The sequence below is a fragment of the Shewanella sp. 30m-14 genome (assembly GCF_052977125.1).
In genome coordinates, this window is record NZ_JBRILW010000006.1 from 57,672 (window position 1) to 115,342 (window position 57,671).

A 57,671-nucleotide genomic window follows, 5' to 3' on the forward strand; every position below is an offset into this window, starting at 1 on the left:
ATATTTTTTGGTAGGATACTAGGTGGCAACGCTTCAGACCCCACAATAAAGAACATAATAATAAAAGCTATTGGCCTCTTAGATTTCTCATAACCTTCCCTAAGTTGAGTTATGAAACTTGGCTTATTATCTTCATGCATTGCACACCTCAAAAAATCCTTTTCAATAACACGTAATTCTAGACTGACTACAACAAAGCGCAAATTTAACCAAGAGGTAAGGTCTAAAAACTATAGACACTTTTTTAGTCCATCGTTCACTCAATTATTAAACGACGAAAACAATTAAAGGGTCAGGCACCTAAATTACAAATCATCTACCCCAATAGCGGCATTCATAGCTTCATTTATGACCCTGCTGGATAAGTTACTTCCATTTGGTAAGACCCCTCTCACTCATCAATTTCTATTGGCAATTACCTATCTAAATCTCTTTACCTAGTGGGGTTGCAATTTTGTTTTGCAATACCTGATGTTATCCGTAAAGAGCTAATATAGCAAAGTCACTGACACGCTTTTGTCCAAAAGTGAGTTAGAAGCATCTTTAACCATAATCAAAAGCTAGATAATTCCGATAGACCTACAGAAAACACCATTCCCTATCGAAGTTGCCGAAGTACGTAGATGAAAATGACGTGGAGCCATCATGGATGATGGTTCAGGCTCAGCGGGACATGGATGTCCCATCTGAGCCGTTAGGCGATTTTTATTGGAGTATGAGGCCCGTATCTAATGAATGTAACTTCGTCTGGGGCGGCAGGGGAGATCCAAGAGGGGGTTGCTGTTGTCCCCTTCTTGGCCGAGTGTGAGCTGGAAGCTCACGACCTTTTATCAAACGAAGTTTGATTGCTTCAACGCTTAGTTGTTAGACCCAGTCTAACTTTCTCGTCGAAAACTCGACAGCCACCATTGTTGTTAACAGTAAAACAATCAGAATGCTAAAGCTGACTGAAGCGGAGCCAAGTAGCCTTCCGAGTTGCCCAACTCACAAACAAAACAGGTGTTTTAAATAGCTAGCCTCTGGTGGGAAGCATCCGTATAATCCCAGCGAAATGTACAGCTTGAACGGTTTTTGTACATGTCTATATTCGTACTTTGCTAACTTAAACTAACGCTGATTCAACTAACGCTGATTCAAACAATGATTGTTTTCTAAAAAGAAAAGCCTTACTTAAGTTAGCAATGATGACACCCTACAAATCAATATAATAAAAACCAAGGGACTGAGTTCCATGTTAGAAAAATTATTCAAATTAAAACAAAATCAAACTTCGTTAAAGCAAGAAGTTATCGCGGGACTCACGACTTTCTTGACCATGGCTTACATCATTTTTGTTAATCCTATGATGCTAGCCGATGCGGGTATGGATCACGGCGCCGTGTTTGTCGCGACCTGTTTAGCGGCGGCCATCGGTTGTTTAGTCATGGGCTTAGTGGCTAACTACCCGATTGCGTTGGCGCCAGGCATGGGTTTAAATGCTTTCTTCACTTACACAGTCGTTGGCGAGATGGGTTACTCATGGGAAACGGCTTTAGGCGCTGTATTCCTGTCGGGGATCTGCTTCTTAGTGCTTTCTTTAGTGCGCATTCGAGAGTGGATTGTTAATAGCATTCCTATGTCGCTACGTATTGGTATTGCCGCGGGTATCGGCTTGTTCTTGGCTTTATTAGGCCTTAATAGCGCGGGTATTGTAGTTTCTAGCCCAGCGACATTAGTGACTATGGGCGACATTACGTCATTTCCTGCAGTGATGGCGGCATTAGGGTTCTTCCTAATTATCGCTATGGTACATCATGGGATGAAGTCTGCCGTGGTTGTCAGTATTCTAACGATTACCTTACTCGGCTTACTGTTTGGCGATGTGCAGTACCAAGGTATTGTATCTGCGCCACCGTCAATTATGCCGACATTTATGAAGATGGACCTGTCTGGTGTGCTTGAGATCAGCATGTTATCAGTGGTGTTTGCATTCTTGTTTGTCGACTTGTTTGATACCTCAGGCACCTTAGTTGCCGTCGCTCAGCGTGGTGGTTTCTTAGATGATAAAGGTCGTTTGCCCCGCTTAAACCGTGCGTTAACGGCTGATAGCACAGCGACAATCGCAGGTGCGATGCTGGGTACATCAACTACGACCAGTTACGTTGAAAGTACAGCGGGTGTGAGTGCGGGCGGGCGCACAGGGTTAACGGCTATTGTGGTTGGCTTGTTATTTCTCGGCTCGCTGTTTATCTCTCCTTTGGCTGCTATGGTGCCTGCGTATGCGACTGCTGGAACGCTATTTTATGTGGCAATCTTAATGATGTCTGGGCTGGTTCATATTGAGTGGGAAGATATTACCGAGGCAGCGCCAGTCGTTGTGGTGTGTATTTTAATGCCGCTGACATTTTCAATCGCTACAGGCATTGCGATGGGCTTTATCTCATATGCGGTCATTAAGTTGATGAGTGGACGTTATAAGGACTTAAGCGTTGGCGTGGTGATATTAGCAGCTCTATTTATTGCTAAGTTTATTTATGGCTAGCGCTTAATTGACTTAAGCTGCAAACACAAAAGCCGCACTCGCTGTGGCTTTTGTGTTTATGGGTATTAGCTCTGACTGTTAAAAAATCTCGCGTTAAATTTCAATATTCTGCTAAATTTCCTGCCATTTTTACGAGAAACCCCTAATTCAGCCTTTTTTTTCAGTTTCTTTGTTGGTGCTTACTACCAATTCAAACCTAGATTGGGTATAAGGTTTTATTCAATGTAATTTTGTTAGCAAATAATGAACTTAAGTGAGATTAGTTACCGCCGCGTAGTGGTTAAATTGGGAACAAGTGTACTGACATCTGGCAGCTTAAAGTTAGATAAAGCACACATGGTTGAATTAGCACGACAGATGGCTTGCTTGATGAAAGCTGGCGTAGAAGTCGTTTTGTGCACCTCGGGAGCAATCGCTGCGGGTAAAGAGCATTTAGGCTACCCCAAACTACCCGATACCATAGCCAGTAAACAGCTGCTCGCTGCGGTAGGGCAAAGCCAACTTATTCTTGCTTGGTCTCAGTTATTCAGTATTTATGGTTTGCATGTCGGCCAGCTATTGCTGACCCGCGCCGACCTGCATGACAGAGAGCGCTACTTAAACGCGAGAGACTCTCTTAATGCGCTGCTTAACAATGGCATTATTCCCATTATTAACGAAAATGACGCCGTAGCAACGGCCGAGATTAAAGTGGGCGACAATGATAATTTGTCTGCCAGAGCCGCACTGTTATGTGATGCGGACCTATTGATCTTATTGACCGACCAAAAAGGTTTGTTTGATGCTGATCCGCGTAAAAATCCGGATGCAAAGCTGATCACTGAAGTTCAAAATATTGATGATAGTTTACGCATGCTGGCTGGTGGCGCTGTTTCTGGGCTGGGCACTGGTGGCATGGCGACTAAGCTCGAGGCTGCAGACATTGCACGCCGTGCTGGTGTTGAAGTGGTCATCGCGTCAGGACATCATAAAGATGTGATTCAAAACGTGGTCTGCTCAAAACCTGTCGGTACTCATTTTACCGCGCTTGAGCACCCGCTTGAGAGTCGTAAACAGTGGATTCTGGCAGGGCCTAAGGCTCGTGGACAGCTGGTACTTGATAGCGGCGCAATTGGCGCAGTCACCGAGAAAGGCAGAAGCTTGCTCTCTAAAGGGATCATCGAGGTTAACGGTCTTTTTCAGCGCGGTGATACCATAGAGCTTGTTGATACAAAGGGTAAGGTTTACGCCAAAGGCATGAGTCGATACGGCTCACTAGATGTCAGTAAAATTGCTGGTAAGCACTCTGATAGCATCGAAGAGATGCTTGGCTACGATTATGGTGATGCAGTAGTTCACCGCAACGACATGGTGGTGTTATGAATAACGAAGAATATTTAACGGCTTTAGGGCAAAATGCTAAGCAGGCAAGTTATGCATTAGCGACACTTTCTGGCAACCAGAAATCTGCACTGCTTAAGTGCATCGCGCAAAAGCTGACTGCCGCAAAAGCAGACATAGTCAATGCAAACCTGCAAGATGTTGCTGCCGCTAAAGCCAATGGCCTATCTGATGCGATGATCGATCGCTTGTTGCTTGATGAAACCAGACTGATGGGCGTGATTAGCGATATTGATAACGTGATTGGCTTGACCGATCCAGTCGGAAGCGAAATTGATAGCCGCCTTTTAGATAACGGTTTGCGCTTATCACGCAGGCGTGTGCCGCTTGGGGTTATTGGCGTTATTTATGAAGCGCGTCCAAATGTTACCGTCGATATTGCAGTGCTAGCCCTTAAAACCGGTAATGCGGTGATTCTGCGTGGCGGTAAAGAAACGTTAGCGTCGAACAAAGCCCTATGCACTGTGATCCGTAGCGCTATGGTCGAGCACGGTTTATCAGAAGATTGTGTGCAGCTAATTGATAGCCCTGATAGAAGCTTGGTATCTGGATTATTAAAACTCGATAAATATGTCGATATGATAGTGCCGCGCGGTGGTCAAAATTTACAACGTTTATGCGCCGAGCAAGCCACGATTCCGGTGATCTTGGGCGGGATTGGTATTTGTCATATCTATGTCGATGCTGAGGCTAACTTAGAAAAAGCGATTGCAGTTATTGAAAACGCTAAAGTTCAACGACCTACAGTATGTAATGCGCTTGATACCGTGCTTATTCATCAAAGCCATGCCAAGCAGTTTATTCCTCAGTTATGCAAGCACCTTGCAAGCCTTGGGGTTAAGTTTTATGGCTGCGACCAGACGCAAGCGATGTTAAACACGCAAGGGATTGAGGTTTGTGCTGCCAACGACGAAAGTTTTGCCACTGAATGGCTATCGTTAACACTCGGGATTAAGGTTGTTGCTGACTTAAGCCAAGCGGTAGAACATATTCGTACGTTCTCAAGCGGACATTCAGAGTCGATTTTGACTGACAATATCCATATAGCCAGTGAGTTTATGAATGCTATCGACTCGGCAGCCGTCTATGTTAATGCTAGCACTCGCTTTACCGATGGTGGCGAATTTGGCCTAGGTGCCGAAGTGGCGGTAAGCACCCAAAAGTTGCATGCTCGTGGACCTATGGGACTAGAAGCACTGACAACCTATAAGTGGTTAGCGTGGGGCGATTATACCATTCGAAGTTAAATTAATTCGCTTCTGTATCAGCATAAAAAAGCCGCATTGAGCGGCTTTTTTATGCTGATATTTTCTTACACTAATGGGTATAAGTGGGTAAAGGTGGGAATACGAGCGGCTCATAAGTGATGACTTGGTGCAGGTATAGCACCAAGTAGACGATTGCCATCACCGAGGTGTAGATCCTAAAGGGGGTGAGAAAACCTCGCATATGGAAAAAATGACGGTATTGGATCTCCCGGGTAAAATAGAGTGATGGCAGCAAGAAAAAGCAATACAAAAATGCGAAGTACCAAGTGTACGAACGCTCTTGTTGTAATTCATGTATTAGCATAGCAATAGCAAATGCCATTGAGCTCAGCCTGATAAACTTAACGACTTTAGCTTGCCTAAAAAACTTTAATGCATCCATATATTTGTAATACATAACTAATTTCCGTATTGTTACGCAGTTGTTACACTTATACCTAAGCTTGAACTTATTTACAATTGGCCATAGAAAAAAAGTCCATAAGTTGTAGATGAATAACATTAAATGGGTAAAAGAATGATTGTTAGCTGTGTTGACCTGCTACTAACTCTTCGTGTTTAGCCCCATTTTGTTCAGTTCTATTTTTAGTTCAGCTTTAGTTTGGCCCGATTCTGTTTAGTCTAATTTTATTTAGACCGAATCTATTTTATCTCGAATTTAGTTTAGTCCAATGTACATTAAACAGATGAAAAAACCGACTCAAGGTCGGCTTTGTTTTGAAACCATAGTGCTAAGCATTGCTTTAAAGCCATGATATTAGATCCATGGTGTTAGAACGGGGAGGAAGGACTAGTGCAGCCCTCCCTTGATTGGCGTTAGTCTTTCATGCCTAGATATTATGCCTAGATGTTATACAGGGATACGCTTTTTTGCGCGCCACTGACCGACTTTAGGCAATATTTGCTGTAATGCCAGCGCGAATATAATCAAACCTAAGCCTATGTATGTCGATTTTTCAATGCTCTCTTGTAAAATCCAAGCGATAAAGCCTATCGACATCACTGGCGTAATAAATACTAGCGTGCTGATACTCGCAGTGCGCTCTGCTTTCTTTAAGGCGATTAACCAAAGCACAAAAGTAACGCCCATTTCAAACAGCCCAACATATACGCCAGCGAATATGGCTTTTATGTCCCAAGTGGGTAATGACTGAGTCAATAACAGCGCCACCACAATAAAAGGCAGCCCGACCAAAAAGCTTAATAATAGGCTAACAACGGGATCGCCCTTATCTTTAGTATTCACTATCCAGTAAAGCGACCAAAGCAGGGTACTGGTTAACGCAAGCACTACACCAGTCATGCTTTCAAAGTGAACGTTGGTGATATTACCTTTTGTCGCAATAAAGAATACACCGCAGTACGCTACCAGTGCGGCCGTAATGTCACTCTTTCTTAATTTTTGCCCCAGTAATGGCACTGATAATAAAGGTAACAAAATCGCCCAAGTGTAATTTAAGGACAATGCTTGCTGAGCAGGTAAAAGATCATAGGCTTTGAACAGGACTAGATAATACAGAAACGGGTTGAGCAGGCCTGTTTGCAAATAAAACCAAGGTCGCCCCCAAAATTGCTGCTTAATGAGTGACAGCTTTTTTTGGGCGATTAATATCGCACCTAAAGCAAAGATAGATGTAGTCACGGCAATAAACACCAATTGTAAGGGTGTAAAGTGCGCCAAAGCTAACTTAAACGCCGTTGCGACAGTGGACCACAAGAAAATGGCGCCAATGCCAAATACGTATGCTTGATGGGATGATTTCAATGTTTACTACTCTATACAACAAGATGATGACAAAGCGCATAATCCAGTTTTAGCTCTGATATCGTGCGCCATCTTTAAGATTGTATTCATTATACGTTTTACCGTTTTTTTAACCGCGTCCTAGATCAAATTAATGCACTCTTAAGATAAAATTTAAATTTATCCCTTGTATTCATTCTAAACGTCCCAATATAGGGTTTATGAGAAGATTTAGGGTGATAAAAAAGACTTGAAAAGTATTAAGTCTGTCCCCACTTCATAAACCAGATAACAAATTTAGTTTTTAAAAGTTTTTCGGAGGACTCCATGGGTAGAATTATTGGTATCGATTTAGGCACAACTAACTCTTGTGTTGCAGTATTAGATGGCGGCAAAGCACGCGTATTGGAGAATGCTGAAGGCGATCGTACGACACCCTCAATCATCGCATACACTGCTGATGAAACATTAGTTGGCCAGTCTGCAAAGCGTCAGGCTGTAACAAACCCAACGAACACAGTATTTGCTATTAAGCGTCTAATTGGCCGTCGTTTTAAAGATGACGAAGTTCAGCGTGACGTTGACATCATGCCATTCAAAATCATCAGCGCTGACAATGGCGATGCATGGGTTGAAGCACAAGGCAAGAAAATGGCTCCACCACAAATCTCTGCTGAAATCTTGAAGAAGATGAAGAAAACGGCAGAAGATTTCTTAGGTGAAGAAGTGACTGAAGCGGTTATTACCGTTCCTGCTTACTTTAACGATTCACAACGTCAAGCAACTAAAGATGCGGGTCGCATCGCAGGTCTTGAAGTTAAGCGTATCATCAACGAGCCAACAGCGGCGGCACTTGCTTACGGTATCGATAAGAAGCAAGGCGACAATATCGTTGCTGTATACGATTTAGGTGGTGGTACATTTGATATCTCTATCATCGAAATCGACAGTGTTGATGGCGAGCAAACGTTCGAAGTACTTGCAACTAACGGTGACACTCACTTAGGTGGTGAAGACTTTGATAACCGTATGATTAAGTATCTTGCTGACGAGTTCAAAAAAGAGCAAGGTCTTGACCTACGTAACGATCCACTAGCGATGCAGCGTCTAAAAGAAGCGGCAGAAAAAGCGAAGATCGAACTATCGAGCACAACACAAACTGAAGTTAACCTGCCTTACATCACAGCTGACGCAACAGGTCCTAAGCACTTAGTGGTTAAAATCACTCGTGCAAAACTTGAGTCACTTGTTGAAGATTTGATTAAACGTTCACTTGAGCCACTAAAAGTTGCACTTGCAGATGCTGACCTTTCAGTTTCTGACATCAACGAAGTGATTCTAGTGGGTGGCCAGACTCGTATGCCTAAAGTGCGTGAAGAAGTTTCTGCATTCTTTGGCAAAGAGCTACGTCAAGATGTTAACCCTGATGAAGCGGTTGCTATCGGTGCAGCGGTTCAAGCGGGTGTACTATCAGGTGAAGTTAAAGACGTACTGCTACTAGACGTTACGCCACTGTCTCTAGGTATTGAGACTATGGGTAGCATCATGACGAAGCTTATCGAGAAGAACACCACTATCCCGACTAAAGCGTCACAAACATTCTCGACTGCTGACGACAACCAAAGTGCTGTGACTATTCACGTACTTCAAGGTGAGCGTAAGCAATCAAGCGGTAACAAGTCTTTAGGTCAATTTAACCTAGAAGGTATTGAGCCTGCACCACGTGGCATGCCACAGGTCGAAGTGACTTTTGACATCGATGCTGACGGTATCTTGCATGTATCTGCTACAGACAAGAAGACTGGCAAAGCACAAAACATCACGATTAAAGCCTCTTCTGGTCTAAGTGATGAGGAAGTGGACGCTATGGTTCGTGACGCTGAAGCACATGCTGATGAAGATGCTAAGTTCGAAGAGCTAGCTACAGCTCGTAACCAGGCTGATGGCATGGTTCACGCAACTAAGAAGCAGATCGAAGAAGCGGGTGAGGCACTACCAGCGGACGAGAAAGAGAAGATTGAAGCTGCAATGGCTAACGTTGACACTGCTGTTAAAGGCAATGACAAAGAAGCGATTGAAAAGTCTACTCAAGAGCTAATGGAAGCGTCTTCTAAATTAATGGAAATCGCTCAAGCTAAGGCTCAAACTGAGCAAGGTCAACCTCAAGGTGAAGCACAAGCTTCTAAGCCTGAAGATGACGTAGTTGACGCTGAGTTTGAAGAAGTTAAAGACGACAAAAAATAATGACGGGTAATTCCTAAATTATTGTAGCGGGCGTTATGAGGAAACTCTAACGCCCGTTTGTGCAACTTTAGCCAAAAAGTATTAAAAACTATGTCAAAGCGCGATTTTTACGAAGTATTAGGTGTCGGACGTGACGCCAGCGAACGCGAAATAAAGAAAGCTTATAAGCGTTTAGCAATGAAATTTCACCCAGACCGCAATCCGGGTAACAAAGAAGCTGAAGCAAGCTTTAAAGAAGTTAAAGAAGCTTACGAAATTCTAACCGACAGCGATAAGAAAGCGGCCTATGACCAGTTTGGTCATGCTGGCGTTGATCCTAATCGTGGTGGCGGCGGTGGTTTTGGCGGCGGCGGTGATTTTGGCGACGTATTTGGTGATGTGTTCGGCGATATCTTCGGCGGCGGACGCCGCGGTGGTCAACGTCAAGCTGCGCGCGGAAGTGACTTACGTTACAACTTAGAGTTGTCTTTAGAAGAGGCGGTTCGCGGCTTAACCAAAGAGCTACGTATTCCAACATTAGCGGCTTGTGATGTGTGTGACGGCAGCGGTGCTAAGAAAGGCTCCTCGCCAACAACTTGTGGTACCTGTCATGGCCAAGGCCAAGTACAGATGCGTCAAGGTTTCTTCGCAGTGCAGCAAGCCTGTCCAACCTGTCATGGCCGTGGCAAGATCATTAAAGATCCTTGTAACAAGTGTCATGGTGAAGGTCGCGTAGAAAAGAGCAAGACCTTATCAGTTAAGATCCCAGCTGGGGTTGATACAGGCGATCGTATTCGTCTTTCTGGCGAAGGTGAAGCGGGCGAGTTTGGTGCACCACCAGGTGACTTATATGTTCAGGTGAGTGTTCGTGAACATGCCATCTTCCAGCGTGATGGCAACAACCTTTATTGTGAAGTGCCTATTTCGTTCAGCAAAGCGGCGTTAGGCGGCGAGATTGAAGTGCCAACACTTGATGGTAAGGTTAATCTTAAGATCCCAACTGAAACCCAAACTGGACGCATGTTCCGTATGCGCGGTAAAGGTGTTAAGTCTGTTCGCAGTCATGCAGTGGGTGACTTGCTATGTAAGGTCGTCATGGAAACACCTGTCAACCTTAATGAGCGTCAAAAAGAGCTACTACGTGAATTTGAAGATACGTTAACGGGTCAATCAAAGAAGCACAGTCCAAAGGCTGATGGTTTCTTCGATGGCGTGAAGAAGTTTTTTCAAGATCTGAATAGCTAAATCTGAGCTCGTTCAGTATATAATTTAAGCCTCGCGAATGCGGGGCTTTTTGTTATATGTGCTGAAGCTATTTGTACTTAGGTTATTTGCACTAAAGCTATATATTATGTTTTACGTGAAGGGAGTTAAGCTTATATGAAAGGAATACTATTACTGCTTAGCGCTGTATTATTGTGTACGGGCTGCGCTACTCATCAATCGCCAACAGGGCGGGGGCAAACCTTGCTGTTTTCATCAGAAGAGATGTCGCAGCTTGGTGATACTTCATTTGCTCAGCTCAAGCAGCAAGAGACAGTTAGCCAAGACAGAGCGATAAACAGCTATGTTAATTGCGTTGCACTGCGTATTACTCAAGCGTTACCCGATCAGAGTTTGCCATGGGAGGTCGTGGTATTTGAGTCAGAGCAAGTCAACGCGTTTGCGCTGCCTGGTGGCCATATAGGGGTTTACACCGGTCTGCTAAACGTGGCGACCAATCCTGACCAGCTTGCCACAGTGATTGGTCATGAGGTGGCTCATGTACTGGCAAACCACAGTAACGAGCAAGTGTCGCGCGCACAGATGACAGGTGCAGGCATGCAACTGGCAGATCTTGCCTTAGGCGCGGGGGGGATTGCGGATAAAGAACTTTATATGGCAGCCCTTGGTTTAGGTGTACAAGTTGGATACATACTCCCCTATGGTCGTGACCAAGAATCAGAAGCCGATATGATAGGTGTCGAATTGATGGCCAAAGCGGGATTTGATCCAGCTCAGAGTGTCGATCTGTGGCGCAATATGTCTAAAGCGGGCGGCGAGCAGGGGCCAGAGCTGCTTTCTACTCATCCATCCCATGGGCAGCGTATTGCACAGTTACAACAAATGCAGGCGAAAGCCCAACCTCTATATAATGCCAGTAACGCGAGTATGAAAAATTCTTGCCAAAGACCAAAATAGCTACGGTTTTTAGGGCAATATCACAGAAATTATGATAAAGTTTCGCGCGAAATTTAAATTGAATCAATGAGAGTACAATCATTATGTCTGATAAGTTCAGTACAATTGAAGAGCAAGCAAGCTACGGTGTTGGTCGTCAACTAGGTGAGCAACTAGCTGCAAACTCGTTTGAAGGTATCGATATTTCTGCTGTTCAATTGGGTCTATCTGACGCATTCGAAGGTAAAGAAAGCCTAGTGTCTATGCAAGATATGCAAGTTGCTTTCACTGAAATCAGCCAGCGTATCCAGAAAGTTCAAGAAGCTGCTGCTGCGGCTGCATCAGAAGTAGGTGAAAAATTCCTTACTGATAATGGTGCTCGTGAAGGTGTTGTGACTTTGGACTCAGGTCTACAGTACGAAATCATTACTGAAGGTAACGGTGATAAGCCTGGTTACGACTCTACAGTACGTACTCACTACCACGGTACTTTCATCTCTGGTGACGTATTCGATAGTTCTGTTGCTCGTGGCGAGCCAGCAGAATTCCCAGTATCTGGCGTTATCGCTGGTTGGACTGAAGCATTGCAACTTATGCCTACAGGTTCTAAGTGGAGACTATTTGTACCACAGCACCTAGCATACGGTGAGCGCGGCGCAGGTGCTGCAATCCCGCCATATTCAACTTTGGTATTCGAAGTTGAATTGTTAGACATTATCTAAGTTAGACAATAAGCCTAAGTTAATACTTAGGCTTTTTTTTGACATTTGCAGGGAGTACTGAGATGACTGAACAAGTAAGAGTGGCAATAACAGGCGGCAGTGGCCGTATGGGACGTACTCTTATTGAAGCGGCAAAACAAAATGAAATGATTTTGTTGGGCGCGGCGATTGAACGAGCTGGTTCGACTCTGATGGGCGTCGATGCGGGTGAACTTGCAGGCGTTGGGGCGATGAATGTGGCCATTACCGACTCTCTCGATAAAGCGGTTGATGATTTTGATGTGCTTATCGATTTTACCTCACCTGAAGCCAGTGTTGTGCATACAGACTGGTGTGCAAAGAATGGCAAAGCAATCGTTATAGGCACCACCGGGTTCAATCATGCTCAGAAAGAGCAAATTTCTGCCTACTCTGATCAGATACCGATTGTCATGGCGCCAAATATGGCGGTTGGCGTTAATCTTATGTGGAAACTGCTTGAAGTGGCCGCAGAGGTGATGGGCCAATACAGCGATATCGAGATCATAGAAGCTCACCATAGATATAAGAAAGATGCACCGTCAGGTACCGCGCTGAAGATGGGTGAAGTGATCGCTGAAACCTTAGGCCGTGATCTGGAAAAGTGTGCAGTGTATGGTCGCGAGGGGATTACTGGTGAGCGTGATAGAGAAACCATAGGTTTCGCTACTGTGCGTGCTGGCGATATCGTGGGTGAGCATACCGCATTATTTGCCGATATGGGTGAACGACTAGAGATCACCCATAAAGCATCGAGCCGAATGACCTTTGCAAATGGTGCTATGCGCGCCGCAACCTGGTTAGTCGAGCAAAATGCAGGGCTTTACGATATGCAGCAAGTCTTAGGCTTGAAGGCATAATTATTTAAAACCGCTATCAGCGGTTTTTTTTTGCTTGAAATTTTTTTGATAAAATACTTTCTTCATCTATAGACAGGTTTTGCTTTTACATATAAAATCGGCGGAATTTGTCAAAATTTTGCATTTTAGCGAAAGTTGGTATTTTAAAAACATATAAAAAACAATTAATTTCAATGATTTGGCTCTTTCCGGAGGTCGCGTTGACAAAGTCTGCCTTACTCGTACTTGAAGATGGAACCATTTTTTCTGGCACTGCAATTGGTGCTGAAGGGATGTCTGTTGGTGAAGTCGTTTTTAACACTTCAATGACCGGTTACCAAGAAATTTTGACTGATCCATCATATTCACGTCAAATGGTAACCCTCACTTATCCACATATTGGTAATACTGGTACCAATGATGAAGATACAGAGTCTAGCTCTGTTCATGCATGTGGCCTTATCATTCGAGACTTGCCGCTAATCGCAAGTAACTTTCGTAATCAGCAATCTTTAAGCGATTATTTGATCGCTAACAACGTTGTTGGTATTGCTGATATCGATACTCGTAAATTAACTCGTATCCTACGTGAAAAAGGCGCTCAAGCCGGTTGTATCATGGTGGGTGATTTAGATGAAGCTAAAGCGCTAGCTGCAGCTAAAGCCTTCCCAGGCCTTAAAGGCATGGATTTGGCTAAAGAAGTCACCACAAACGAAACATATTCATGGCGCAGCGGTAGCTGGCGTTTAGTTGGCGGTTTGCCATCTGATACGCCTGAAGCTGAGCTTAAATATAAAGTCGTTGCTTATGATTATGGCGTGAAGCGTAATATTTTACGCATGTTGGTTGACCGTGGCTGTGATGTCACTGTTGTACCAGCTCAAACTCCTGCTGCAGAAGTACTTGCTATGAATCCTGATGGGGTTTTCCTATCAAATGGCCCTGGTGACCCTGAGCCATGTGATTATGCAATTGCTGCGATTCAAGAGATTTTAAAGACTGACATTCCAGTTTTTGGTATCTGTCTTGGTCACCAGCTGCTGGCATTAGCTTCAGGTGCTAAAACACTGAAAATGAAGTTTGGTCATCACGGTGCTAACCACCCTGTGAGCAATATTGAGCAAGGTAATGTGATGATCACCAGCCAAAACCACGGTTTTGCTGCGGATGAAACAAGCTTACCAGCCAATATTAAAGTGACACATAAGTCACTATTTGATGGTTCACTGCAAGGTATACACCTTACAGATAAGCCTGCATTTAGTTTCCAAGGACACCCTGAAGCGAGTCCTGGACCACATGATGCGGCGCCACTGTTTAATCACTTCATTGACTTGATTGATTTGTACTGTCAAAACGCCAAGTAGTAACCTCATCCGGGAGAAGATTTAAGCAATGCCAAAACGTACAGATATAAAGAGTATTCTTATCCTAGGTGCTGGACCAATTGTCATTGGTCAAGCCTGTGAGTTTGACTACTCAGGCGCACAAGCCTGTAAAGCCCTACGCGAAGAAGGTTATCGAGTTATTCTTGTTAACTCTAACCCTGCAACCATTATGACCGATCCTGAGATGGCCGATGCAACATACATCGAGCCAATTCATTGGGAAGTCGTGCGCAACATTATTGCAAAAGAGCGTCCAGATGCGATTTTGCCAACAATGGGCGGCCAGACTGCACTTAACTGTGCACTTGAGCTTGAAAGCCGTGGCGTACTAAAAGAGTTTAATGTTGATATGATTGGCGCGACAGCTGATGCAATCGACAAAGCTGAAGACCGTAGCCGTTTCGACAAAGCAATGAAGTCGATTGGCCTTGAGTGTCCTCGTGCTGGTATCGCTCATACAATGGATGAAGCTCGTGCTGTTCAAGCTGAAGTGGGCTATCCATGTATTATCCGTCCTTCATTTACCATGGGCGGTAGTGGTGGCGGTATCGCTTATAACAAAGAAGAGTTTGAGGATATCTGTTCTCAAGGTCTTGAATTATCACCGACTAGCGAACTCCTTATCGACGAATCTTTGATTGGTTGGAAAGAGTACGAGATGGAAGTAGTTCGTGACCGTAATGATAACTGTATCATTGTCTGTGCGATTGAGAACTTCGATCCTATGGGCGTGCATACGGGTGACTCGATTACGGTTGCGCCAGCGCAGACACTAACCGATAAAGAATACCAGTTGATGCGTAATGCATCTCTTGCTGTATTACGTGAGATTGGTGTTGAAACTGGCGGTTCAAACGTACAGTTTGGTATCAACCCGAAAGATGGCCGTATGGTTATCATCGAGATGAATCCACGTGTATCTCGCTCATCGGCATTAGCATCAAAAGCAACCGGCTTCCCGATTGCTAAGATTGCCGCCAAGCTAGCGGTAGGTTTCACTCTTGATGAGCTAAGCAACGACATTACTGGCGGCGCAACACCAGCATCATTTGAGCCAGCCATCGATTACGTTGTGACTAAAATCCCGCGCTTTAACTTTGAAAAGTTTGCCGGTGCCAATGACCGCCTAACCACACAGATGAAGTCTGTGGGTGAAGTGATGGCGATTGGACGTACATTCCAAGAATCACTGCAAAAAGCCCTTCGTGGCCTTGAAGTGGGCAAAAATGGTTTGTGCCCAGAAATCGACTTGGCAAATCCTGAAGCGCTATCACGTATTCGTCACGAGCTTAAAGAGCCTGGCGCAGAACGTATTTGGTATATTGCCGATGCGTTCCGTATGGGATTGTCGGTAGATGATATCTTCGCACTAACCAATATTGACCCATGGTTCTTGGTACAAATTGAAGACTTGCTTAAGTCTGAAGCGCAAGTTGCTGAAATCGGTCTTGCTGGTCTAAATGAAGATGTTCTACGTAAGCTTAAGCGCAAAGGCTTTGCTGATTCACGTTTAGCAGCACTTGCAGGTGTGAGCGAAACAGAAGTACGTAAGCTACGTACTCGTTTTGAAATTCACCCAGTGTATAAGCGCGTTGATACCTGCGCTGCAGAATTTTCAACCGATACTGCTTACATGTACTCAACGTATGAAGAAGAGTGTGAAGCGAACCCATCAAATCGTGACAAGATCATGATTTTAGGTGGTGGTCCAAACCGCATTGGCCAAGGTATTGAGTTTGATTACTGTTGTGTACATGCGGCATTAGCGCTACGTGAAGACGGGTACGAGACCATCATGGTTAACTGTAACCCTGAAACGGTTTCTACCGATTACGACACGTCAGATCGTTTGTACTTCGAGTCAGTGACATTTGAAGACGTGCTTGAAATCGTGCGTATCGAGAAGCCAAAAGGCGTTATCGTGCAGTACGGTGGTCAAACGCCGCTTAAACTTGCTCGCGACCTAGAAGCCGCAGGCGTACCGATTATCGGTACAAGTCCTGATGCGATTGACCGTGCTGAAGACCGTGAGCGTTTCCAGCAAGCAATTCAGCGTTTAGGCATGAAGCAGCCTGAAAACGATACCGTTACAACGGTTGAAGGTGCAGTGATTTCTGGTGAGCGTATCGGTTATCCGTTAGTGGTTCGTCCATCATATGTACTTGGTGGCCGTGCGATGGAAATCGTTTATGACGAGCAAGACTTACGTCGCTACTTTAACGAAGCGGTAAGTGTTTCGAATGCATCTCCTGTGCTATTGGATTGTTTCCTAGATAACGCGATTGAAATCGACATCGATGCAGTATGCGATGGCGAAACCGTTGTTATTGGTTCAATCATGGAGCATATCGAGCAGGCTGGTGTTCACTCTGGTGACTCAGGTTGTTCATTACCTCCATATAGCCTTAGCCAAGAAATCCAAGACCGCATGCGTGAGCAGGTCGGTAAGCTTGCAATGGAACTTGGTGTAATTGGTCTAATGAACGTGCAGTTTGCGGTGAAGGATAACGAGATCTACATGATTGAAGTTAATCCACGTGCTGCGCGAACAGTACCATTCGTATCAAAAGCGACTGGCGTTCCATTAGCTAAGATTGCAGCTCGAGTGATGGCAGGTCAAAGCCTTAAGTCACAGAACTTCACCAAGGAAGTTATTCCGCCATTCTTCTCTGTAAAAGAGGTAGTATTGCCGTTTAACAAATTCCCAGGTGTTGACCCTCTGCTTGGCCCTGAAATGCGCTCAACGGGTGAAGTGATGGGTGTCGGTGACACGTTTGCTGAAGCCTATGCTAAAGCACAGCTTGGTGCGACATCTGAAGTGCCTAAGTCTGGCCGCGCGCTATTGTCTGTTCGTAACAGCGATAAAGCACGTGTAGCAGATTTAGCGGCACAGCTAATCGCACTGGGTTATGAAATCGATGCGACTCACGGCACTGCAGTTATCTTGGGCGAAGCGGGTATTAACCCACGCCTAGTGAACAAGGTACATGAAGGTCGCCCACACATTCTTGACCGTATCAAGAATGGTGAGTACACCTATATTGTCAATACCACAGAAGGTCGTAAGGCGATTGAAGACTCACGTCAACTTCGCCGCGGTGCACTACGTTATAAAGTGAACTACACCACGACTCTGAATGCTGCATTTGCAACTTGTATGGCACACTCGGCGGATGACCGTTCGAACGTGACATCAGTGCAAGAGCTGCATAAGCGTATTACGAAATAAGTTGAGCTAAAACAGAAGGCCGCTTAAAGCGGCCTTTTTTATTGGCTTGACCTTTTGATTGAGCAGGGCAGCGATAAATAAAAATTTATCTTCCATTGCTAGCAAGTCTGGCAAAGGTTAAGTAAGCTCTACGGTCTCAAGTCGTGATTTGCTTCGAAAAAAAGGCGGTTTACTCAGCCTTAATGATAGCTAGATCGCGAGCAAGTATAGATTAGAGTGCATCGAATGCCCTCTGCGTTTACAATAACGTAATTCCACCTGATTTTACCTCACTGATGTTGTTCTCAGTGGGACATGCTTTTGTTTTAAAGGAGACGAAAGAGCTTATGAGTACGGTTCCAATGACCATAGTCGGTGCTGCAAGACTGCGTAAAGAGTTAGATTTTCTTAAGTTTGAGCGCCGTCCGCTAATTGCCGCTGCAATTGGTGAAGCCCGTGAGCTTGGCGATTTGAAAGAAAACGCTGAATATCATGCTGCCCGTGAAGAGCAGGGATTAAGCGAAGCGCGCGTTAGAGATATCGAAGGTAAGTTGTCTCACGCACAGATCATCGATGTGACCACAATGGAAAATAACGGCCGCGTTATTTTCGGTTCTACAGTGACTATTTTAAATGTAGATACTGAAGACGAAGTGACTTACCGCATTGTGGGTGAAGACGAAGCTAACATTAGAGAAAACTTGTTGTCAGTGAGTTCTCCAATTGCCCGTGGTCTAATTGGTAAGAGCTTAGATGATGAGATCTCTATTGTGACACCTGGTGGCACAACTGACTTTGAAATTATCAAAGTTGAATATATCTAATCTAACCCGTTAGAACTAAAAAAACCGCTTTTTAGCGGTTTTTTTATGTGACGCAGTGACCGGTAGCGCCAAAACAGTGAATAATCGTTTGTATCGAGGCTGTGCTACGTTTAGTATATTCGACATAGTAAATAGACTTAAAATAGGTAATTAGTGCTGTCATTTTGGCGATTCGGCTTCATCTTGTTGTTCATAGGGGGATTATTTCTCACACCTATGTCTGCAAGTGCATCTGAAAATGTTCAAAGTAATGATATGCGCTCAGTGGAACCTGCAGGGGCTGTTATAACCGTTATACAGGCTGCACCGCATAAGAATATGCTCGCAGATATGACAAGCACGCAATCCTCTGGCTTACCTAAACATACTCCTTTAACGCTTGAAGATAAGCAGGCAAAGCAAACTGACAAAGATGGCTCTGAATATGCGCCACTTGTTTCGCAGCGCTTTATCAGTTTTTCTCAACATGATCCCCTGCAAAGTCGTCCCGACTATTTGCTGGCCTTTGAATTTACTTCCCCCGCAGTGCCTTCTTTAACCGTTGGTTATCGCATGGATTTTGCGCCAGCAGTAGACTGGTCACTGCACATTGATACTCGCTCCCACCGACTTTGCGCGTGGAAAGAGTCTAATCTTCTCTACCGCTTTTCTCAGTCTCGCTCCTTAAGCTAACGACCGATAGCCATTTGGCTTCGTTATCGGTTGGTTTTTAAAGCAGCTATTGAGCTCGGCAGTGTTAGTTATTACTAACTTTCCCCTGATGCATTGACGTACTCGGTGTTTATTCACTTTGTTGTTGATTCCGCTAATGGTGCACTCCCTATAAGCCGCTTACTTATTTCCGTCACAAGCATGTGATTGAAACGGTGAACGTTTACCTCGATAGCTCTAAAGCATACTCGCCCAATATTCCTAGGCACCAATGTTATTAGGCATTAGTCCTGCTGGGGTTAGCCTTTTAATAATAAGTCCAGTTTCACTTCTGTGGCCTTTGAATAATGGTGAGTTGCTATCACACTTTTAGTGAATTTAAAGAGCAAAAATATGAGAGAACAGAAAAAATCAGCAATTTTGAACCATTATGCTGCTTGGAAATACATAGTGTTAGTCGTCACCATCAGCATTATGTTACTGAGTGCGTTACCGACTTTTTTTGGTGAAGATGCAGCGGTGCAGATTAGCGACGAGGCCGGGTTGAAAGTTAACCCTTTGGAATTACATCAGCTGCTCGTGTCCCAAGGTGTTACCGTTAAGCGTATCGATCAAGCTAATGGACAAACCTTGATTGTGCTTGACGACAATTCACAACAGAGCCAGCTGAAAACCTTGCTTGCAAGTCAGGTAAAGGATCCTTCCAAACTAACGCTTACTCTAGCGCCTGCAGCGCCAAACTGGCTATTATCGCTCGGTTTTACTCCGATTAAATTGGGATTGGATTTGCGAGGTGGGGTGCAATTTCTATTGGATGTTGAAATTGAGCCTGTCTATAAGTTGCACGCCAACACGTTCATTGACTCTGTTAGGCAATTTGCGCGTGAACAGTCCTTATATGGTGTCACGATTCAGCAGCAGGCTGACGGTAATGTGAACATAACAACTACGGATTTAGCACAAAAAACAGCGATAAGACAGTTTGTTACTAAGCAATATCCTAATTGGCAAGTCTCAAACTCTGGTGAGCAATCTTTAAATGCTGATCTGTCAGAAGCTGAAAAAATGAATATTCGCGACCTAACCGTGAAGCAAAACTTGCAGATCATGCGCAGCCGTATCGAGCAACTAGGGATCAGTGAGGCTGTCGTTCAGCGTCAAGGTGAGCATCGAATTCGAATAGAATTACCGGGTGTACAAGATCCTGCTGCTGCAAAGTCAGTGATAGGTGCTACCGCCAGCCTTGCTTTCTATCAAGTTAAGCAACAGGGTTCTGTTAATGCCAAGGTATTGAAAGATGAGCTGGGGGCTCCTGTTTATGTTGCTAGACGCGCGGTACTCGGCGGTGAGCATATTGTCGACGCAAGAGCATCGCTCGGTGAGATGGGGCAGCCTGAAGTGGTTATTCATCTAGACCGAGAAGGCGGCAGAATCATGTCGGCTTTTTCTCGCGACAATATTGGTAAGCCGATGGCGACTTCATATAGTGAGTATAGCCGCGGTGATAATGGACAAATTAGACAAACCACTGAAGTTATCAGTGTAGCGACAATTCAATCTCAGCTGGGAGACCGATTTAGCGTAACAGGCTCTAGGGATTATGCCAGTGCGCAGCAGCTTGCTTTATTACTTCGAGCGGGCTCAATGACGGCACCTGTGACTATTGTTGAAGAACGGACTATTGGGCCAAGCTTAGGCGAAGAAAACATCACCAACGGTTTCTCTGCGCTTGCCTTAGGTATGGCGGTGACATTGCTGTTTATGGGGCTTTGGTACCGACGTTTAGGTTGGATAGCGAACGTGGCACTTTTAGCCAACATGATCCTTATATTTGGCTTAATGGCACTGATCCCTGGCGCGGTTTTAACCTTACCTGGCATCGCAGGTTTAGTGCTAACCGTTGGTATGGCAGTAGACACTAACGTACTTATTTTTGAGCGGATTAAGGACAAGTTAAAGGAGGGGAGGAGCTTTGCTCATGCCATTGACCGAGGCTTTGATAGTGCCTTTTCAACCATTGTTGACGCCAACATTACCACGATGATCACTGCAGTGGTTCTTTATGCTATCGGTAACGGGCCAATTCAAGGCTTTGCGTTAACCCTAGGGTTAGGTCTGCTAACCAGTATGTTCACCGGGATTTTTGCATCCAGAGCATTAGTTAACTGGGCATATGGTCGTAATTTTAGTCGTAACGTGAAGGTATAATATGAATTTTAATCATTTAAGTAAGTTGAGTAAATTAACAAAAGCACGTTACCTCTCAAGTGTCTTCTCTGTACTGATCATGCTGTCATCTATTGGCATTATTGTCGTCAATGGATTTAATTGGGGGCTAGATTTTACCGGAGGGATTGTTACTGAGGTAAAACTCGATTCGAATATTAAGGCCACGCAAATTAGTAAGCTATTGTCAGCAACCTCGGAGCAGGAGGTCAGTGTTATTTCGGCGGGTGAGCCAGGTCGTTGGATTTTGCGTTACGCTAAAATAGACAATGCTGGGGCTGGTGATATCAAAACCATATTGGCGCCGTTGACTAATGATGTTGAAGTACTCAACTCTAGCATAGTTGGGTCGCAAATTGGTCAAGAGCTCGCAGAGCAAGGAGGGTTGGCACTGCTTGCGGCAATGTTATGTATTCTGGCTTATTTAAGTTTTCGTTTTGAGTGGCGTCTTGCCAGTGGCGCATTATTGGCACTATTTCACGATGTTATCTTCGTGCTGGCATTTTTCTCGTTAACGCAGATGGAGTTCAACTTGACCATTTTGGCAGCGGTACTGGCTATTTTAGGTTACTCACTGAATGACTCGATTGTCATTGCTGACAGGGTAAGAGAAGTGCTGATTGCTAAACCTAAGATGGCGATTGATAAAGTGTGCAGTAGCGCAGTAAAAGCCACGTTTTCACGTACCATGATCACGAGCGGTACCACACTATTTACCGTTGGCGCCTTATGGGTGATGGGCGGTACGCCGCTGCAGGGATTTTCAATTGCGATGTTTCTCGGGATCATGATTGGAACGGTGTCATCGGTATCTGTAGGTACTTGCTTACCCGAGTATTTGAAAGTGAATGCCGAGCACTATAAAGTCGAACCTATTAGCGAAACTCCATAAAAAAGGCCCATAAAAAAAGAGCCGCTGAATAATCAGCGGCTCTTTTTATTTATCTTACAAAGGCTTCTTTATCTTAATGAAGACGTCTTTGTTAATTACTTTGCCTTAGGCACTGCAATTTTCATTTCTTCAGACTGACGGAACAGTACTAAAACGTGACCGATAAGCTGTATTTTTTCAGCTTTAGTTTCACGTACAATGGCATCTACGATAGCGTTTTTAAGCTCTCTGTCACCAGAGGCTACTTTCACTTTAATCAATTCATGATGTGAAAGTGCATTATCAATTTCAGCCAGCACTCCCTCAGTCAAGCCGTTACCACCAAGCATCACTACAGGCTTGAGACTATGCGCTAAGCCCTTTAAGTGCTGTTTTTGTTTGGTTGTTAAGTTCATTTATACCAACTTTATGCTGAGTTACTGTTGAAAACCCGCTATTCTACCCTTATATAGGCTTTGTGTAACTCTCAATTTTGTTGCGGATTTTAAATGTCAGGAAAAAAACGAACAGCCAGTTCTTCTCGCTGGATGCAGGAACATTTCGATGATCACTATGTCAAACTAGCGCAGAAGCGTGGTTTAAGGTCGCGTGCGGCTTTTAAGATTGAAGAGATCCAAGAAAAAGATAAACTCATTCGACCTGGAATGACGGTTGTTGATTTAGGGGCCGCACCGGGTGGCTGGTCTCAGGTAGCCGTTAAATTGGCAGGTGATAAGGGTAAAGTTATCGCTTGTGATATTCTACCTATGGACCCGATTGTTGGCGTTGATTTCCTACAGGGTGATTTTCGCGAGGAAAAAGTGCTGGACGCATTGTTAACCCGAGTGGGTGATGCCAAGGTTGATGTGGTGCTATCTGATATGGCACCGAATATGAGTGGTACAGGTGGTGTTGATCAGCCGCGTGCTATGTATTTAGTAGAGCTTGCGTTAGATATGTGTCATCAAGTGTTGGCGCCTAATGGTTGTTTTGCTGTTAAAGTCTTTCAGGGGGAGGGCTTTGATGAATACATGAAAGCGGTTAAAGAGGCGTTCAAAACGGTTAAAACACGTAAGCCAGATTCTTCACGTCCACGTTCGCGTGAAGTCTATCTTGTGGCGACTGGGTACAAGTTGTAGTAATCTACCCTAAGTACTCTAACATTAGTTTTCGAAAGACTTTAAAAGAGGTCGAGTAATTTGAGTGACATGGCAAAAAATTTAATTCTCTGGGTTGTCATCGCCGTTGTGTTGATGTCAGTTTTTCAGGGCTATTCCCCCTCTTCTTCGACTAAGCAGAAGATGGATTATTCAACATTTTTAGATAACGTTAAAGACGGTCAAGTCAATACTGCAACGGTTAAGAGTGACCAGCGCACTATTGAGGGAACAACGCGTACTGGTGAAAAGTTTGTCACTGTAATGCCGTTACCTGACTTAGATCTAATTAATGAACTAAATCGCAAGGGGATTACATTCAAGGGAGAAGAAGCTGAAGAGTCAGGGTTCTTAACTCAGATATTTATCTCTTGGTTCCCAATGTTACTGCTTATCGGTGTGTGGATTTTCTTCATGCGTCAGATGCAAGGCGGTGGCGGTAAAGGCGCAATGTCATTTGGTAAGAGTAAGGCCAAATTGATGAGCGAAGACCAAATTAAAACTACTTTTGGTGACGTTGCAGGTTGTGATGAAGCTAAAGAAGACGTTAAAGAATTGGTTGATTACCTGAAAGAACCCACTAGGTTCCAAAAGCTGGGTGGCCGTATTCCAACAGGCGTATTGCTTGTGGGTCCGCCAGGTACAGGTAAAACTTTGCTTGCTAAGGCGATTGCTGGTGAAGCAAAGGTTCCTTTCTTTACTATTTCAGGTTCTGATTTCGTAGAAATGTTTGTCGGTGTTGGTGCATCTCGTGTACGTGACATGTTTGAACAAGCTAAAAAATCAGCTCCTTGTATCATCTTTATCGATGAAATCGATGCCGTAGGTCGCCAACGTGGCGCTGGTGTTGGTGGTGGTCACGATGAGCGTGAGCAGACATTGAACCAGATGCTAGTTGAGATGGATGGTTTCGAAGGTAACGAAGGTATTATTGTTATCGCTGCGACTAACCGTCCAGACGTACTCGATGCTGCATTGTTACGTCCTGGTCGTTTTGATCGCCAAGTGGTTGTTGGCTTGCCTGATGTACGTGGTCGTGAGCAAATCCTTAAGGTACATATGCGTAAAGTACCTTTGGCTGACGGTGTCAAAGCAAGCGTTATCGCTCGTGGTACACCAGGCTTCTCGGGTGCAGATCTTGCTAACCTTGTTAACGAAGCGGCGTTATTCGCTGCTCGTAACAACCGCCGTGTTGTGGGTATGGAAGAGTTCGAAAGCGCTAAAGACAAGATCATGATGGGCGCTGAGCGTCGCACTATGGTGATGTCGGAAGAAGAGAAAGAGATGACCGCTTACCATGAAGCGGGCCATGCTATTGTGGGTTGTTTGGTACCGGAGCACGACCCTGTGCATAAGGTAACAATTATTCCACGTGGCCGCGCATTGGGTGTGACCTTCTTCTTACCAGAAGCAGATGCAATCAGTCAGAGTCGTCGCAAGCTTGAGAGTCAAATCTCTGTGGCTTACGGTGGTCGTATTGCTGAAGATATTATCTACGGTAGCGAGAAAGTATCAACTGGCGCGTCACAAGATATTAAGTACGCAACGTCGATTGCACGTAACATGGTTACTCAGTGGGGCTTCTCTGAAAAGCTAGGTCCTGTACTTTATGCTGAAGATGAGAACGAAGTGTTTTTGGGGCGTAGCATGGGTAAATCTCAGCATATGTCTGATGATACTGCACGTGTTATTGATGCTGAAGTTAAAATGCTGATTGATGCTAACTACAGTCGAGCAGTTACTTACCTAACTGAAAATATGGATATTCTTCATGCAATGAAGGATGCGTTGATGAAGTATGAAACCATCGATGCAAACCAAATTGATGACTTAATGGCTCGTCGTGAAGTGCGTATGCCTGCTGAGTGGGAAAAAGATCTGCAGTCAAATGATAACGATAGCAATGACGCTTCATCTGAAAAGAAAGAAGAGATCAAGGAAGCTAAAGAAGATAAGCCTGATGTCAGTGATGCTGACGAATCACCCGCTAAGTAATCTTTAGTTAGATAAAGAAAACCCCTTCTAGGGGTTTTCTTGTTTACGGAACTTTATTTTGTCTAAATTAACCAGTGGTAATGCATCTCTAGATTTAAGTTCTCCAGTTGTGATGGGGATCCTCAATGTCACGCCCGACTCATTTTCTGATGGTGGCGAATATTCTTCAATCGAAACAGCCTGTAGACAAGCCGATTTTATGGTGGCTAATGGCGCCAAAATCATCGATATTGGTGGTGAGTCCACCCGTCCTGGTGCGAAAGATGTATCTGTTGACGACGAGCTGGCGCGTGTGCTGCCTTTAATCGATTACGTGAGCCGTACTCATAATGTGTGGATCTCAATAGATACCAGCAAGGCCGCCGTGATGCAGGCAGCAATAGAAGCGGGTGCCCATCTGATTAACGACGTGCGAGCACTGCAAGAACCGGGTGCATTAGCTGTCGCTGCGGCATTGAATGTGCCTGTGTGCCTGATGCATATGCAGGGGCAGCCTAGGACGATGCAAGATGCGCCGCAATATGGTGACATCATTAGCGATATCACCGAGTTCTTCAATCAACGTATTGAGGCCTGTATTGCGGCTGGGATAAAACGTGAACAGATAGTGCTCGACCCCGGTTTTGGTTTTGGTAAAACCCTTGCACATAATTATGAGCTGCTAAATCGTATGGCAGAATTTTTACCTATGGGCTTACCTATCCTGGCTGGCTTATCACGTAAGAGTATGTTCGGGCAGTTACTTGGACGTGAAGTAGCACAAAGATTAAGTGGTACACTTACTGGTAATATGCTGGCAGTCCAAGCTGGCGCGAATATTGTGCGCGTGCATGATGTGCAAGAAACCAGTGATATGCTTGCTGTTTTAGCAGCGACAAAGAATTATATCGCTTTAGCTTAATCGTTGGCTTTGATGCCAGTTGTTCAGCTAGGGTTAGTATTTTTACGGTAGAATCGATGGATTTAGATCTACGTGATTAGTGAGTTTGGAGTTCAAGTGAAGCAAAGACAATTTTTCGGAACCGACGGTATTCGAGGCAAAGTAGGCGCGGGCAAAATGACCCCTGAATTAGCGCTTAAGTTGGGTTGGGCTGCGGGGCGCGTATTATCTCGTGCTGGCACCCATAAAGTTATTATCGGTAAGGACACTCGCATTTCAGGTTACCTGTTTGAATCTGCATTGGAAGCGGGGCTTTCTGCCGCAGGGATTGATGTGATGCTTATTGGTCCAATGCCAACACCGGCAGTTGCCTATTTGACACGCACCTTCCGTGCTGAAGCCGGTATTGTTATTAGCGCTTCCCATAACCCCTATTACGATAACGGTATTAAGTTCTTTGCTAACGATGGCAGTAAACTCGACGATGACGTTGAACTTGAAATCGAAGCTGAGCTTGAAAAATCATTAACCTGTGTTGAGTCTCACCTGTTAGGTAAAGTGGCTCGTATTGATGATGCCGCTGGTCGTTACATTGAGTACTGTAAGAGTCATTTCCCAGCAGAGCAGACGTTAAGCGGTCTTAAAATTGTTGTCGATTGTGCTCATGGCGCAACTTACCATATCGCTCCGAGTGTGTTTAGAGAGCTTGGCGCTGAGGTTATCGCTATCGGTGATAAGCCAAATGGTTTGAATATCAACGATAAAGTTGGCGCCACCTCGATGGCAAAGATTTGTGAAACCGTTTTAGCCGAAAATGCTGATTTAGGTATTGCTCTTGATGGTGACGGCGACCGGATCATGATGGTTAACCGTCATGGACGTGTTATTGATGGCGATGAAATTCTTTATATCTTAGCTTGTGATGCGCAAAAAAGCGGCGTCCTTCGTGGTGGTGTTGTCGGTACCTTGATGTCAAATCTAGGGTTAGACCTCGCATTACAAGCGCTCAATATTCCTTTTGTACGCTCTAAAGTGGGAGATCGCTACGTCATGGAGCTTCTAAAAGAGCATGATTGGCGTATCGGTGGTGAAAATTCAGGTCATATTTTGAATCTCGACCATGGCACAACCGGTGACGGTATTGTTGCCGGCATCTTGGTGCTAGCGGCTATGCAGCGTCAAAACGCCAGCCTTGAGCAGCTAACTGCCAATATCACCATGTTGCCACAAGTATTAGTGAACGTTCGCTTCGAGGGTAATAACGACCCGTTAGCAGCTGATATTGTGTTAGCTGCAAAGGCAGAAGTAGAACAGAAACTGGGTGAACGCGGTCGTGTGTTACTGCGTAAATCAGGAACTGAACCGCTATTGAGGGTGATGGTAGAAGGTGATGAGCAAGAAGCGGTCACCAAATATGCTAATTATATTGCGGATGCTGTTCGTAATTTAGTTTAGTATTTAGTTAAATAAACAGGATGTTATAGGCAGTCGTGGTTGAATTTGCTGCAAAGCTGTTATTAATCGTACTGCCAACATCTTGTTAGCATAAAAAACACGCGTTCTCGCCTTAATTCGTAAAAATAACGTCTTTAGGTATTGTAAGTTAACAAGTGGTTCGCTATTATTCACGCCGCTTTCAAAGGAGACAGTAATGGCACTCAGACGTCCCATGGTTGCTGGTAATTGGAAAATGAATGGCAGTGCGCAACTTGCACAAGAGCTTTTCAAGAAATTCGCTACCAAGCTCCAAGATGATTCAGCGGAAGTGGTATTGTGTCCACCTTCTATTTACTTAGAAAGTGTACGACAGCTACTGGATGAAAACAAAGAAGCCTTAAATGGTTGTTTGGTCAGAATGGGAACGCAGAATATAAGTCAACATGACTTCGGCGCCTATACTGGTGAAATATCTGGTCAGATGTTAAAAGATTCAGGATGTCGATATGTTATTATCGGACATTCAGAACGTCGCCGTATGTACGGAGAGACGAGTGATATCGTGGCAGAGAAATTTGCCGCAGCTCAGAAACATGGTTTGACCCCAATACTTTGTGTTGGTGAGTCGGGTCCAGCTCGTGAAGCAAGACGCACTTTTGAAGTGATTGCTGAAGAGTTAGATGTGGTCATTGAAAAGAATGGCACCATGGCTTTTGACAACGCAATTATCGCCTACGAGCCATTATGGGCAGTAGGAACCGGTAAAAGTGCTACGCCAGAGCAGGCGCAAGAAGTTCATGCGTTTATTCGCAAGCGTCTCTCTGAAGTATCTCCATTTATCGGAGAAAACATCAGGATTTTGTACGGTGGTAGCGTAACACCGAGTAATGCAGCAGACTTGTTTGCTCAACCTGATGTAGACGGTGGTTTGATTGGTGGTGTAAGCCTCAATGCTACCGAATTTCTCAGTTTATGTACGATAGCGATGAGCGCATAATATGTATGAAGTTCTAATGGTTGTTTACTTGTTGGTTGCGATTGGTCTAGTAGGACTTATCCTTATCCAGCAAGGTAAAGGTGCTGACATGGGTGCTTCTTTTGGCGCCGGTGCTTCAGGTACTCTGTTCGGTTCATCTGGTTCTGGTAACTTTTTGACTCGTTCAACTGCAATTTTAGCAGTCGCGTTTTTTGCTCTAAGTCTTACCATTGGTAACTTAAGTGCAAATCACACTAAAGCTGAAGGTGCATGGGACGATTTAGGAAGCAACGCAGCGCAAGTTGTTGAGCAAGTTCAGCAAGAAGCTGAAAAGTCAGAAGATAAAATCCCTGACTAATTCATAAGAATGTTTATGAATGGTATCAATCTTAGATTGATTGGTACCGACTGTTAGATTGCTACGCCCTCTCAATGTAGCAAACAATGATAACAGTCAGATGTAACGATTTATGCGGATGTGGTGGAATTGGTAGACACGCCAGCTTGAGGGGCTGGTGAGCGAAAGCTCGTGGGGGTTCAAGTCCCCCCATCCGCACCAAATCTTTGAGTTCGTTAACGACGGAGTCGAAGATAATAAAGTGGTTTAAACGCCCTTTATTATTGCAAGTGGAGAGGATTCTCAATATACTTGCACAAGTTGTCGCGGGGTGGAGCAGTTTGGTAGCTCGTCGGGCTCATAACCCGAAGGTCGTCGGTTCAAATCCGGCCCCCGCAACCAGCTTCCCAGTAAAGAAATTTATTTCTATACTGTTACAGGTTCTGGATATATCAACCTCGTCATTACGGGGTTTTTTGTTATCTGGAACTTATAAAACGGTCACTCAAGGTGACGTGTACTGGGGCTATTAGGCCCTTTTTTGTTTTTCTGGGGGTAACCTTGGCTACATTAGAACGCAAACTGGTAGAAATGCTCAACGCACCAGTTGAAGCATTAGGCCACAAACTTTGGGGTCTGGAATATATTCAAGCAGGCAAGCATTCTATCTTGCGTTTATATATAGACAACGAAAAGGGCATCTTCATCGAGGATTGCGCCGAAGCAAGCCGCCAAGTAAGTGCTGTGCTGGATGTTGAAGATCCAATCACATCTGAATACACGCTAGAAGTTTCTTCTCCTGGTGTAGATAGACCGCTGTTCACCGCTGAGCAGTATAAGGCCTACATCGGTGAGACTGTAAAAGTACAATTAACGATGCCTGTAGCAGGCAGTCGTAATTTAAAAGGCACCGTTACTGGCGTTGATGGGCAAATGCTTAATCTGTCGGTAGATGGGAACGAACTTATTGTTGCTTTGGATAATATCCGTAAAGGCAACTTAATCGCTAAGTTTTGATGAATTCAAGGTGAACGAGGCAAGACAATGAATAAAGAGATTCTGCTAGTCGCTGAGGCGGTTTCAAACGAGAAAGGTGTACCGCGCGAAAAGATTTTTGAAGCGCTGGAAATTGCACTAGCCACAGCAACCAAGAAAAAATACGAAGGTGACATTGAAGTTCGTGTTGCAATCGACCGTAAGACAGGTGCTTATGAAACTTTCCGTCGTTGGATGGTAGTTGAAGATGCGGGCGTTCCATTAGAAAACCCGTTCCGTGAGATCACACTTGAAGCTGCAAAGTATGACGATCCAGAAATTGAGCTGGGCGGTTACATCGAAGATGAAATCGAGTCAGTTGCATTTGACCGTATTACCACTCAAACCGCTAAGCAAGTTATCGTACAAAAAGTACGTGAAGCTGAGCGTGCTCAAATCGTTGATCAGTTCCGTGATCGTGAAGGCGAGTTGATTGTAGGTGTTGTTAAGAAGAGTAACCGCGAGAGTGTAGTGGTTGATCTTGGTAATAACGCTGACGGTGTGCTGTTTAAAGAAGATTTGATTTCACGTGAATCTTTCCGTCCTGGTGATCGTGTTCGTGCATTGCTTTACTCTGTACGTCCGGAAGCTCGCGGTGCACAACTGTTCTTAACGCGTACTAAACCTGACATGCTTATTGAGCTATTCCGTGTTGAAGTACCTGAGATTGCAGACGAGATGATCGAAATCATGGGCGCTGCTCGTGATCCAGGTTCTCGCGCTAAGATCGCCGTTAAGTCTAACGACCGCCGTATCGACCCAATAGGTGCGTGTGTTGGTATGCGTGGTGCACGTGTTCAAGCTGTTTCAAACGAGCTTGGTGGTGAGCGTGTAGATATCGTGCTTTGGGACGATAATCCAGCGCAATACGTTATTAACTGTATGGCACCAGCGGATGTGGCTTCTATCATCGTTGATGAAGATAACCACTCAATGGATATCGCAGTTGAAGCTGACAGCTTAGCACAAGCAATCGGTCGTAACGGTCAGAACATCCGTTTAGCTACTCAGCTATCAGGCTGGGAACTTAACGTGATGACTGTTGCTGACATGAAAGCTAAGCATCAAGCTGAAAGCGCAAAAGTAGTCAATCTATTCATTCAAGCATTAGATGTGGATGAAGATTTTGCACAACTACTATCTGACGAAGGTTTCACTTCTTTAGAAGAGATTGCTTACGTTCCAGAATCAGAGCTATTAGAAATTGATGGATTCGACGAAGATACCGTTGAGTCATTAAGAGAACGCGCAAAAGCGGCGATCTCTACTCGTGCACTTGCGACTGAAGAAGCACTTGATGGTGCTGAACCAAGTGAAGATCTTCTTGCTCTAGAAGGTCTAGATAGACACTTGGCATTCGTAATGGCAAGCAAAGGCGTAATTACGCTTGAAGATTTGGCCGAACAAGGCATTGATGATTTGATCGAAATTGAAGAATTAACAGAAGAAAAAGCAGGCGAGCTAATTATGGCTGCCCGTAATATCTGTTGGTTTGGCGAAGAAGCATAAGTCGATCAGCAGAGGGGAGTTTTAATATATGGCAGATACTACAGTAGACAAGCTAGCCCAGGAAGTTGGGAAAAGCACTGATCGTTTAGTCGAGCAGTTTTCTCAGGCTGGTATTAAGAAGTCGGCGAGTGATACGGTTTCTGAAACTGAAAAACAGCAGTTGCTTGATTTCCTTAAGAAGCAACATGGTGGCGATGCAGCCCCAACGAAAATGACATTACAACGCAAATCAGTTTCAACACTTAGTGTTGCTGGTAGTGGCGGACAGTCTAAAGACGTTAAAGTCGAAGTGCGTAAAAAGCGTACGTTCGTAAAACGTGACGAAGCGGCAGAAGCAGAACTAGCTGCTGCGGCTAAAGCAGAAGAAGCTAAAGTTGCTGAAGAAGCTAAGGCTGCCGCGGAAGCAAAAGCTAAAGCGGATGCAGAAGCAAAGGCAAAAGCTAAGGCTGATGCCGAAGCTAAGGCGAAAGCAAAAGTGTTAACAGAAAAACCAGTTCAAGAAAGTGCTGAAGATAAAGCAGCTAAAGCAGAAGAAGCAAAATTGTTAGCCGCTCAAGACGCAGTTGCGAAAGCAAAAGCTGATGAAGAAGTTGCAGCAGCTGCAGAAGTTGCTCGTCGTTTAGCGGAAGAAAACGAAAAGCGTTGGGCTGAAGAAGAAAAAGCCCGTAAAGAAGCTGAAAAGTCAGTTGATCACCACGTGACGACCTCTACTGAGGCACGTGCTGCTGAAGATACAGCTGATGCGAACGCTGAAAAGCGCGGTCGTCGTCCACGCAAGCCTTCTGCTAATGCGGGTAATAACCCTAACGCGAATGCTAACGCTGGTGCGGGTAAGCCAACAGGTAAAGGTAAGCGCGGTAAAGACAATCGTCGTGATAACCGTAACTCACGTAATTCACGTAGCAACAATCGTAGCGTTGCGCCAGAGTCAATGGATCACGCGTTCACTAAGCCTGCTGCAGTGGTTAAAGCTGATGTCAGCATCGGTGAAACGGTTTCAGTTTCTGAATTGGCTTCTAAGATGTCAATCAAAGCTACTGAAATTATCAAGCAGATGATGAAAATGGGCTCTATGGTTACAATTAACCAAGTCCTAGATCAAGAAACTGCGCAGTTAGTTGCTGAAGAAATGGGTCATAAAGTTGTGCTTACTCGTGAAAACGAACTAGAGCACCAAGTACTTGCTGATCGTAACGGCGATATATTAGCTGAATCTCGTGCTCCAGTAGTCACTATCATGGGTCACGTTGACCATGGTAAGACATCGCTACTTGATTACATTCGCCGCGCGAAAGTTGCTTCAGGCGAAGCAGGTGGTATTACTCAGCACATCGGTGCGTACCACGTTGAAACTGAAAATGGCATGATCACTTTCTTAGATACTCCTGGTCACGCTGCGTTTACCGCTATGCGTGCTCGTGGTGCTAAGGCTACCGATATCGTAATCCTAGTGGTTGCGGCTGATGACGGTGTTATGCCTCAAACAATCGAAGCGATTCAACATGCTAAAGCCGGTGGCGTTCCGCTAATCGTTGCAGTTAACAAGATGGATAAGCCTGAAGCAGATCCTGATCGTGTTAAGTCTGAGCTTTCACAGCATGGCGTTATGTCTGAAGATTGGGGCGGAAACAACATGTTTGTTAATGTTTCTGCTAAGACTGGCGATGGTATCGATGAGCTATTAGAAGGTATTCTTCTAGAAGCTGAAGTACTTGAACTTAAAGCTGTTCGTGAAGGTATGGCTGCTGGTGTTGTTGTTGAATCTAAGCTTGATAAAGGCCGTGGTCCAGTTGCAACAGTTCTTGTACAAGAAGGTACATTGAAGCAGGGCGATATCGTTCTATGTGGTCTTGAGTACGGTAAAGTCCGTGCGATGAGAGATGAGAATGGTAAAGCAATTACTGAAGCTGGCCCATCTATTCCTGTAGAGATCTTAGGTCTTTCAGGTGTGCCATCGGCTGGTGATGAAGCGACGGTAGTACGTGATGAGCGTAAAGCACGTGAAGTTGCACTATATCGTCAAGGCAAGTTCCGTGATGTTAAGTTGGCTCGCCAGCAGAAGTCTAAGCTTGAAAACATGTTTGCTAACATGACTGAAGGCGAAGTCGAAGAGTTGAATATCGTGCTTAAGGCTGATGTTCAAGGTTCACTTGAAGCTATTTGTGATTCATTAAATGCGCTTTCAACTGGCGAAGTTAAAGTTAACATCATCGCACGTGGTGTGGGTGGATTAACTGAAACTGATGCAACTCTTGCTGCAGCATCTAATGCAATTATGGTCGGCTTTAACGTTCGTGCTGATGCACAGGCGCGTAAAGTTGTTGATAGCGAAAGTGTTGACCTACGTTATTACAGCATCATCTATCAATTGATTGATGAAGTTAGAGACGCAATGAGTGGCCTGCTTGCTCCTGAATTTAAGCAAGAGATCATTGGTCTTGCTGAAGTTCGTGATGTATTTAAGTCTCCTAAGATTGGCGCGATCGCCGGTTGTATGGTGACCGAAGGTACTATTAAGCGTAGCGCTCCAATCCGCGTTCTTCGTGACAACATTGTTATCTACGAAGGTGAGCTTGAATCACTTCGTCGCTTTAAAGACGATGTTAGCGATGTTCGTAACGGTATGGAATGTGGTATCGGTGTGAAGAACTATAATGACGTCAGAGTTGGCGATCAGATTGAAGTCTTCGAAACGGTAGAAATTGCACGTACCTTGTAATTCAACTAGTTACTTATAAGGGCGGCGTTAGCCGCCCTTAATATTTATGGCAAATATATTATGGCAAAAGAATTTAGTCGTACACGTCGTATTGCACAGCAGCTTCAACAGGAGCTAGCACAAGTGCTACAACGTGATATGAAAGACCCACGAATCGGGTTTGTGACGGTTAATGATGTCGATGTTTCTCGCGATTTAAGCTATGCAAAAGTCTATGTCACTTTCTTTGAAGAAGACGAAAAGCTTGTTCAAGAGAAAGTTGAAGCGTTAGATGCAGCTGCAGGCTACATCCGTTCATTGGTTGCCGGCCGTATGAAGTTACGCGTTATGCCTGAACTTCGCTTTATCTACGACAGCTCGCTTGTTGAAGGTATGCGCATGTCTAACTTAGTTAGCCGCGTTATCAGCAATGACGAAGCAAAGCAGAAGCAACACGGTATTGAACCTGATGCTGCGAAAGATGATACAAAGGAAGAGGGCGATAAGTAATGGCACGTCGTTCTCGCGGTCGTTTTATCGACGGTATTGTACTGTTAGATAAAGATACTGGTATGAGTTCTAACTTTGCATTACAAAGAGTGAAACGCTTTTTTAATGCAAATAAAGCTGGCCATACCGGTGCTCTTGATCCGCTAGCAACGGGCATGTTACCTATTTGCTTAGGTGAAGCGACGAAGTTTTCGCAGCACCTACTTGATGCGGATAAACGTTACTTAGTGACTGCAAAGCTTGGGCAACGTACCGATACCAGCGACTCTGATGGTGAAGTTGTTCAAACAAGAGAAGTTAACTTCACTCAAGAACAGCTTGATACAGCACTGGATTATTTTCGCGGTGAGACGATGCAAGTCCCGTCTATGTTCTCGGCGCTCAAGTACCAAGGTCAGCCTTTGTATAAGTACGCTCGCGAGGGAATTGAAGTCCCCCGTGAAGCACGCCCTATCAATGTGTTTGAGTTAAATTTTATCAGCCTTGAAGGTGATGAATTGACCTTGGATATCCATTGCTCTAAAGGCACTTACATCCGTACAATCACTGACGATTTGGGCGAGATGCTAGGCTGTGGTGCTCACGTTATCATGCTACGTCGCACACAAGTTGCCGGTTACCCATACGATAAGATGGTGTCGCTTAAACAGCTTGAAGAACTTGTGACGAAAGCTGAAGATGAGTCTTTATCACTGTCTGAAGTGCTCGATCCACTCTTGTTACCTATGGATACCGCGGTAAGTGGTTTCAAAGAGATAAACGTCTCTGACGAACTTGCTACTTACTTGATGAACGGTAACCCTGTACAGGTGGCCAACTTACCGGTTGATGAGTTAGTTCGTATCACTATCGGCGAATCTCGTCAGTTTGTTGGTATCGGACAAATGAACGATGATGGACAGCTTGCTCCTAAGAGACTTATCGTACTACGAGAGCAACAAGATTAATTGAGGACTTATTCCTAGATTAATCTTGCTACCCAAAGTCTAAATGGGTAGAATGGCGCGCCCCTTTGGCTGAGTTAGTGATCGGCTAAAGATTTTTTAATGTAATATTTTGGAGATAGAAATGTCACTAAGTGTTGAAGCTAAAGCTCAAATCCTAGCTGAATTTGGTCGTTGTGAAAATGATACTGGTTCTTCTGAAGTTCAAGTTGCTCTGCTAACTGCGCAGATCAACCACCTACAAGGTCACTTCAAAGAGCACATCCACGATCACCATTCACGTCGTGGTCTACTACGTATGGTTAGCACACGTCGTAAGCTTCTTGCATACCTTAAGCGTACTGAAAACGTTCGCTACCAAGAGCTAATCAAGAAGTTAGGTCTACGTCGTTAATTTTAACGTCTGATCTATTAAAAGGAGGCCAAGCCTCCTTTTTTTGTGCCTGACTTTCGGCTATAAGCCGCCATTCGCCAGTTTATAGCTGTTGGTATGCAGGGTGCTTTAGCTGAAGATATACCTGTTGGTTTTAATCCTGAACGTTTTAGCTGATAAGTGAAGTTCGATTGGTTGCAATGTATTTTTCTTCAAACTCTTCTATTGGCAAAGGCTTACTAAAGTAAAACCCTTGGCCTATTTGGCAGCCACGCTCCTGCAACCAGGCTAGTTGTTGCTCACTTTCAATTCCCTCAGCCACAATGTTTAAGTCAAGCTGCTTACCGAGCATCAAGATGGTTGACGCGATAGCACTTTCCTCTGGTAGATCGGACACAAAACAACGATCAATTTTCATGGTGGTAATGGGCAGGCGACGAAGGTACGACAACGAAGAATACCCGGTACCAAAATCATCAACCGCAATCCCAAACCCCGCACTCTTTAGCTCTCTAAGTTTGATAATGGACGACTCGATATCACTCATTAGAGAGGTCTCAGTTATCTCAATCTCTAACAGCTCTGGAGCGATTTGATAGCGTAGTGTCGCTTGCTTAATATCGGGCACAATACTGGCGTCTAGAAACTGCTGAGGAGCGACATTAATTGCAATAGGTAGTGAGAAATTATAACGCATTTGCCAATCTCTAATCGTCTTACAGGTTTGCTCAATTACCCAGCGCCCGATAGGTATAATGATACCAGTCTCTTCAGCCACAGGAATGAAAGATATTGGACTGATTAAACGTCCATCTTTTTGCCAGCGGATCAGTGCTTCACAGCCAATAACCTCTCCGGTTTTTATATCGAGTTTAGGCTGAAAATGGAGTAAGAATTCATTGTTTTTTAGTGCGTCATGTAAGGATGCTTCGGTTCTTAAGCGAACGGCTGCTCTTTCGGTCATTTGGGATTTAAAGAAAGCCCACTGGTTCGACCCTGCAGCTTTTGCACTGTACATGGCGATATCTGCATGGCGAATTAGATCTTCTGCCCGCAGGCCATCGTCTGGGTAGATGGCGATACCTACCGAGGCCGCCGGGTGCACCGTATGCTCATTGAGTTGCATAGGGTTATTCAGTTGTATTAGCAGCTTATCGACAAACTCAGCCGCTTGGCTTGGTGACTCTAAACCATCCGCGAGTACCACAAACTCATCGCCCCCTAATCTAGCAACAGTGCCCATTTGGCCAACAGCAAGCTCTAAGGTACGGGCTACACGGATCAAAAACTGATCGCCAATCTCATGGCCTAAGGAGTCATTTACATTTTTGAATCGGTCTAAGTCAATAAATAGCAGTACGAATTGACATTGCTGTTTTTTTGCTCGCCCAATGGTTACCGCGATGGTTTCTAAAAGCAAAGTGCGGTTCGGCAAGCCCGTTAAGGGATCTCGGGTTGCCATTTTGCGTAATTTATTTTGAGTATTATCAAATTGAACCAAAATTTGATTTAGCTTAGAGGTGACGAGCCCGAGTTCATCATTACAGTGAGCACTGTCTATGGGGAGTAGGTTTCTCGCAGGAGACTCCGGGTCTATGTTGTCGATAGACTCACTGATGCGAGCAATAGGTTGGGTTAAAAATCGGTGAAATAATACCGACAATACCAGTGTGAGCAAAAATGCTCTCGCTAAGGTAGCCCAAAGGCTGAAGCGCAAAGTTGATATTAATGAACTGGTGAGCTCTTGGGTGTCATAAAAGACCGTTAAGGTACCAATCAGTTCTTCGTTACCATTACTGTCAACATAAAATGGTCGATACAGCGAGCGGGATAGCTGTTTGAAATCACCAAAAAGCGCAGCGCTAATTTCGCTATACACTTCAGCATTAGCCGCTCCGGGACCGTTACTGACTGACACGAACCGACTACCGTCTTCTAAATCCATTATTGCAGAGCTTACATGCTCAACTTTTAAGATCCCTTGTATTGTTTGCACGGCAAGTACATCATCTAACGCCCAGACTGCATTTGTTGCAGGTTGTTCGACGGAATCCAGTAGTTCGCGCTGGGTATCGGTTAACTCATGGCGGGCGTTAATAACGAGCAGAGAAATCTCAATAAGAAAGATGGCAACGGCAAAAAATAGCGTTGCAGATACGACCAAAATAGTCTGTTTCCACGTGAGGGATTTAAAGCGCTGCTCCATCAACTCTTGTCCTTTATATCAATGACTTATTTTTGTAGTGTTGATTGCTTTATGTTTACGTTGTACATGTTTTTTACCGAATGAAACCACTTTAGAGAAAAGATTCCGCTTTGTCATCAATCTATTCTCTTTATCTATTGAATAAACTTGCAGTATACTTACGCGCGTAATTAAGGTAATTAAATATTAAGGAATGGTTCACGTGAATCCAATCGTAAAGAGTTTTGAATATGGTCAGCACACAGTCACATTAGAGACTGGGGTTATCGCGCGTCAAGCAGATGCAGCTGTTTTGGCAAGTATGGGTGATACAACAGTTTTAGTAACTGTTGTTGGCAAGAAGTTTGAAGAGCCAGGCCGTGACTTTTTCCCGCTAACCGTTAATTACCAGGAAAAAACATACGCAGCCGGTAAGATCCCTGGTGGATTCTTTAAGCGTGAAGGTCGTCCATCTGAAGGTGAAACGCTGACTGCACGTCTAATTGACCGTCCAATCCGCCCACTATTCCCGAACGGCTTTAAAAACGAAGTTCAGGTTATCATTACTGTTGTTTCAGTTGATCCAGAAATCAGCCCAGAAGTTATCTCTATGATTGGTACTTCTGCAGCACTGTCTATCTCTGGTATTCCATTTAACGGTCCACTAGGTTCAGCTCGTGTTGGTTATGTAAACGGCGAATACATCTTAAACCCAACTGTATCTCAGTTAGTTGACAGCCAGCTTGAGCTATCTGTTGCCGGTACTGAAAGTGCAGTATTGATGGTTGAGTCTGAAGCAAGCGCATTGCCTGAAGAAGTCATGTTAGGTGCGGTTGTTTATGGTCACGACCAGCAGCAAGTTGTTATCAAAGCTATCAAAGAGCTACAAGCTGAAGTGAACAAGCCTGTATGGGAATGGGCTGCACCAGTTCAAGACCAAGAGCTTGTTGCTAAGATCAAAGGTTTGGCTGAAGCAGGTTTAACTGAAGCTTACCAGATTGAAGTTAAGCAAGATCGTTACGCTCAAGTAGGTGTTGTTAAAACAGCAACTAAAGAAGCATTGTTGGCTGAAAATCCAGATGCTAATACACGTGAAATCGACGGTCTTCTAGCTAGCCTAGAGAAGAAAGTGGTTCGTAGCCGTATTATCGCGGGTAACCCACGTATCGATGGTCGTGAACCAGATATGGTTCGTGCACTTAACGTGATGGCTGGTGTTCTTCCACGTACTCACGGTAGCTCACTATTCACTCGTGGTGAAACTCAAGCGCTAGTAACTTGTACTCTTGGTACAGAACGTGATGCACAGAAGATTGATAGCATCATGGGCGAGTACACTAACCGCTTTATGCTTCACTACAACTTCCCTCCATACTCTGTTGGTGAAACAGGCATGGTTGGTTCTCCAAAGCGTCGTGAAATTGGTCACGGTAAGCTAGCATGGCGTGGTATTAACGCTGTTATGCCTACAGCTGAAGAGTTCCCATACAGCGTTCGCGTTGTATCTGAAATCACTGAATCTAACGGTTCAAGCTCTATGGCTTCAGTTTGTGGTACGTCTCTTGCTCTTATGGATGCAGGTGTTCCAATCAAGACTTCTGTTGCGGGTATCGCAATGGGTCTAGTTAAAGAAGGCGACGATTTCGTTGTTCTTTCTGACATCCTAGGCGATGAAGATCACTTAGGTGACATGGACTTTAAAGTTGCTGGTACTCGCGACGGTATTACTGCGCTGCAGATGGATATCAAGATCGAAGGTATCACTAAAGAGATCATGCAGATTGCTCTACAGCAAGCATACGGCGCACGTGTTCATATCCTAAACGTAATGGACCAAGCTATCTCAGGTCACCGTGGTGATATTTCTGAGCATGCTCCACGTATTACAACAATCAAGATCAATCCAGAGAAAATTCGTGATGTTATTGGTAAAGGTGGTGCGACAATTCGTGCACTTACTGAAGAAACCGGTACTACAATCGAACTTGATGACGATGGTACAGTGAAAATTGCTTCTTCAAACGGTGATGCGACTAAAGAAGCTATCCGTCGTATTGAAGAGATCACTGCAGAAGTTGAAGTGGGTACAGTTTACAACGGTAAAGTTGTTCGTATCGTAGACTTCGGTGCTTTCGTAACGATTCTTCCTGGTAAAGATGGTCTAGTTCATATTTCACAAATCGCTGAAGAGCGTGTTGCGAATGTGTCAGACTACCTAGAAGTAGGTCAAGACGTTAAAGTTAAAGTGATGGAAGTTGACCGCCAAGGCCGTGTACGTCTTTCTATGAAAGAAGCTGCACCTAAAGCTGAAGCGCCAGCTGCTGAGTAAGCACTAGCACTTTAAATAAAAGGAGGCCTATGGCCTCCTTTTTTGTGCCTGTAAAAAATATCTTGATGAAATAAGCAACACTAATTGGAATATTTTCAAATCCTTGATAGCAGTAGTGAATAGGGGTTGCTATGATTGGAGCTATTGGTGAACTCAAAAGGTTAAATGGATGAATCAAAAGATGCGAACTGCCGTGGTCGTGGCTATGGCAAGCGTGAGTATGCTGCTAACAGGATGTGTATCAACTTCCGAAAGCGAACAACAAGCTTCGATTAAAGTCGCGCCGGTTTCTCCTGATTATAAATTAGAAATCACCTTAGCAAAATTGAATGAGATTTTGGCATCTGTTGAGCTAACGCCTGAACAACGCGCACGATTTCATTATGACCGTGGTGTTATCTATGACCGCGTGGGCCTGCGTATACTAAGCCGCATTGATTTTCATCAAGCGCTAAAACTTCAACCTAATCTCGCAGATGCCTATAACTTCCTTGGTATTTATTACACTCAAGAAAGTGAATTTGAAAGCGCTTATGAAGCATTTGACGCTGTTTTAGAGCTGTCACCAGGTTATGACTATGCTTACCTTAATAGAGGGATTTCACTTTATTATGGCGAAAGGATGGAACTTGCTGTCTCTGATATGAACGACTTTTATGCTCGTGATCCATCAGATGGTTATCGAGTGTTGTGGTTATACTTAGCCGAACGTGAAGTGGATGAACTGGCTGCTCAAACGCAATTAGCGAATAATCGCACTAAGCTGCAAGCTAATGCTTGGTCAACTGCCTTGGTGGATTATTATTTAGGGCAAAAGAGTAAAGAGCAGATCTTTAGCCTGGCAAAAGAGGGATTAAAACACCCGAATGAATATGCTGAGCGCCTTTGTGAAGCGTATTTTTATATGGCGAAAATAGCGCAAAAACGTGGCGAAAACGTCGAAGCCGCGAACTATTTCAGATTAGCATTAGCCACTAATATCTATGATTTTGTTGAGCATAGGTACGCTCGACTCGAGCTTGCCAGAATAAACCAAATATTGCAGCCTGCGGCAAATTAGCGCGGGCTGCCTATAAATAAGCCTCCTGATGGAGGCTTTTTTATAGGCCGTCATTTACAAATCCTCCCCATACTGATTTTACGCTCTAGTTTGGTAGCCAAAATATAGGTGAACGGCTATAATTGCGGCCTTTGTGAACTCCCAGAATTACAGGTAAACATGTCAGGCAATAAAGTTGAGGTCGACAAACGTCGCACTTTCGCCATCATCTCTCACCCAGATGCGGGTAAAACCACCATTACTGAAAAGGTTCTTTTATTCGGCAACGCGTTACAAAAAGCGGGTACCGTAAAGGGCAAGAAATCAGGTCAGCACGCTAAGTCTGACTGGATGGAGATGGAAAAAGATCGCGGGATCTCAATTACGACTTCTGTAATGCAGTTTCCTTATCACGATGCGCTGGTGAACCTGCTAGATACGCCTGGTCACGAAGACTTCTCTGAAGATACCTACCGTACATTAACGGCGGTTGACTCATGTCTGATGGTGATTGACTCTGCTAAAGGTGTAGAGCAACGTACTATTAAGCTAATGGAAGTTACACGCCTACGTGATACGCCTATTGTGACCTTCATGAACAAACTTGACCGTGATATTCGCGATCCAATCGAATTGATGGATGAAGTGGAAGAGGTGCTGAACATTAAGTGTGCCCCTATCACTTGGCCAATCGGTGCAGGTAAAGAGTTCAAAGGTGTTTATCACCTATTGCGCGATGAAGTGATCTTGTACAAAGGTGGTATGGGTCATACCATTCAAGATTCTCGTATCATTAAAGGTTTGGATAACCCAGAGCTTGATGAAGCGATTGGTAGCTATGCCGCTGAAATTCGCGATGAGATGGAATTGGTTGTTGGCGCTTCACATGAATTTGACCACGAACTATTCTTAAAAGGCGAATTGACACCTGTTTACTTCGGTACAGCGTTAGGCAACTTCGGTGTTGACCATATTCTTGACGGTATCGTTGAGTGGGCTCCAACACCTCAGCCCCGCGAAACAGAAGTGCGCGACGTGCTGCCTGATGAAGAAAAGTTCAGTGGTTTCGTGTTTAAGATCCAGGCAAACATGGATCCTAAGCATCGTGACCGTGTGGCCTTTATGCGAATTTGTTCAGGTCGTTATGAGCAGGGCATGAAGATGCATCACGTACGTCTAGGTAAAGACGTAAACGTGAGCGACGCGTTGACCTTTATGGCCGGCGATCGTAACCGTGCTGAGGCTGCATATCCTGGTGATATTATCGGCTTACATAACCATGGTACGATTCGAATTGGTGATACTTTTACCCAAGGTGAGAAGCTTCGCTTTACTGGTGTACCAAACTTTGCACCAGAAATGTTTAGACGCATACGTTTACGTGACCCTCTGAAGCAAAAGCAATTGCTTAAAGGACTGGTCCAGCTTTCAGAAGAGGGCGCCGTACAGGTATTTAGACCACTGGACAGTAATGACTTGATCGTAGGCGCCGTGGGTGTGCTTCAGTTTGAAGTTGTTGTCGGTCGTTTAAAGACTGAGTATAAAGTAGAAGCTATTTACGAGGCTATCAGTGTGGCTACCGCTCGTTGGGTCTATTGTGATGATCACAAGAAGCTTGATGAATTCAAACGTAAGTGCAGCATGAACTTAGCGTTGGATGGTGGTGATAACTTGACTTACATTGCACCGACTATGGTTAATCTTAATCTGTCGATGGAACGTTATCCTGATATTGAGTTCGCTAAGACACGCGAAAACTAACAGTCATACGCGCTTTTTATATTAAGCTGTTATTTTTAACCCCAAGCCTAGCTTGGGGTTTTGTTTTTAAGCTCAGTGGCTCTTATGCTATGTATACTAATTGTGTAATAGTTATCAGCTTGTGATTGACTCTATCAGCGTTTTGAGGAGGGTGTATGCGATATATAAGACGGTTATGGCATAAATACATTCAATGGTGTGATCGGATGGGCTTAACGCTTGAAAATCGCCGTTGTTGTGCACCACTGCTATCAGAACCAGAGCTTCAGCGAACAACAAAGCCGGTCTCAAAAAGTTGCGGTTCAGCTAAAGTAGAAGCAAAAGTAGTGGTCAATGGGAAACCTTTAAAACAAGTAGCATTACCCCCAGCGCAGTTAACTCCAGCTCAATTATCCACAGTGCAGTCAGAGTCTAAAACTGAACATGATAAGCAACAGCTTCATGGCGTTTATCAGCAGTCAGCAGATAACGTAAGCGAGCTCAAGCGATGACTAATGCGGGTGTTTACGTACAGCCTATTATTGATAGTCATGCCCATATCGACTTTCCAGAGTTTGATTGCGATAGGGGCTCGCTATTTGATGATATGCAAGCTGCAGGTATTAAGACGGTTGTTATCCCTGGTGTCTCTCCTGAGCGATGGGGACGGCAAATCGAAGTGGCTAAGCAATATAACTGTTTTTTTAGTTTAGGGATCCATCCTTGGTATTGCGAAAGTACAACAGATAATGACATTCAAAAGTTACGTGCTTTACTTACTTACTATAGAGATGACCCTAGATTAGTTGCAATCGGTGAATGTGGCCTAGATAAGTTACATAAAAGTAATTTCGCAACACAAATGATGGTGTTTAAAGCTCAAATCAGCTTAGCAAAAGAATTTGAGTTGCCTCTCATTATGCATGCGGTAAGAGCACATGAAGAAGTGATTAAGTGCCTTAGAAGCGAGAGCTTAGTGAAAACGGGCGTCATTCATGGTTTCTATGGTGGCCCCGAACTAGCAATGCAATATGTTAATTTAGGTTACAAGCTAGGCATTGGGGGTTTGTTGCTCAATGATAATGCACCTAAGCTGCAACAAACAGTAGCAAAGTTACCGCTAGAATCATTCGTTTTAGAAACCGATTCACCTGCTATGGCCCCTAAACGCAGTCAAACGAATCGTAATACCCCGCTAATTTTGCCTGAAATAATCAAAAAAATAGCAAATTTACAAAATAAATCAGCCGTTCTTATTTCCGAACAGATGTTTTTCAATGTCACGCAACTCTTTGACCTTTAATTTTTTTCTGTTCAAACAGATGTTCCGCGCACCGGAAATTCCAACGAAATCATTGAAATAAAACCTCAAAAACTTGATCAATACGACGCTTTTACCGACGTGGTCGGGTATAATCGGGGTCGTAAAAAAAGGTTGGTTAACAACATAATTAAAAAGTATTAACAATAGGGTGATGGTTAATGGATATTTTAATGAGTTTAGTAGGGGTGGTCACCTTACTAGCGATAGCTTTCGGGTTATCAAACAATAGAAAAGCAGTTAACAAGCGTACCGTTTTTGGTGCGTTAGCAATTCAAGCCGCTTTCGGTGGTTTTGTTTTGTACGTTCCAGTTGGTAAAGACATTTTGCAAGGAATGTCAGATGCAGTATCTAGTGTTATTGGATACGCTCAAAGCGGTATTGGTTTCTTATTTGGTGATTTAGCTAACTTTAAAGTTGGCTTTATTTTTGCCATTAACGTACTACCAATCATCGTTTTCTTCTCTTCTTTAATCGCAGTTCTTTACTACTTAGGCGTTATGCAGTGGATCATCCGTATTATCGGTGGTGCGCTACAAAAAGCATTGGGCACAAGTCGTACAGAGTCTATGTCTGCGACTGCTAACATCTTCGTTGGTCAAACTGAAGCTCCACTTGTTGTTCGTCCGTTTATCGCGACTATGACTAACTCTGAACTATTCGCCGTAATGGTGGGTGGTCTTGCATCTATTGCGGGTTCAGTAATGGCTGGTTACGCGCAGATGGGTGTACCTATTGAGTATCTAGTTGCGGCTTCGTTCATGGCAGCACCTGCTGGTCTATTAATGGCTAAGCTGATGCACCCTGAAACAGAAGAAGCAAAGAACGACATGAGCGATTTACCAGAAGATCCTGATAAGCCAGCTAACGTTCTTGACGCTGCGGCTGCAGGTGCTTCATCTGGTATGCATTTAGCACTTAACGTTGGTGCAATGCTTTTAGCATTCGTTGGCTTGATTGCTATGGTTAACGGTATTATCGGTGGCATCGGTGGATGGTTCGGTATGGAAGGCTTAACACTAGAATTAATTCTAGGTTATATCTTCATGCCTCTAGCATTCCTTATCGGTGTACCTTGGAACGAAGCACTTGTTGCTGGTTCTTTCATCGGTCAGAAGATTGTCATTAACGAATTTGTTGCTTACCTAAACTTTGCTCCATACCTAAAAGATCTTGCTGATGGCGGTATGGTTGTTGCTGAGACTGGTGTAGCAATGTCGGACCGTACTAAAGCGATTATCTCTTTCGCTCTATGTGGTTTCGCTAACCTATCTTCAATTGCGATTCTACTTGGTGGTCTAGGTTCAATGGCTCCGACTCGTCGCCATGATCTTGCTAAGCTTGGTATCCGTGCGGTTATCGCAGGTTCTCTAGCTAACTTAATGAGCGCAACACTCGCTGGTTTATTCTTAGCGTTGTAAGCCTCTATTAGGCTGGGCATTCATTGCCCAGTCTAAGCGCTATCCACCTTTTGGCTAGCGCTATATTAAATCAATCGTTTTCCAAACTAAGTGTTCTTTGAAATGATCAATAACTAGGGTTAGGGATTATTTCGACTTAAATAAGACAATAATAGTGATTAGGTAGCATTTTCGGCCTTAAAATCACAAGGTTGTTCGAATGTTAAAACTTAGTGTTCGCACTTTTACATTAATCATGTTGATGTTTGACGTAAATAAAGTAGAATGCGCGCCATAAAAAAGAAACGCTGACTCTTCAATAAAGAAGCGCGGCAAACCATAAATAAAAATGGGGTTGATGATGAAAAACGTTAAAACTTTAGCACTAGCTGCTACTGCTGTTGCCGCTACTTTTGCTGCACCTACTTTCGCTGCTGACCGTACAGATCTACGCGCTGGCGATTACAGCTGGATGCAGTTCAATGCAATGTACGCAGAAAATGAGCTTCCACGTGACGGTTCTACTGACAACGGTCACGACTACCTAGAGATGGAATTCGGTGGCCGCGCTGGTATCGTTGATCTATACGGTTATGTTGACGTGTTCAACGTAACGAATCGTGACTACGGCGATAAGAATAACGGCGCAAGCAAGATGTTCATGAAGCTTGCTCCTCGTTTCTCTATCGATGGCATGACTGGTTGGGACCTTTCTGCTGGTCCTATCCAAGAAGTTTACTTCTCAACTCTATTTAACTGGGGTGGCGGTGGAATCTCTGGTACTCGTCCAAACGACGTTGCAGGTGAACCTGATGTTACTATCGATGGCGACGTAAACATGTCTTTCTGGGGTCTTGGTGCTGACGTTATGGTTCCTTGGTTAGGTAAGACTGGCATGAACCTTTATGCTGCTTATGATCTAAACACTAAAGACTGGAACGGTTACCAATTCTCTATGAACTGGTTCAAGCCAGTAATGAACTTCGATAACGGTTCATTTGTTTCTTTCCAGGGTTATGTTGATTACCAGTTTGGCGCTGATTCTGTTGATGATTTATATGTGCCAACTACTTCTAGTGGTGGCGCTGCATACTTTGGTCTACACTGGCACTCAGATAACTATGCACTTGGTTACGGTCTAAAAGCATACCAAGATGTATACCTAGTGAAAGATGATGGCGGTCTTGTTGGTCTAGAATCAACTGGTTTCGCACATTACTTCACAGCTACTTACAAGTTCTAAGCTAAGCTTAAAACAGGTTAAGTATATGTCAGAGCCGCGAATTTCGCGGCTCTAATTAACTTCTACCAACCGCAAACTACATCTTTAATTTTTATTTCTACATCGGGTAACAGAATCAGCAGACGGTAATAAAAACGCCTTAATTTTTACTTAAGCATCAGCTATATTTATTAAGCTCTTATTAATGGGCTCTGGTAAGTCAGTTTGTTTAGGTAAGCATTAAGTCCTTCTCTCACACAATAAGTTGTATAAGAGAGGTGTCATAATAAAAGTTAAAAGATTTACTACGCGCTAAAATGGATTTTTCGCGGAAAGGCTGAAATAAGCAGTTTCAATTTCCCTTCCCGGTCTTCATGGATTCAAGTCGTGACACTAGTGTCAGGATGGTTGCGCTCAATTGAGTTTACAACGTTGGATACCTGAATAGTATTTTGATGTTAAGCGTTAAATGATGCTTAACATGTAATTCGGTAATGCCCGAAGGCCCGGCCCATAACAATAATCAAAATAAGCCAGTTCAAGGCATCGCCGTGCGATAATTTTCTGTTTTAAATTAATTATTTGAATCTTTCTCGGAGAGCTATTATGAGCGACTTAAAAAAAGCAGCACAACAAGCCATTAGTTTAATGGACCTTACAACGCTTAATGACGACGATACCGATCAAAAAGTAATCGACCTTTGTCATAAAGCTAAGACGCCTGCTGGCGACACTGCCGCTATCTGTATTTACCCTCGCTTTATTCCTATTGCGCGTAAAACCCTAAATGAAATTGATGGCGACGATATTAAAATCGCAACAGTGACTAACTTCCCACACGGTAACGACGATATCGCTATCGCAGTACTAGAGACTCGCGCAGCAGTTGCCTACGGCGCAGACGAAGTTGACGTCGTATTCCCATACCGCGCACTAATGGCTGGCAACGAAACGGTCGGTTTCGAGCTAGTTAAAGCCTGTAAAGAAGCTTGTGGTGAAGATGCAATTCTAAAAGTTATCATCGAGTCTGGCGTATTAGCCGATCCAGCTCTTATCCGTAAAGCATCTGAGCTATCAATCGATGCGGGTGCTGACTTTATCAAGACATCTACTGGTAAAGTTGCTGTTAACGCAACACTGGAAGCCGCTGAGATCATGATGACAGTGATCAGCGAAAAGAACCCTAAAGTTGGCTTTAAGCCAGCTGGCGGCGTAAAAGATGCTGCAGCTGCTGCAGAGTTTTTAGGTGTTGCGGCTCGTCTTCTAGGTGATGACTGGGCGACGCCTGCGACATTCCGTTTCGGCGCTTCAAGCCTGTTGACTAACCTTCTTCATACACTCGAGCTAGGTGACGCACCACAAGGTGCACAAGGTTACTAATCTTTACTGATTAAGCTTGTTGTTAAGTGTGATCTAAATCTAATTAGGTGTATCAAAAGTTCGTTAGTATGTAACAATATTACGACTTTTGATTCCCTTTAGCGGAATGCTAACTGAAAGCACTATTTATTAGGAACTCAGTTACACTCTTGGAGGTAGTACATGTTTTTAGCTCAAGAAATTATTCGTAAAAAACGTAATGCTGAAGTTCTTTCGACTGAAGAGATCCAATTCTTCGTCAACGGTATCACCAACAATACTGTTTCAGAAGGTCAGATCGCAGCCCTAGGCATGGCGGTCTATTTCAACGACATGAACATGGATGAACGAATTGCGCTTACTACGGCGATGCGCGATTCTGGCACAGTACTAGACTGGAAATCGCTCGACCTTAATGGTCCAATTATTGATAAGCACTCAACCGGTGGTGTGGGAGATGTCATTAGTTTGATGTTAGGCCCAATGGCTGCTGCTTGTGGTGGTTATGTGCCGATGATTTCTGGCCGGGGTCTAGGCCATACAGGCGGTACGCTCGATAAATTCGATGCCATTCCTGGCTATAATACCGAACCTGATAGTGCGCTGTTCCGCAAAGTTGTAAAAGAAGCGGGTGTGGCCATTATTGGTCAAACAGGCGATCTCGTTCCAGCTGACAAGCGTTTCTATTCTATTCGTGATAATACCGCGACCGTAGAGTCTATCTCTTTAATCACAGCTTCTATTCTTTCTAAAAAGCTTGCCGCAGGTCTTGATGCTTTGGCGATGGACGTCAAAGTCGGTACTGGCGCATTTATGCCGACTTATGAAGCCTCTGAAGAGCTCGCACGCAGTATTACCGCAGTCGCAAACGGAGCGGGCACTAAGACAACTGCATTGCTAACTGATATGAACCAAGTACTGGCTTCATGTGCCGGTAACGCTGTAGAGGTGAAAGAAGCGGTCGACTTTATGACGGGTGCTTACCGTAACCCGCGTCTGTATGAAGTGACCATGGGTCTATGTGCTGAGATGTTAGTGCTAGGCGGGATCGCCAGTACTGAGGCTGAAGCGCGCGTAAAACTCAACGCAGTACTGGATAACGGTAAAGCGGCAGAGATCTTTGGTCGCATGGTGTCAGGTTTAGGCGGTCCAGCAGATTTTGTTGAGAACTACAGCAAGTACCTACCTGATTCTCAAATTATTCGTCCAGTGTATGCAGACAAAGCCGGTTTTGCATCGGCAATGGATACCCGAGAACTTGGACTTGCAGTCGTTACCTTGGGCGGTGGTCGCCGTAAACCTGGGGATACTCTCGATTACAGCGTCGGACTTTCTAAAGTTTGCGCACTAGGTGATGAGATTAACGCTGATAAGCCTATTGCATTTATTCATGCTCAATCTGAAGACGCCTTTGCTGAAGCACAAGCTGCAGTGAAAAAAGCGATTCATATTGGCGATACCAAACCAGACAAAACTCCGGAAATTTATCGTTATATCCGCGAGTCAGATCTGTAACGGAGCACAGTTTATGAAACGTACTATAATCATGATGCTAGATTCATTCGGCATAGGTGAAGCGCACGACGCGCATGCCTTTGGTGATGTGGGTTCAAACACATTTGGCAATATCGCTAAAGCGTGTGCTGAAGGTAAGGCAAATGATGGTCGTGAAGGCCCATTAAAACTGCCTAACCTAGCTCGACTAGGTCTTGGTCATGCATCAAAAGAGAGCACCGGTGAGTTTCCTGCTGGCTTTGGTGATGATGTAGAGATCATTGGGGCATATGGCCATGCTGACGAGTTAAGTTCTGGTAAAGATACACCAAGTGGGCACTGGGAAATGGCTGGCGTACCTGTTCTTTATGAATGGGGTTACTTTGGCGATAAGCAGAACTCTTTTCCAAAAGAGCTAACTGATAGAATCCTTGCAAGAGCCGGTCTAACTGAGTTTCTTGGTAACTGCCACTCTTCAGGTACGATAATTTTAGAAGAGCTTGGCGAAGAGCATATGCGCACCGGCAAGCCAATTTTCTATACTTCGGCTGACTCTGTTTTCCAGATTGCATGTCACGAAGAGAGCTTTGGTCTTGAGAAGCTTTATGAGCTTTGTATCATTGCCCGTGAAGAGCTTAGCGATTACAACATCGGTCGTGTTATTGCGCGTCCGTTTGTGGGAACTTGCGCAAGTGATTTCGAGCGCACAGGTAATCGCCGCGATTACGCGGTTGAGCCACCTGCACCCACAGTGCTTGATAAACTTAAAGCAGCCGGTGGCGAAGTGGTCAGCGTAGGTAAGATTGCTGATATTTATGCACATTGCGGTATTACCAAAAAAGTTAAAGCGACAGGTCTTGAAGCCTTGTTTGATGCGACATTAGAGCAAGTTAAACAAGCGGGTGAAAATACTATTGTATTTACTAACTTCGTAGACTTTGATTCGCATTATGGTCATCGTCGCGACGTAGCGGGTTACGCACGTAGCCTTGAGTATTTTGACTCTCGCTTACCTGAGATTTTAGCGTTACTCGATGAAGATGATTTCTTGCTGCTAACGGCAGATCACGGTTGTGATCCAACTTGGCCAGGCAGTGATCATACTCGCGAACGTGTACCAGTTTTAGCCTATGGTGCAGGCCTTGAGCCTGGTTCATTAGGGCTGCGAAACAGCTTTGCTGATATGGGGCAATCCATTGCCAGCTACTTTAAGCTCGAACCAATGGAATATGGCGAATCATTTATTCGCTTATAAACGGTTACGGAATTTAAATTTGGCGGCTCAGATTGGGCCGCTAGTAAACAAGACTTAAGTTGATTACGACGGTCTAAAAATATAAATAGGGGTTATTCTGATGGCTACACCACACATTAATGCAGTAGACGGTGCATTTGGCGATACAGTGCTATTTCCAGGCGATCCATTACGCGCTAAGTACATTGCTGAAACGTTTCTAGAAAACGTTGAGCAAGTGACTGACGTACGTAACATGCTAGGCTTTACTGGTACTTACAAAGGCGTTCGTATTTCAGTTATGGGCTCAGGCATGGGTATTCCTTCTTGCTCAATCTACGCAACTGAATTGATTAAAGACTACGGCGTTAAGAACCTAATCCGCGTTGGCACTTGTGGCGCGATCAGCACTGACGTTAAAGTACGTGACGTGATTATCGGTATGGGTGCTTGTACTGACTCACAAGTTAACCGTTTACGTTTCAAAGGCCAAGATTTCGCAGCTATTTGTGATTACAGCCTACTAGCTGCTGTTGTTAAAGCTGCTGATGCAAAAGGTACTAAGTACCGCGTTGGTAACGTTTTCTCAGCAGACCTATTCTACACGCCAGATCCAGAAATGTTTGACGTGATGGAAAAGATGGACGTTCTTGGTGTCGAAATGGAAGCTGCTGGTCTATACGGCGTAGCGAAAGAATTCGGTGCTAAAGCCTTGTGTGTTGTTACTGTATCTGATCATATCCGTACAGGTGAAAAGACCTCTTCTGATGAGCGTCAATCAACCTTCAACGAAATGATCGAAATGACACTAGAAGCTGCTATTACTCTGTAATCGCTAAACTTCGCAGTCGTTGACTGCAGTGTGAAAAACGGACGCTTATGCGTCCGTTTTTGTTTTCAGTCTACAGGCAAGTACTGGTGCTTTTAAAAAGCGCTAGAGTTATTGTTACTCACTCTTCGGCTTTGGTTTTGGCTTAGCTTCGGCCTCTGTTACTGGCTCAGCTTTAGTCTTTGGTTTTGCAGGCGCTTTAGGCTTTTCTGCAGTCTTAGATTCTGCCTTAGCCTTAGGTTTTACCTTCGTCTTTGGCTTGGCTCTAGGTTTCACCGCAGGGGTTTCCTCTGCAGCACTTTGCTTTTTTAACTGGCTGGTATTAGTCGCAGCTGCCTTTTTTGGGACTGGTGTCGAGACTGGCTTTAGCATTGTTGCTGACGTTGCTGACGTTGCTGACGTTGCTGACGTTGCTGACGTTGCTGAAGGCTCAGGCTCTAACGTTAGCTTTGGCGCTAATTGTGACTTTGACTTTGAGCTTGACTTTGAGCTTGATTCCGACTCAAATTCCGACTCAAATCCAGGGCGCCGCTTTGGCTCAGATTCGATTTGAGCATTAGCATTAGCATTGCTTGGTTTTACTGTTTCTGTTTTAGGCGTGTGTTTTACGACTTCGGTTTCATTTCCATTTCCACTCCCTACTTGCTCAGATGTAGATGAACTGATTTCTATTAAGTTAGCTTCACAGGTCTTAGGCTCGATACTGGAAGTGACTTCAGTTGTCTCAGTGCTTTTTGCGCGCTTTTTATCTTCCGCAGCTTGTTTCTTGGCAGCCTTCGCGGCGGCTTTCTCATTTTTCTTTGTGAGTAATTGCCTGAGTTTCACTCTGGCTTTACGTCTATCAAAATCGGCACGTTTAAACGACAGGGCACGAGATAGCAACATACCAATCAAACCAGCAATAAGCAGCATCATCTGTTGCTGCTCCATGTTGATTTGGTGAGCCTCTTTTATTTCATTGAAGAAATACCTAGGTTCTAGGCGCACCTCAACATAACCCAAGTTTTTACCATCTTGAGAGACTGCCTCAACATAAGGCGGGTATTGTGCTAATGCATTGGTTAGCTCTGTTGATTCTGGCTCTAAGTCCTCATCGATAACGCTTTGGGCAAAGGAGAGTCTCACGCCATCTTCACTAAAGATGCTGGCAGACATGACTTTAGGATCTAAAACAAGCGCTTGAGCAAGCCATTGCAGCTGCTCGTCATTTTCTAACTGTAATGCCGGTGCAGCGCCATAAGCGGTTTGCTGCACCAGTAATCTTGCCATCTTTTCTGTTTGGGACTTTAGAAGCTGCTGCCCTTGTAGTAGGCTAGTTTCCCACAACTGATCGAGACCGATGAATAATGCGATAGCAACCATGATCTGCAATAATCGACTTATTCGATGGCTCTTTTTTAGGCCTTTTAAATAGAACACTGAAACCCTTAATTTGTTGTGTACTCACTTAATCATAATTGATTATGTCTGTACTCGATAGTTGGAGAGTCATAACTAATGAAAAATGCGAGTCAATCTACTGTTTTTGCTTGGTTAAACACCGAAAGTAGCACGTCTTTAATTGCTGGGAAACAAAGATTTTCTCGCCATAATGAAGCTGAGTACCCGTTAAGCTTTTCACGCTATCGAGTGGTATTTTTTTCAGCGCAAAAAGCGGTCGATAAAGCATGGCAAGCGCAGTTGATTGCTGTTGAGAACTGGCTGACTTCATTAAGTGTTGATTTAAGCCTTGCAATAATCAAGCGAGACTGCGACTTGACCTGTATTGAGGTTTGTCTTGAACCTTCACTCACTGTAGCGCAACAGGCTGCTTGCAATGCGCTATCTGGTGTTGAGTTATTCGAGTTATTTGCCAATGCTCCTGTTATTAATCAACCAGGCTTGCTGGTGATGGATATGGACTCCACAGCGATAGAGATTGAGTGCATCGATGAACTGGCTGTTATGGCTGGAGTGGGCGCCGAAGTTGCAGAAGTGACAGAGCTTGCTATGCAAGGCGAGCTTGATTTTGAGCAAAGCCTCAGGGCGCGAGTGGCGAAACTTAACGATGCCGATGCGCAAATTATCGAAGCCTTGTGTGACCGGTTACCACTCATGCCTGGACTTAAAGAGATGATTGCTGAGCTGAAAAGTCATGGTTGGCGTACGGTGGTCGCATCTGGAGGCTTTACTCCATTTGTTAACCACCTTAAGCAGCTGTTGGCACTCGATGCCGCTTTTGCCAATGAGCTAGATATTGCTAAGGGGAGGTTGCTTGGTAGTGTATCGGGTCAAGTTGTCGATGCGCAGTTTAAGGCCGATACCGTGCTTAACTGTGCACAGCAATGGCAAATAGAGGCTGGGCAAAAAGTCGCTATTGGTGATGGTGCCAATGATATTCCGATGATCCATGCTGCAGACTTTGGTATCGCCTATCATGCTAAGCCTAAGCTAGCTCAGGTGGCAGATGCAAAGATTAATAAGTTAGATTTAAAGACGCTGCCTTATCTGTTTCAGCTTAAGTGATCTCTTCGGTGTTGTTGCGACTCTTGCCTGAACACGCATGTTGTACTCTCTTGCTGCAACCTTTTGCTGTTACATAGGCCGGTTTAACTAAAAAGCTCATGACTATTCCGTTATGAGCTTTTGTTTTAAAACACAGCTATCATCTTGATTCATTTAGTTGATACATCTTCAAAGCTGTTTTAATGACGAATTAAACCTGTTTACGACCATTTAATTAGAGTGTTTACTCTTGTCTTTGTGTTATGACTTCAGTAGCTTATCTAAAAAAAGATGAGTACTTGCCGTTGAATATCCAACAAAAATCCTTTTATGTACCCTATAAGCATGGTCACCTTCATCTTAGGCAGATAGTGCCAGTTCAAGCTGATATGAATAAGCCGCCAGTGTTAATGTTACATGGCGCAATGTCTAATGGCCGAGTGTTTTATAGCGATTCAGGTAAGGGGCTTGGTTGCTACTTAGCAGATTCTGGCGTGGTGGTTTATGTACTCGACACACAAGGTCGGGGGCTCAGTGAGCCTAAACTGGCTCGTGGTTTTACTGGGGGGCAGGGGGAGGTGATTAGAGAGCAGTTACCTCTTATTCAGCAATATATTTTATCACTTCACCCAAATGTTAAAACCGTACATTGGTGCGCCCATTCATGGGGGGGAGTATTGATGGCGAGTGCTATCGCTCGCTATGATCATTTACAGCAATCTGTAGCGTCACTGGTGACCTTTGGCAGTAAGCGCCGCATACAAGTTAAGTCATTACAGAAATGGCTTACGGTTAATCTGGTGTGGAATAAACTTGCGCCCTTGATTGCTTGGCGCAGTGGTTACCTCCCAGCTGACAAACTTAAGATAGGGATGGACAATGAGTCTCGAGCATCATTAAGGCAAACTATCGAGTGGGTTGGCGGGCATTGGATAGATAATGATGATGGTTTTGATTACGCCAGTGCTGCCAAGCAGGCCAACTGGCCTAAGTCTTGGTTTATCGCTGGTAAGGGCGATAAGGTATTAGGTAACCCAAGTGATGTGCAGCGAATGATAAAAGAATGTCATATCAAGCAGGTCGACTACACCTTGTTATCGAAGAAGCAGGGGTTTAAACATGATTATGACCACGGCGGCATGTTAACTCACAAAGATGCTGTCGCAGATCACTTTCCTCGGATCAAAGACTGGTACCACAGCTTTAACGGCTAACGATTTTGCTGTTTGCTGTTTGCTGTTTGCTGTTTGCTGTTTGCTGTTTGCTGTTAGCTAGCGGTTAGTTTGAGCTGTGATATGGCCGCAACGTCAACGGCTCTAGTCACTTTGTGAGGAGAGTAGTGGCGCGAGTTTGACTAACTCGGCTAGATTACTGACCCCGAGTTTACTCATCAGTTTTGAGCGGTGCACCTCAATCGTTCTTAGCGCCACACAGAGTTCATTTGCCATCTGCTTATTGGTATTACCGGCAATGACTAAATCAAAAATTTGCGCCTCTCGTTCAGTTAATGTGTCAATCAAGGCTTGATGGGTTAACTTCCAATGTTGGCGGACGCTGTACGCTAAGCCTTTAGCGATAGATTGTGACAATAAATGACCTTGAACCGGTTTTTGGAAAAAGTCGAAAGCCCCATTTTTAAAGGCATCCACAGCCATAGGCACATCGCCGTGACCCGTTAAGAATATGACAGATAAAGGGCTTTTAGCTTGTGTGAGCAGTTGCTGCACTTGTGGGCCGGTAAGTCCTGGCATTCTGGCATCTAAGATCACGCAGCCAGCCTGGCTTAAATCAATCTCTGCAAGAAAGCGCACGCCACTACTAAAGCAGCTTAGCTTATAGCCGTAGCCATCCATTAAAAAGCTGATGGAATCAACAATTGCTTCGTCATCGTCAACTAAATAGACCGGGCCGTTGATTTGCTGTTGCACAGTGTCTTCTCATATTTATACGGGGATAAATGATAGATATCCCAGTTCCCAGTTTTTAGCGAACTATTTTTCATAAAGCATGAATTGCATCACGCAGCAAAAAAGTGGACCTAGCGTAAGCTATCGCTAATCAACACAATTCCTCTATTCGATTAACGTGCTTTTATTTTCCGCTAGATAACAATCTCTTTAACTAATGTCGGGAGATGTTCGGTAGGGGAATAAGTTTGTCAGTGGAGCCTAAGGAAATGAAATTGCCTAAGATTTTGTTCTGTCTATTTGTACTGCTTTTCTCATCTGCCACTTGGTCTAAGCCTCAGCAGCTTTATGTTGGCGTGCTTTCAAATTGGGGGCACCAGCAAGCAATTGAGCGCTGGAAACCTATGATGGAGTACCTCAATGAACAGGTGCCTCAGGCTGAGTTTCATGTATACCCAGGTAACTTTGAAGCACTCAATTTAGCGATGGAACTGGGGCAAATCCAGTTTATTATTACCAACCCTGGCCAATACCTGTATCTCTCTAATCAATACCCTTTGTCATGGCTAGCAACGATGCGCTCAAAGCGACATAACGGCAGCACCTCGGCGATTGGCTCGGCAATTATCGTCAAGGCAGACAGCGACTATCGCACTTTATATGACTTAAAGGGCAAGATTGTCGCCGCTAGCGACCCCCACGCACTGGGCGGCTATCAAGCCACTGTCGGTTTAATGCATCAGTTGGGGATGAACCCAGACACTTATTTTGGTCAAACCAAGTTTTTAGGCTTTCCTCTTGATCCGCTGTTATATCAAGTTCGAGACGGCAATGTCGATGCGGCGATTACGCCTTTATGTACCTTAGAGGATATGGTTGAACGTGGCTTGATTAACCGGGCTAGCTTTCGAGTGTTGAACCCTAGCCGCCCAGAGGGGATCGAGTGTCAATGCAGCACTAACCTTTATCCCAATTGGTCGTTTGCAGCGACAGAAGGTGTCAGCACTGAACTCAGTAAGGAGATCACGCAAGCGTTACTGGATTTAAGTGCCAATGACCCCGCGGCAATTCAGGCGAACCTAAAGGGGTGGACCTCGCCGATTAGCCAGTTAGCGGTGATTAAATTATTTAAAGAGTTGCACGTAAAATCACCGGATAGCAGCCGCTGGGATGCCGTTAAAAAGTGGTTAGAAGAAAACCGTCATTGGGGCATTTTATCTGTTTTAATTTTTAT

The 57,671-nt window shown here is 44.5% G+C and carries 47 protein-coding genes and 2 tRNA genes (2 of these 49 cut by a window edge); 42 read left to right on the forward strand and 7 right to left on the reverse strand.

What is annotated here, in order from left to right; genetic code table 11:
- Window positions 1-140, reverse strand: partial view of a hypothetical protein gene (locus ACVBIU_RS06340; protein WP_447163329.1) — the beginning only. 673 nt of this gene lie to the left of the window's left edge; the window shows 140 of its 813 coding nt (coding positions 1-140); it begins with the start codon at window positions 138-140; its stop codon lies beyond the left edge, outside the window.
- Between the two features lie 1,091 nt (window positions 141-1,231).
- On the opposite strand from ACVBIU_RS06340, the gene ACVBIU_RS06345 reads away from it, so the two are divergent.
- The 3 genes from ACVBIU_RS06345 to ACVBIU_RS06355 all read left to right on the forward strand — a co-directional run bounded on the left by ACVBIU_RS06345 (window position 1,232) and on the right by ACVBIU_RS06355 (window position 5,148).
- Entirely contained in the window at window positions 1,232-2,521 is a 1,290-nt protein-coding gene (locus ACVBIU_RS06345; protein WP_447163330.1) for an NCS2 family permease, read from the forward strand.
- A gap of 243 nt (window positions 2,522-2,764) precedes the next feature.
- Entirely contained in the window at window positions 2,765-3,883 is a 1,119-nt protein-coding gene (gene proB / locus ACVBIU_RS06350) for a glutamate 5-kinase (RefSeq protein WP_447160139.1), read from the forward strand.
- A complete protein-coding gene (locus ACVBIU_RS06355) occupies window positions 3,880-5,148 on the forward strand; it encodes a glutamate-5-semialdehyde dehydrogenase (RefSeq protein ID WP_447160138.1) in 1,269 nt (422 codons plus the stop codon). The genes proB and ACVBIU_RS06355 overlap by 4 nt, the downstream gene beginning before the upstream one ends.
- Window positions 5,149-5,218: 70 nt before the next feature.
- On the opposite strand, the gene ACVBIU_RS06360 is transcribed toward ACVBIU_RS06355, so the two are convergent.
- Both ACVBIU_RS06360 and ACVBIU_RS06365 read right to left on the reverse strand, forming a co-directional pair.
- Window positions 5,219-5,566, reverse strand: coding sequence for a hypothetical protein (locus ACVBIU_RS06360; RefSeq protein ID WP_447160137.1), 348 nt, complete (start codon window positions 5,564-5,566; stop codon window positions 5,219-5,221).
- 453 nt (window positions 5,567-6,019) lie between these two features.
- Entirely contained in the window at window positions 6,020-6,934 is a 915-nt protein-coding gene (locus ACVBIU_RS06365; RefSeq protein ID WP_447160136.1) for a DMT family transporter, read from the reverse strand.
- Between the two features lie 306 nt (window positions 6,935-7,240).
- On the opposite strand from ACVBIU_RS06365, the gene dnaK reads away from it, so the two are divergent.
- From dnaK to secF, 11 genes are all read left to right on the forward strand, one after another.
- Entirely contained in the window at window positions 7,241-9,157 is a 1,917-nt protein-coding gene (gene dnaK, locus ACVBIU_RS06370; protein ID WP_447160135.1) for a molecular chaperone DnaK, read from the forward strand.
- 90 nt (window positions 9,158-9,247) lie between these two features.
- Window positions 9,248-10,381, forward strand: a complete 1,134-nt coding sequence (dnaJ, locus tag ACVBIU_RS06375; protein WP_447160134.1) for a molecular chaperone DnaJ — start codon at window positions 9,248-9,250, stop codon at window positions 10,379-10,381.
- A gap of 135 nt (window positions 10,382-10,516) precedes the next feature.
- On the forward strand, window positions 10,517-11,317 hold the full coding sequence (locus ACVBIU_RS06380; protein ID WP_447163331.1) for a M48 family metallopeptidase: 801 nt from the start codon (window positions 10,517-10,519) through the stop codon (window positions 11,315-11,317).
- 83 nt (window positions 11,318-11,400) lie between these two features.
- Window positions 11,401-12,018 (forward strand): FKBP-type peptidyl-prolyl cis-trans isomerase, encoded by a 618-nt coding sequence (locus ACVBIU_RS06385; protein WP_447160132.1) that lies wholly within the window; start codon window positions 11,401-11,403, stop codon window positions 12,016-12,018.
- A gap of 62 nt (window positions 12,019-12,080) precedes the next feature.
- Window positions 12,081-12,896, forward strand: coding sequence for a 4-hydroxy-tetrahydrodipicolinate reductase (gene dapB, locus ACVBIU_RS06390; protein ID WP_447160131.1), 816 nt, complete (start codon window positions 12,081-12,083; stop codon window positions 12,894-12,896).
- Between the two features lie 173 nt (window positions 12,897-13,069).
- Window positions 13,070-14,242 carry a glutamine-hydrolyzing carbamoyl-phosphate synthase small subunit gene (carA, locus tag ACVBIU_RS06395; protein WP_447163332.1) on the forward strand — a complete coding sequence of 391 codons (1,173 nt, stop codon included), beginning with the start codon at window positions 13,070-13,072 and terminating at the stop codon, window positions 14,240-14,242.
- A 28-nt stretch (window positions 14,243-14,270) separates the two neighbouring features.
- Entirely contained in the window at window positions 14,271-17,492 is a 3,222-nt protein-coding gene (gene carB, locus ACVBIU_RS06400) for a carbamoyl-phosphate synthase large subunit (protein WP_447163333.1), read from the forward strand.
- Between the two features lie 326 nt (window positions 17,493-17,818).
- On the forward strand, window positions 17,819-18,295 hold the full coding sequence (gene greA, locus ACVBIU_RS06405) for a transcription elongation factor GreA (protein WP_447160128.1): 477 nt from the start codon (window positions 17,819-17,821) through the stop codon (window positions 18,293-18,295).
- A gap of 216 nt (window positions 18,296-18,511) precedes the next feature.
- Window positions 18,512-18,967: a hypothetical protein gene (locus ACVBIU_RS06410; RefSeq protein WP_447160127.1), complete on the forward strand. Its 456-nt coding sequence runs from the start codon at window positions 18,512-18,514 to the stop codon at window positions 18,965-18,967.
- Between the two features lie 372 nt (window positions 18,968-19,339).
- Window positions 19,340-21,154 carry a protein translocase subunit SecD gene (gene secD / locus ACVBIU_RS06415; protein WP_447160126.1) on the forward strand — a complete coding sequence of 605 codons (1,815 nt, stop codon included), beginning with the start codon at window positions 19,340-19,342 and terminating at the stop codon, window positions 21,152-21,154.
- 1 nt (window position 21,155) lies between these two features.
- Window positions 21,156-22,064 carry a protein translocase subunit SecF gene (gene secF, locus ACVBIU_RS06420; protein WP_447163334.1) on the forward strand — a complete coding sequence of 303 codons (909 nt, stop codon included), beginning with the start codon at window positions 21,156-21,158 and terminating at the stop codon, window positions 22,062-22,064.
- A 95-nt stretch (window positions 22,065-22,159) separates the two neighbouring features.
- Here secF and yhbY read toward each other — a convergent pair whose 3' ends face one another.
- The gene (gene yhbY / locus ACVBIU_RS06425) at window positions 22,160-22,459 is read right to left on the reverse strand and encodes a ribosome assembly RNA-binding protein YhbY (RefSeq protein ID WP_447160124.1); all 300 of its coding nucleotides are present in this window, start codon (window positions 22,457-22,459) and stop codon (window positions 22,160-22,162) included.
- Window positions 22,460-22,552: 93 nt separating this feature from the next.
- Here yhbY and rlmE point away from each other — a divergent pair, with 93 nt between their 5' ends.
- The 14 genes from rlmE to rpsO all read left to right on the forward strand — a co-directional run bounded on the left by rlmE (window position 22,553) and on the right by rpsO (window position 35,915).
- Window positions 22,553-23,182: a 23S rRNA (uridine(2552)-2'-O)-methyltransferase RlmE gene (gene rlmE, locus ACVBIU_RS06430; protein WP_012278226.1), complete on the forward strand. Its 630-nt coding sequence runs from the start codon at window positions 22,553-22,555 to the stop codon at window positions 23,180-23,182.
- A 69-nt stretch (window positions 23,183-23,251) separates the two neighbouring features.
- On the forward strand, window positions 23,252-25,195 hold the full coding sequence (gene ftsH / locus ACVBIU_RS06435) for an ATP-dependent zinc metalloprotease FtsH (protein WP_447160123.1): 1,944 nt from the start codon (window positions 23,252-23,254) through the stop codon (window positions 25,193-25,195).
- 58 nt (window positions 25,196-25,253) lie between these two features.
- Window positions 25,254-26,096 (forward strand): dihydropteroate synthase, encoded by an 843-nt coding sequence (gene folP / locus ACVBIU_RS06440; protein WP_447163335.1) that lies wholly within the window; start codon window positions 25,254-25,256, stop codon window positions 26,094-26,096.
- A gap of 96 nt (window positions 26,097-26,192) precedes the next feature.
- On the forward strand, window positions 26,193-27,530 hold the full coding sequence (gene glmM / locus ACVBIU_RS06445) for a phosphoglucosamine mutase (protein ID WP_447160121.1): 1,338 nt from the start codon (window positions 26,193-26,195) through the stop codon (window positions 27,528-27,530).
- 196 nt (window positions 27,531-27,726) lie between these two features.
- Window positions 27,727-28,509, forward strand: a complete 783-nt coding sequence (tpiA, locus tag ACVBIU_RS06450) for a triose-phosphate isomerase (RefSeq protein WP_028769143.1) — start codon at window positions 27,727-27,729, stop codon at window positions 28,507-28,509.
- 1 nt (window position 28,510) lies between these two features.
- A complete protein-coding gene (secG, locus tag ACVBIU_RS06455; RefSeq protein WP_447160120.1) occupies window positions 28,511-28,846 on the forward strand; it encodes a preprotein translocase subunit SecG in 336 nt (111 codons plus the stop codon).
- A gap of 114 nt (window positions 28,847-28,960) precedes the next feature.
- Window positions 28,961-29,047 (forward strand) — tRNA-Leu (locus tag ACVBIU_RS06460).
- Between the two features lie 103 nt (window positions 29,048-29,150).
- Window positions 29,151-29,227, forward strand: a tRNA-Met gene (locus tag ACVBIU_RS06465).
- Window positions 29,228-29,386: 159 nt separating this feature from the next.
- On the forward strand, window positions 29,387-29,842 hold the full coding sequence (rimP, locus tag ACVBIU_RS06470) for a ribosome maturation factor RimP (RefSeq protein WP_447160119.1): 456 nt from the start codon (window positions 29,387-29,389) through the stop codon (window positions 29,840-29,842).
- A 27-nt stretch (window positions 29,843-29,869) separates the two neighbouring features.
- The gene (gene nusA / locus ACVBIU_RS06475) at window positions 29,870-31,369 is read left to right on the forward strand and encodes a transcription termination factor NusA (RefSeq protein WP_447160118.1); all 1,500 of its coding nucleotides are present in this window, start codon (window positions 29,870-29,872) and stop codon (window positions 31,367-31,369) included.
- Window positions 31,370-31,397: 28 nt separating this feature from the next.
- Window positions 31,398-34,088 carry a translation initiation factor IF-2 gene (gene infB, locus ACVBIU_RS06480; RefSeq protein ID WP_447163336.1) on the forward strand — a complete coding sequence of 897 codons (2,691 nt, stop codon included), beginning with the start codon at window positions 31,398-31,400 and terminating at the stop codon, window positions 34,086-34,088.
- A gap of 60 nt (window positions 34,089-34,148) precedes the next feature.
- Window positions 34,149-34,577 (forward strand): 30S ribosome-binding factor RbfA, encoded by a 429-nt coding sequence (gene rbfA / locus ACVBIU_RS06485; RefSeq protein ID WP_447160116.1) that lies wholly within the window; start codon window positions 34,149-34,151, stop codon window positions 34,575-34,577.
- A complete protein-coding gene (gene truB, locus ACVBIU_RS06490; protein ID WP_447163337.1) occupies window positions 34,577-35,524 on the forward strand; it encodes a tRNA pseudouridine(55) synthase TruB in 948 nt (315 codons plus the stop codon). The genes rbfA and truB overlap by 1 nt, the downstream gene beginning before the upstream one ends.
- Before the next feature lie 121 nt (window positions 35,525-35,645).
- A complete protein-coding gene (gene rpsO / locus ACVBIU_RS06495; RefSeq protein ID WP_012156278.1) occupies window positions 35,646-35,915 on the forward strand; it encodes a 30S ribosomal protein S15 in 270 nt (89 codons plus the stop codon).
- A gap of 148 nt (window positions 35,916-36,063) precedes the next feature.
- Here the strand turns inward: rpsO and ACVBIU_RS06500 are convergent, their stop codons facing one another.
- On the reverse strand, window positions 36,064-38,100 hold the full coding sequence (locus ACVBIU_RS06500) for a putative bifunctional diguanylate cyclase/phosphodiesterase (RefSeq protein WP_447160114.1): 2,037 nt from the start codon (window positions 38,098-38,100) through the stop codon (window positions 36,064-36,066).
- Window positions 38,101-38,302: 202 nt separating this feature from the next.
- Between ACVBIU_RS06500 and pnp the strand changes: the two genes are divergently transcribed.
- From pnp to deoD, 11 genes are all read left to right on the forward strand, one after another.
- The gene (pnp, locus tag ACVBIU_RS06505; RefSeq protein ID WP_447160113.1) at window positions 38,303-40,408 is read left to right on the forward strand and encodes a polyribonucleotide nucleotidyltransferase; all 2,106 of its coding nucleotides are present in this window, start codon (window positions 38,303-38,305) and stop codon (window positions 40,406-40,408) included.
- 169 nt (window positions 40,409-40,577) lie between these two features.
- On the forward strand, window positions 40,578-41,468 hold the full coding sequence (gene nlpI / locus ACVBIU_RS06510; RefSeq protein ID WP_447160112.1) for a lipoprotein NlpI: 891 nt from the start codon (window positions 40,578-40,580) through the stop codon (window positions 41,466-41,468).
- 159 nt (window positions 41,469-41,627) lie between these two features.
- Window positions 41,628-43,208, forward strand: a complete 1,581-nt coding sequence (gene prfC, locus ACVBIU_RS06515; RefSeq protein WP_447160111.1) for a peptide chain release factor 3 — start codon at window positions 41,628-41,630, stop codon at window positions 43,206-43,208.
- Window positions 43,209-43,363: 155 nt separating this feature from the next.
- Window positions 43,364-43,699 (forward strand): hypothetical protein, encoded by a 336-nt coding sequence (locus ACVBIU_RS06520; RefSeq protein WP_447163338.1) that lies wholly within the window; start codon window positions 43,364-43,366, stop codon window positions 43,697-43,699.
- Entirely contained in the window at window positions 43,696-44,490 is a 795-nt protein-coding gene (locus ACVBIU_RS06525) for a TatD family hydrolase (RefSeq protein WP_447163339.1), read from the forward strand. The genes ACVBIU_RS06520 and ACVBIU_RS06525 overlap by 4 nt, the downstream gene beginning before the upstream one ends.
- A 179-nt stretch (window positions 44,491-44,669) precedes the next feature.
- A complete protein-coding gene (locus ACVBIU_RS06530) occupies window positions 44,670-45,929 on the forward strand; it encodes a NupC/NupG family nucleoside CNT transporter (protein WP_447160108.1) in 1,260 nt (419 codons plus the stop codon).
- Between the two features lie 340 nt (window positions 45,930-46,269).
- Entirely contained in the window at window positions 46,270-47,151 is an 882-nt protein-coding gene (locus ACVBIU_RS06535) for a nucleoside-specific channel-forming Tsx family protein (RefSeq protein ID WP_447163340.1), read from the forward strand.
- 585 nt (window positions 47,152-47,736) lie between these two features.
- Window positions 47,737-48,510 carry a deoxyribose-phosphate aldolase gene (deoC, locus tag ACVBIU_RS06540; protein ID WP_447160106.1) on the forward strand — a complete coding sequence of 258 codons (774 nt, stop codon included), beginning with the start codon at window positions 47,737-47,739 and terminating at the stop codon, window positions 48,508-48,510.
- Between the two features lie 162 nt (window positions 48,511-48,672).
- A complete protein-coding gene (deoA, locus tag ACVBIU_RS06545) occupies window positions 48,673-50,004 on the forward strand; it encodes a thymidine phosphorylase (protein ID WP_447160105.1) in 1,332 nt (443 codons plus the stop codon).
- A gap of 13 nt (window positions 50,005-50,017) precedes the next feature.
- Window positions 50,018-51,238 (forward strand): phosphopentomutase, encoded by a 1,221-nt coding sequence (locus ACVBIU_RS06550; protein WP_447160104.1) that lies wholly within the window; start codon window positions 50,018-50,020, stop codon window positions 51,236-51,238.
- A gap of 100 nt (window positions 51,239-51,338) precedes the next feature.
- A complete protein-coding gene (gene deoD, locus ACVBIU_RS06555; RefSeq protein ID WP_447160103.1) occupies window positions 51,339-52,049 on the forward strand; it encodes a purine-nucleoside phosphorylase in 711 nt (236 codons plus the stop codon).
- 114 nt (window positions 52,050-52,163) lie between these two features.
- On the opposite strand, the gene ACVBIU_RS06560 is transcribed toward deoD, so the two are convergent.
- Window positions 52,164-53,465 carry an AhpA/YtjB family protein gene (locus ACVBIU_RS06560; protein WP_447163341.1) on the reverse strand — a complete coding sequence of 434 codons (1,302 nt, stop codon included), beginning with the start codon at window positions 53,463-53,465 and terminating at the stop codon, window positions 52,164-52,166.
- 78 nt (window positions 53,466-53,543) lie between these two features.
- Between ACVBIU_RS06560 and serB the strand changes: the two genes are divergently transcribed.
- Together serB and ACVBIU_RS06570 are read left to right on the forward strand one after the other, a co-directional pair.
- The gene (gene serB / locus ACVBIU_RS06565) at window positions 53,544-54,551 is read left to right on the forward strand and encodes a phosphoserine phosphatase SerB (protein ID WP_447160101.1); all 1,008 of its coding nucleotides are present in this window, start codon (window positions 53,544-53,546) and stop codon (window positions 54,549-54,551) included.
- Between the two features lie 284 nt (window positions 54,552-54,835).
- The gene (locus ACVBIU_RS06570; protein WP_447160195.1) at window positions 54,836-55,744 is read left to right on the forward strand and encodes an alpha/beta fold hydrolase; all 909 of its coding nucleotides are present in this window, start codon (window positions 54,836-54,838) and stop codon (window positions 55,742-55,744) included.
- Between the two features lie 102 nt (window positions 55,745-55,846).
- On the opposite strand, the gene ACVBIU_RS06575 is transcribed toward ACVBIU_RS06570, so the two are convergent.
- Window positions 55,847-56,458, reverse strand: coding sequence for a response regulator transcription factor (locus ACVBIU_RS06575; protein ID WP_447163342.1), 612 nt, complete (start codon window positions 56,456-56,458; stop codon window positions 55,847-55,849).
- Window positions 56,459-56,706: 248 nt separating this feature from the next.
- On the opposite strand from ACVBIU_RS06575, the gene ACVBIU_RS06580 reads away from it, so the two are divergent.
- A protein-coding gene (locus ACVBIU_RS06580; RefSeq protein WP_447163343.1) for a sensor histidine kinase crosses the window boundary here: on the forward strand, window positions 56,707-57,671 show its 5' portion. Its footprint extends 826 nt past the window's final position; 965 of the gene's 1,791 nt are visible here — the first part of the coding sequence; its start codon is at window positions 56,707-56,709; its stop codon lies beyond the right edge, outside the window.

Excerpts from the sequence above, each read along its gene's own strand:
- ACVBIU_RS06345 (WP_447163330.1), top strand. The coding sequence starts at position 1,232 with ATGTTAGAAAAATTATTCAAATTAAAACAAAATCAAACTTCGTTAAAG.
- proB (WP_447160139.1), top strand. The coding sequence starts at position 2,765 with ATGAACTTAAGTGAGATTAGTTACCGCCGCGTAGTGGTTAAATTGGGA.
- ACVBIU_RS06355 (WP_447160138.1), top strand. The coding sequence starts at position 3,880 with ATGAATAACGAAGAATATTTAACGGCTTTAGGGCAAAATGCTAAGCAG.
- ACVBIU_RS06360 (WP_447160137.1), bottom strand. The coding sequence starts at position 5,566 with ATGTATTACAAATATATGGATGCATTAAAGTTTTTTAGGCAAGCTAAA.
- dnaK (WP_447160135.1), top strand. The coding sequence starts at position 7,241 with ATGGGTAGAATTATTGGTATCGATTTAGGCACAACTAACTCTTGTGTT.
- dnaJ (WP_447160134.1), top strand. The coding sequence starts at position 9,248 with ATGTCAAAGCGCGATTTTTACGAAGTATTAGGTGTCGGACGTGACGCC.
- ACVBIU_RS06380 (WP_447163331.1), top strand. The coding sequence starts at position 10,517 with ATGAAAGGAATACTATTACTGCTTAGCGCTGTATTATTGTGTACGGGC.
- ACVBIU_RS06385 (WP_447160132.1), top strand. The coding sequence starts at position 11,401 with ATGTCTGATAAGTTCAGTACAATTGAAGAGCAAGCAAGCTACGGTGTT.
- dapB (WP_447160131.1), top strand. The coding sequence starts at position 12,081 with ATGACTGAACAAGTAAGAGTGGCAATAACAGGCGGCAGTGGCCGTATG.
- carA (WP_447163332.1), top strand. The coding sequence starts at position 13,070 with ATGATTTGGCTCTTTCCGGAGGTCGCGTTGACAAAGTCTGCCTTACTC.
- carB (WP_447163333.1), top strand. The coding sequence starts at position 14,271 with ATGCCAAAACGTACAGATATAAAGAGTATTCTTATCCTAGGTGCTGGA.
- greA (WP_447160128.1), top strand. The coding sequence starts at position 17,819 with ATGAGTACGGTTCCAATGACCATAGTCGGTGCTGCAAGACTGCGTAAA.
- ACVBIU_RS06410 (WP_447160127.1), top strand. The coding sequence starts at position 18,512 with ATGTCTGCAAGTGCATCTGAAAATGTTCAAAGTAATGATATGCGCTCA.
- secD (WP_447160126.1), top strand. The coding sequence starts at position 19,340 with ATGAGAGAACAGAAAAAATCAGCAATTTTGAACCATTATGCTGCTTGG.
- secF (WP_447163334.1), top strand. The coding sequence starts at position 21,156 with ATGAATTTTAATCATTTAAGTAAGTTGAGTAAATTAACAAAAGCACGT.
- yhbY (WP_447160124.1), bottom strand. The coding sequence starts at position 22,459 with ATGAACTTAACAACCAAACAAAAACAGCACTTAAAGGGCTTAGCGCAT.
- rlmE (WP_012278226.1), top strand. The coding sequence starts at position 22,553 with ATGTCAGGAAAAAAACGAACAGCCAGTTCTTCTCGCTGGATGCAGGAA.
- ftsH (WP_447160123.1), top strand. The coding sequence starts at position 23,252 with ATGGCAAAAAATTTAATTCTCTGGGTTGTCATCGCCGTTGTGTTGATG.
- tpiA (WP_028769143.1), top strand. The coding sequence starts at position 27,727 with ATGGCACTCAGACGTCCCATGGTTGCTGGTAATTGGAAAATGAATGGC.
- secG (WP_447160120.1), top strand. The coding sequence starts at position 28,511 with ATGTATGAAGTTCTAATGGTTGTTTACTTGTTGGTTGCGATTGGTCTA.
- nusA (WP_447160118.1), top strand. The coding sequence starts at position 29,870 with ATGAATAAAGAGATTCTGCTAGTCGCTGAGGCGGTTTCAAACGAGAAA.
- infB (WP_447163336.1), top strand. The coding sequence starts at position 31,398 with ATGGCAGATACTACAGTAGACAAGCTAGCCCAGGAAGTTGGGAAAAGC.
- rbfA (WP_447160116.1), top strand. The coding sequence starts at position 34,149 with ATGGCAAAAGAATTTAGTCGTACACGTCGTATTGCACAGCAGCTTCAA.
- truB (WP_447163337.1), top strand. The coding sequence starts at position 34,577 with ATGGCACGTCGTTCTCGCGGTCGTTTTATCGACGGTATTGTACTGTTA.
- rpsO (WP_012156278.1), top strand. The coding sequence starts at position 35,646 with ATGTCACTAAGTGTTGAAGCTAAAGCTCAAATCCTAGCTGAATTTGGT.
- ACVBIU_RS06500 (WP_447160114.1), bottom strand. The coding sequence starts at position 38,100 with ATGGAGCAGCGCTTTAAATCCCTCACGTGGAAACAGACTATTTTGGTC.
- nlpI (WP_447160112.1), top strand. The coding sequence starts at position 40,578 with ATGAATCAAAAGATGCGAACTGCCGTGGTCGTGGCTATGGCAAGCGTG.
- prfC (WP_447160111.1), top strand. The coding sequence starts at position 41,628 with ATGTCAGGCAATAAAGTTGAGGTCGACAAACGTCGCACTTTCGCCATC.
- ACVBIU_RS06520 (WP_447163338.1), top strand. The coding sequence starts at position 43,364 with ATGCGATATATAAGACGGTTATGGCATAAATACATTCAATGGTGTGAT.
- ACVBIU_RS06525 (WP_447163339.1), top strand. The coding sequence starts at position 43,696 with ATGACTAATGCGGGTGTTTACGTACAGCCTATTATTGATAGTCATGCC.
- ACVBIU_RS06530 (WP_447160108.1), top strand. The coding sequence starts at position 44,670 with ATGGATATTTTAATGAGTTTAGTAGGGGTGGTCACCTTACTAGCGATA.
- ACVBIU_RS06535 (WP_447163340.1), top strand. The coding sequence starts at position 46,270 with ATGAAAAACGTTAAAACTTTAGCACTAGCTGCTACTGCTGTTGCCGCT.
- deoC (WP_447160106.1), top strand. The coding sequence starts at position 47,737 with ATGAGCGACTTAAAAAAAGCAGCACAACAAGCCATTAGTTTAATGGAC.
- deoA (WP_447160105.1), top strand. The coding sequence starts at position 48,673 with ATGTTTTTAGCTCAAGAAATTATTCGTAAAAAACGTAATGCTGAAGTT.
- ACVBIU_RS06550 (WP_447160104.1), top strand. The coding sequence starts at position 50,018 with ATGAAACGTACTATAATCATGATGCTAGATTCATTCGGCATAGGTGAA.
- deoD (WP_447160103.1), top strand. The coding sequence starts at position 51,339 with ATGGCTACACCACACATTAATGCAGTAGACGGTGCATTTGGCGATACA.
- serB (WP_447160101.1), top strand. The coding sequence starts at position 53,544 with ATGAAAAATGCGAGTCAATCTACTGTTTTTGCTTGGTTAAACACCGAA.